Below are 53,792 nucleotides of genomic sequence, written 5' to 3'. Positions count from 1 at the left end.
CCATCGCGTACATGGGCGGCGGAATGGCTATCTTCGGCGCGCTGTTCGCGCTGTTCCAGAACGACATGCGGCGGCTCCTCTCCTATCACATCCAGTCACAAGTCGGGTACATGGTCGCCGGCGTTGGTATCGGAACTTCGCTCGCACAGGCCGGCGCGTTCGCGCACGTGTTCAACCATATCCTCTACAAGGGCCTGTTGTTCATGACCGCCGGTGTCGTCATCTACCGGACCGGGACAGAGAGCCTGAAGAAACTCGGCGGTCTCTGGCGGGAGATGCCGATCACAGCGGGGGCGTTCTCCGTCGCTGCGCTGTCTATCGCCGGCTTCCCCGGGTTCAACGGGTTCGTCAGCAAGGGGATCATTATCTCCGGGAGCCACTACACCTTCGGAAAGGGACCGCTCCCGCTCGGTGAGTTCTATACGCTCGAGTGGATGCTACTGCTGGGCGGCGTTGGCACGTTCATGTCGTTCATCAAGTTCGGCTACTACGCGTTCTTCCACGGCGAGTACGACAGCAGCGTCCCGGACGCGAACCGCCTGCAGAGCGTGGCAATGGTGTCCGTGGCTGCGCTCTGTGTCATCTACGGTGTGTACGATACGGCGCTTTTCACCATCCTTCCGTTCGACGTGACGAGTGAGGCCGTCGTTGACCATGTCTACAAAACGTACACTGTTCCCCACCTCATCGAGGGAGTCGTTCTAGCCGTTCTCGGACTGCTTGGCTTCGCGGTGACAAAGAAGCCCCTCTCGAAACTCGGCCGTGTCCCAGACATCGATTCGCTGTACAACCCCGCCGTCTTCTATGGCTCCCGCGGGCTCGTTGTCGGTGTGACCGAACTGTACGCCGCCGTGGACCGCGCAGTGGTGCAGGCCACGAGCGTCGTCACGCGGGCAGTGACATCCCCGAACGACGTGATTGCGGGGCGTCGTGACGATGACAGCCTCGTACACCCGATGCGAGCCGGCATCGGACTCAGCATCCTCATTCTCGCGGTGTTTGTTACAGTGGCACTGCTGGCCCTTTCGTGAAGGTCTAAAAACATATTCTGTGATAATTGCAGACCTGATCGGCTGCATCCGGTTTCAAACACCCCAGAATAGCTGTTAACAGACAGGGTAATTACACGTTCTGATAATACAGGTGCAGACTTATATATCTCCATAGCCACGATTCGATAAGCACGGCATAACAGGGCGACCTGTTGATGCGTGCGGACACAACAATGGAACTCAAACGATTCTTCAACGACGACGATGCTGTGTCGCCGGTCATCGGGGTCATCCTGATGGTCGCAATCACGGTCATCCTTGCAGCCGTTATCGCAACATTCGTCCTCGGTCTGGGCGATCAGGTCAGTAACACGGCTCCACAGGCTAGCTTCAGTACGGAGTACGATAGCGGTGGTGCTGCAGGTAGTGCGGGTGAGGTAACCGTTACTCACGACGGCGGTGACTCAATTAAGGCGAGCAACCTCTACTTCCGAGGGACTGGCTTCGACAATAGCGGCAGTGGTGATATCACTGATAGCAATGATAAGTGGCCGGGAGGCCAAGCTAGTGGTAGTAATAGCAAAGTCGTCGCAGGAGATCGAGTTGTTGTCGCCGTAAGCAGTAATAGCTATGAGTTCGATGTCGTCTACCAGTCAGCTACTGGCGACAACTCCGCGACACTCGCCACTGCATCCGGACCTGACGCATAAGCTCGCGGCATCTCGTTTTTTCCGGCACCGAAACCCGTGAGTTTATAACTGATGAACGTCCTGATTTTCGCTGTATTCCCTGTGATGGGTGGTGGGGATTGGAGAAATTGACATGAGCAAGCAGGTAAAACGGTCAGACTCCGCTGCGGACGACGACCTTTCAAAGGGCGAGATATTCGACGTGCTGCAGAACGAGCGGCGTCGGTACACGCTGCAGTATCTACGGGCACACGACGGGCCAGTACAGCTCGGTGACCTCGCGTCACACGTCGCGGCACAGGAGTACGACTGCCCAGATACCGAGGTGACGAGCGCGCAACGGAAGCGCGTTTACACCACGTTACAGCAGTCCCATCTCCCGCGGATGGACGAGACGGGTATCATCAACTACGACGATGAAAACGGGACGATCTCCAAGACTGCACACACAGAGGAACTCACCGTCTATCTCGAGATCGTGCCGGGCAGTGAGTTCCCCTGGCGCGAGTACTACCTCTCGCTCGGCGCGGTCAGTCTGGCAATCGTGACGATTCTCTGGGTCGGCGTCTACCCGTTCACAGTGATTCCGCCGCTGGTCTGGGCCACGCTGATCGCGATTGTACTCAGCGTCTCCGCGGGCTATCATACCTACGCCGGTCGTGAGATGACACTGACCGAGTATGTGGCCCAGGAAGCCGAGTCCGACAACTAAACTCCTGTTTATTTCACGGCCTGTACTGTTTCGTTTGTCTCATTTGCCGCTGAACTATCGAAATACCGCCGTATCGAATTCCGGCGGTACAGCCAGCCTTGAAGTCTTTCAAGGCAGCATTGAACGGCTAAAACGTACTGTGTGTATAAGTAGGTACCTCTCATGTGGTTGAGACAGCACACCCCGCGAGCCGGTAAGGAAGTCCTTCGATCTATAGGGGATTCCTACTCGGGTCACACTCGCGGTGTGCGTCGAACAAACCATGGATATCAAACAACTCATCCACGACGACGACGCAGTGTCGCCGGTCATCGGGGTCATCCTGATGGTCGCAATCACGGTCATTCTGGCCGCAGTAATCGCCTCCTTTGTGCTTGGTCTCGGTGACCAGGCGCAGCAGGCCACGCCGCAGGCTAGTTTCAGTTTCGACTATGATACTGGATCCGAATTAAAAATAACGCATGACGGTGGCGACACAATTCAGGCTACAGAGCTCTACGTACGCGGTACTGTCGACAGCAGCTCAACGAGTATCGACAAGGACTGGCAAACGCTCTCTAGCGGCACTCCATCGGAGGTCACTGCCGGCAATTCAATTATTGTGGATGGTTCGCAGGCTAGCAGCAGTACGACAATTACCGATCAGTATGAAGTGAGCGTGGTCTACGAGTCCGCTGAGGGCGACAACTCCGCAACGCTTGCACAGGACTCAGGTCCTGAAGCGTAACTAAGTTCTAATTTTCTGCGTTTTTGCGGATCCACATCACTGCCTCTGCGATACTTTTATTGCCAGATATCTAGTGACTGGTAACAATGGAAAGAACGCGGGCTGTTATTACCGGTGTGATAGCCATTATACTCGGCGTCACACTGCTTTCCGGCCCGCTGGTCCCCGGCGTCACGCTGGCAACGGAACCAGAGCCGGTGGCGCTCGAATCTGGCAATGTCACGGTTTCCACAGTTGAAATGCCGGACGAAGTAACGATTGAGAAGGGGTCCTACGGCGCGGCGAGCTACTACCTCGATGCGCCGCCGGTCCGCATACAGTTCGCGAATCTTACCGGACGGCCGACACTCGTTTACGAACTCACAATCGAGGAACTGGGCTACACGCGGACGACGAATCACTTTCTGGACGACTCGACCGGTGACACGTACGACCTGACGCTGGCGTCGGACACGTTCACCGGCGGCGAGATAGAACACGAGCAGTACACCGGCACAGTGACTGTGAGCAAGCGCGACGGAGCGGGCCACGGCGTGGTGGCGACGCGCAACATCACGATCTCGGTGGTCAAATGACGGCGGCGGGGTTCGTCGGGCGTCTCCGACAGCGGACACCCGCCCTCTCAAACACCCGCGAGACGGCGTATTCGGTGCTGTTTGGCGACCGACTCGGCCTGAGCGTGTTTCTCGCGACGGTCGTGCTGTTCGGGCTACTGTGGCGGACAGCGTTCCTGATAAACGATTCATACACGCTGGCGAATGGGCTGTACAGCCTCTCGAACGGACAGCTAGCGATGACTGAAGCGGCCTACGGCCCCGGACTAGAAACGCCGGGGGCGAGCAGATACGGCGGTCAGTGGTACGCGCGCAACTACGGCGTCATTGTCCTCTCGCTCCCGCTGGTATTTGTCCTTGACCTGCTTGCCGCCGTCGTCGAACTCCGCATTGCGCTGGTCGCACTCTGGTCGCTCGCGCTGTTAGCGCTGGTGGTCCAGTGCAGTTACTACACCGACGGTGACTGGCTCCTCTACGGTGGTACCGTCACTGTCCTGGGACTGTTCGGGCTGAACGTGACGCTGGCGCAGCCGCTCGACGCCGGCCGGACCCATCTATACGCGCTGCAACTGACGCATCTCCTCATCGCAGCGTTTACGCCGGTGGTTCTCTATCGGCTCCTCAGCCGGGTGCAAACACGTCGGCTGGGGCTCCTGAGCGTCGTGTTGCTCACAGCCGGGACGCCACTGGCCTTCTGGGCGTCGGTGCCGAAGCGCCACGCCGTCACCGGGACAGTGGTCGTCTGCGTCGCGTACTGCCTCTATCGAAGTCGCAAGCCAGCAGACGGGGCAGTTATCACGCAGCGGCAGACCTTCCGGGCACTCGCCTACGCGCTGGTGGGATTGTACGCATGGGTACACGCTCCGGAAGCGCTCCTGCTCTGTGTCGCTCTGGCGCTGGTCGATATTCCAACAGCCCCGGACAACAGCCCAGGGACGCTCGTTCGTATCGGCGTCGTCTTCGCCCTCTCTCTGCTGCCGTTTATTATCACTAATATCGCTATCTCCGGCTCTCCGGTGAGGCCCCCGAGGTTGATTTCCCGCGGTGGCTCCCTTGGCGGCAATACTGCGAGCAGTGCAAGCGGTGGCAGCAGTAGCGGCGGTGGTGGACCAGATGGATTGTTCACTCTGCTGTCACCTCTGTTCGGGATCATCAAGAGCGGGATGCGGCCGCTGTTGCTGTTGGGCGGCGAACTTGTTTCGGGATTCAAAGCGCTACAGCAACAACCAGATGACGTGTATCACGCGTTTGTCCGGTCAGGAAGCGCGAGCCGGACGCTCGATAAGGCCGGTGAGGAATCCGTCAATCTCTCACTGCTTGAATCCGCGCCGATTCTCGTCGCCATGGTCGGTGCACTCCCAGTCGTCCGACGGCTGCGTCTGCCATCGTCGATGGCTGACCGGACACTCAGCGCCGGCCGTGTCGTGGACGTGTTCGCCATAACGGCGTTCGTCGGCGTCATCCTCCTGTACAACACCCGCTTACCACTGCACGCACAGGTGACTGCCCGGTATTTGTTCCCGCTCTATCCGCTCGGCGTGTATCTGCTCGTGCGGCTCCCAGCGGTACGCAAGAGCCTCGCGAACCACTGGTACACATTCCTCTGGACAGTTGCGGGGACAGTGTTGATCGGCGGCCAGGTGACCGTGATGTTTGTCGCGCTGACGGTGAACGGCATCGGCGAGGCGTTCCAGTTGCACGCGCTGCTCGCGGTTGGCATCGCTGTCCCACTCGGTATCTGGGCACTTTGTGGTCGCTCCGAAGGCCGAGCAGGGCAGGTCGGTGCAGTGCTTCTCGGTGCCGCAACAGGTGTGGCGGCTGTGTTCCTACTGCTGACGAGCGTCGAGTACTACGCGCTGGGGGATGCACACCTCCTGCCGATGATGCGAGCGCTCGGTGAGTTGCTGTCGCTCTACTGAGTCGGTGACGGAGAATTTTAGTACGGGCTTGTAGTACCGCCAGCATGGACCGACTCAAGAAGTCCCTACTCGAAGCGCCAATTATCGAGAAGGAAGGCTATCACTACTTCGTTCACCCCATCAGCGACGGGGTCCCGATGCTTCGACCGGAACTTCTGCGCGAAATCGTCATCAAGATCATCCGGAAGGCAGAGCTCGACGACGTCGACAAGATCGTCACACCGGCGGCGATGGGTATCCACATCTCCACAGCCGTCTCGCTGATGACCGATATCCCACTCGTCGTCGTCCGCAAGCGTCAGTACGGGCTTGACGGGGAAGTGTCACTGTCTCAGGTAACCGGCTATTCCGAGAGCGAAATGTACGTCAACGACGTGTACGAGGGCGACCAGGTCCTCGTCCTTGACGACGTGCTCTCGACCGGCGGGACGCTGGCCGGACTTACAGGCGCGCTCGAAGACATCGGCGCGGACATCCGTGACATCGTCTGTGTCATCAAGAAAGCCGACGGGACGAACAAGCTCGACGAAGCCGGGTACGACGCCAAGACGCTGATCAACGTTCAGGTCATCGACGGCGAGGTCACCATCGTCGACGAGCACGGCGACGACTAGGGCGGCTGTTAATACGGTTCCTGTAGCGATTTGGAAGCGGGCCGCCAGTAGTTGCCAGTAGCCTTACAAAATGCTGGGCCGACACTAGCCGTTGTGTCTCCCTCCATTCGATCCCTTGCAGGGGATTTCGCCGCCCTGTTCAGTTCGCTTGTGTTGCTTGGGCCACTGGCGCTCGCATTGCTCGTCGGCGCGAGCAGAATTGTCGCTGGACTAACGGCGCTCACGATTTCGGACCCGCTCGGAACCGTCGGATTCAGTGCGGCTGTACTGCTGGCGCTCTGGCTGGCGCTGGAAGGGGCGATGGTACAGCGATACGGCTTCGAGGCGATGGACCGCGGCGGCCCATTTCAGCGCGGTGCCCGGTATCTGTCGGTCGCCGTCACGACCCTCGCCGGACTTATCGTTTCCGTCCAGTTGGTAGCGCTGGCGCTCCCATGGGCGTTCAAGACGCAGAACACGCCTACACAGGTCCTTAGCGTGTTGCTCGTTGTTGCGCTGGTCGCCACACTGTACCGGATACTCACGGCGGCCAGAGAGGGGTATCTCCACGACAGTGAGCAACAGCGGTGAACAGGCTAAACGCAGTCTACAACGCAAGAGAGATTTGAACCACATTCACGCCGCTCTCTTCGATCGCTTGTGACTTTCTTCAAATCTACTGAATACGCCAGTCACCCACGAATTTGTGAGCGACAGAATATAGCGGGAGATAGAGTTGAACAACGCGAACACCTCATATCACTCGGTGTTCTCTCGTTCAAATCTTCTCAGCTATAATTGCCGCACTCAGCGTTGTTTGGCGGTAAAACGCCGCACTGGAAGAGTGAGTTCGGCAAAATGATAGCGGGAGGTAGATTTGAACTACCGATCTGCGGGTTATGAGCCCGCCGGAATCTCCTGGCTATCCCATCCCGCTACTTCTTCGTAGTCCGGTCCCCTCATTAAGGGTTGTGATTCGAGTGCCGTCCGTGAGTTAGTAACGCGCTATGCTCACCCGTCCGCATGGACCTGCCAGGTGAAGATACTCTCGGCGACGTAGTTGACCAGCATCGCAACGCCAATGGCGAGTGGGCTCGCGGCAATGAACCACAGGTCAGTTCCGGCGACAACGAGTTCAATCGTCAGCCACTGCGTGAGCAGCCAGTAGATGGCAAGCTGGACCGCGACACCGCCGGACCGGACCAGATGGGATTTCCCGAGCCGCTTGGCGAACGAACGGCGGTCGGCATCACCCTGGCCGGCGAACGTCCAGTGTTCGTTGACCAGAAACATCACGAGAATCGCCGTTTCGACGCCGGCGGCTTTGGCCCACATATCGCTGACACCGAAAACCAGGCCGAGTACGGCGAGAACCGTGTTGTCGCTGATCGCACCGACAACGCCGACGGAGACGAACTGGCCGAACCGGACGCCCGATACGAGCGACTCGAACCGGTCGGGAACGATGCGTCGAACCTGCTGTTCGATGTCCATCATCGGTCCTTCTCGATAAGAGCGGTTGGCTCGTCGAAATGTTCGGCCAAGGCCGTGTGGAGGCTGTCATCGCGCAGTTGCTTCGACCGGTGGCGAGCCGTCAGCAGTGCTTCGAGTAGGTCTATCGACGTTCGTATCGGCGACACCGTCGAGCCGGGCTTGTCTTCCCATTCTATCGGCACCTCTTCGATACGCAGGTCCAGCGCCGCCGCGATGGCGATCAGTTCGACATCCCACGCGAAGCCGGGCTCGTACAGGTGGTCGCGAACGCGCTCCCACGCGGCCACGTCGATGGCTTTCGCACCGCACTGGTAGTCATACAACCGTGCGTCAAGCAACTGGCCGGCAAGCCATGCGAAGCCGTCGCCGAGGAACCGCCGGGCAAACGTCTGGTGGGTGGCGACCGTCGCGTCCGGGTGACGGCGGGAGCCCACAGCGAGGTCCGTTCGGCTGTCGATGACCGGGTCCAGTATCCGTTCGAGTGAGTTGACCGGTGTCGACCCATCGGCGTCGACAAAGGCCAGCACGTCGGTCTCCAGCCGCTCGAACCCAGCGGTGATAGCTGCGCCTTTCCCGCGGCGATAGGGCACGGTGTGGACTTCGATTGGGAGCGAACGGAGCTGTACAGGAACGCCGTCTCGTGGCGCATCAAGCTCGACAACAATGGTCTGCGGGGCAAGGGCACCGTCAATGGCGGCAATATAGGTCCCGAGCTGGTCCATGTCGGGACGGTAGGCTGGAAGGACAACCCCGACGGAACGCGACATTGCCGAGTAGTCGGACAGGCGGAACTAAAAACAGTTCGAAGCTACTGGTTCCTGATCAGTTGATAAGTCCGGAGGCAACGAAAAAGCGTATAGGCCAGCGAACCGGTCCCTTCACTGATGGAATACGGGCTCCTCGCCACCTGGCTCGCCCTCTACCTCCTGTTACTGTACGCTGGCGGGACCGTCGCCGGACTATTGTTCCCCCGCTTTGCCGACCGTGGACTCGCCTTCGGCGTCCCGGTTGCCGTCTCGATACTGTGGCTGGCCACCTATTTCGTCGGTCGCCTCTCGCTGACGCTTGGCATCTGGCTCGGCGTCGCCGTGCTCGCCGTGAGTACACTGGCTGTCTGGCGGAGCGACAATGGACCGAACGCCCGAACGTACGCGGAGACAGCCGGCGTGTTCACAGTCGCGTTCCTGTTCGTCGTCGGCATCAGGGCGCTCGACCCTGCAATCATCCCCATTGGCGGCGAGAAGTTCCTCGATTTCGGCCTGTTACAGTCGCTCGTACGAGCTGACAGCCTCCCGCTAGAGGACATGTGGTTCGCCGGCGAGTCGGTCGCATACTACTACGGTGGGCACCTCATCGCGGCGATTCTCACCAGAATCACGGGAACCGCCGGCCAGTTCGCGTACAATCTCGCGCTCGCTGGATTTTATGCCACGCTGATCACGGCGGCGTACGGACTGGCCGGCGCTGTCGCGAGCGAACGCGGCCTCCCGCGACGGCTGGCCGCCGGCCTCACGGCGTTCTGTGTCGGCATCGCGAGCAATCTGTCGACGCCCGCGAAGTTCCTCGTCTGGCTCCTGCCGGACGAGCGGCGCCAGACAGTCGCCGAACGGGCGGGTTACGAACTGGAAGGGCTCGCGGCGGGGCCGGATTCGTTCAGCTACTGGGACGCAAGCCGTGTCATCGAGGACAGCGCGGCTGATTTCGGCACGTACGAACCCGGTGCTGCGCTGGTCATCGACGAGTTCCCGCTGTTTGCCTGGCTCAACGGCGACATGCACGCCCATATGATGAGCACGGGCTTCCTGTTGCTCGCCGCCGCACTCTGTTTCAGCTACTACCAGACGCCGGCCGTCGAACGCCGGCGACGGCTCGCACTGCTTTTCGGTGCGCTCCCGGCCGTCGCGGGCATCATGGCCGTAACGAACACGTGGTCGTTCCCGTCGATGGGCGGACTGGCCCTGTTGACGGTCACCGTTGCGCCGGCCGACCCGACGACGCTCCTCCCGGATGATATCGGACAGCGGCTCCGACTGAACGGACCGGGTCAAGAGGGCGTTCGGATTGGGATGGGGCTGGCCGTCGCTGGCAGCGTCCTTGCGCTGGGACTGCTCTGGTCGCTCCCATTCTGGCTTGGCCCGGCGAGCGGCCGCGAGATTGCGGTTCTGCCCGACCGGACCTCACTGCTGGAGCTCCTAGCCGTCCACGGCCTGTTCGTCGCCCCGTTCTGGCTGTACCTGTACGCCCAGACCGGGCGTGCTGTCGGGCAGAGTACGGCCCGCATCGTCGGTCTCGTGACCGTCGGAACGGCGGCGCTCGCCGCGACGCTTGACATCGCAGCGGTCGGCTTGCTCGCCCCGCTACTGCTCGGCGCGTGGCTGTTCGCGCGCTCGCCGACACTTGACCGTACCGTCGACGCGGTTCCGGCGCTCGCTGACGGCGGCGACCGGCCCGTTGGCTTCGAAGCCGTGCTGATTCTCGCTGGCGCGGGTCTGGTCTTCCTCGTCGAATTCGTCTTCGTCAGGGAGAACATCGGCCGTATGAACACCGTGTTCAAGACGTACATGCAGGTGTGGGTGCTCTGGGGGGTCGCCGCCGGCCCCGTGCTGGCGTGGCTGCTCACCCGTTGGCGGCCGACCGGCGACCGCGCGCGAGCGTGGGTAACCATCGGCGTCCGCGCGTTCGTCGCCCTGCTGGTCTGTTCGGCGTCGCTGTACGGCGTCTTTGCGCTCTCGAATCACGCCGACGCCGCGGGAGAGCCCACACTAAACGGGCTGGCATACCTCGATGACGACCATCCAGAAGAAGCCGAAGCGATTCGATGGCTCGATGCGACAGCGGAGGGCCGGCCAACCATTGTCACGGCCGCCCCCGCTGACTATGAGTGGGACGCCAACGAGGGCAAGGGCGCAAGCGCGCCGTCGAGCCTGACCGGACTGCCGACCGTCGCGGGCTGGACCCACGAGGCCCAGTACCGCAACGACACGGTGTACGACCGCCGCGTCGACGATGTGGAGACGATTTACACCGGCGACGCGACCGAGCAACGCCGCCTCCTCGAAGCATATGACGTGCGCTACGTCTACGTCGGCCCGGCCGAACGAGCCCGCTACGGTGACGTGACTGTCGACCAGCTACAGGGCGTGACCGTAGCGAAACGAGTCGGCGGCGTCACGATCTACCAGGTCCGACCGGAATACTTCTGAAAAAGGAGCAGGGTATTCTTGGCGAACGGCGATTTTCAGGGAACGATGCGGGCCACTCAGGACTCGGCGTTCGGCGGCGCGCGCTCGCGGAGCACGGTGACGGCCTCAGCTTCGATGTCGTCCGTGTCCAGATGCATCGGAATGTATTCCTGGGTCTTGAACGTCTCTTCTTCGTCCTCCGAGCCGATAGTACACCAGAGCTGTGGCCGGTCCGGGCCGTGCCAGTCGCCCTGCCGCGAGACCGAGAACACCTCGTACTCCTCGTCCTCGTACTCGATGCGGCCGCCCTTTCGCAGCCCCGGGTCGCCGTGGATAATGAGCTTCTTCATGCCCGTTTGTTTGCCAACAGCGTACTTAGTGACTTCGAAGGCGATTGCGACACAGCACAGTAACCGACAGCGAGCGTCGAGGGATTACCTGTAACTAGAATGTCCTTATATTCTTACCGGTCGTGTCTAGATGCTTAACAGCCTGATAGCCGAGATTTATATATCCGGAATCGCGACAGTCGTGTATGTTGAAACAACAGCAGCGGTCGTGCGAGCGGGCCTCAGTCGTCGTCAGCCCGATGGACGACGACGGACGGATGGAACTTCGGGACGTCGAAGCCGACGAGACTTACGAGGTTGTGGACTACATCGACAGCGAACTGGCGACGAAGCTCCGGTCGCTCTCTGCTGGAGAAGCGGTGAATCTCGAACTGCTCTCGGGTTCGGAATCAGGTGTGTTCGGGGCAGTCCGAATCGAATCTAGTGGACCGTCAGCCCGGTTCCAGTAGCCGGAGCAGTGGCGGAACGCGGACGGGCTGAATATGGCGGTTAGTCGTGTGACAGGGACGATACTGTGGGGCACACAGCAGGTGCGAACCAAACGGGTTTTAAGCGGCCACGTCAAATCGCTCGGTAAGGCCGATATCTATGCAGATGCCACGACGCTTCAACACGTACTGTCCGCACTGTAACGAGCACCAGGAACACGAGGTCGAGAAAGTCCGTAGCGGCCGTCAGACCGGCATGAAGTGGATCGACCGCCAGCGCGAGCGCAACTCCGGTATCGGGAACGACGGGAAGTTCTCGAAGGTCCCGGGTGGCGACAAGCCCACCAAGAAGACGGACCTCAAGTACCGCTGTGGCGAGTGTGGGAAGGCCCACCTCCGCGAAGGATGGCGCGCCGGCCGACTGGAGTTCCAGGAGTAACGATGGCAGGAAGCTTCATTACCGTCGAATGCCCCGACTGCGAGAACGAACAGTCTCTCTTCGAGAAGGCCGCGAGCGAAGTTTCGTGTGCCGTCTGTGGCCACACCATCGCCCGCCCGACGGGCGGCAAGGCCGACATCGAAGGCGAAGTGACCGCCGTCGTCGAGGCCCGATAGGATGAAATACAGCGGCTGGCCCGAACCGGGCGAACTCGTCGTCGGCAAGATCGACGAGATCGAGGACTTCGGCGTCTTCGTCGACCTCGACGAGTACGAAGGCAAGCGCGGCCTCTGTCACATCTCCGAGGTCGCCAGCGGATGGATCAAGAACGTCCGCGACCACGTCAACGAAGGGCAGACAGTCGTTGCCAAGGTGCTTGACGTCGACGAGAGCGCCCAGCAGATCGACCTCTCGATCAAGGACGTCAACGACCACCAGCGAAAAGAGAAGATTCAGGAGTGGAAAAACGAGCAGAAGGCCGACAACTGGATGGAGCTGGCCTTCGGCGAAGATCTGGACGACGAGACCTACGCCGCCATCGCCAACGAGCTGTTGGCGGAGTTCGGCTCAATGTACGATGGGTTCGAGTCGGCAGCGATCCACGGGAAGGACGCCCTCGAAGACGTCGACCTCTCCGAGGAGGAGATCGACGCCATCGTCCAGACGGCCCGGAACAATGTCTCCGTGCCGTACGTGCAGGTCACCGGCTACGTCGACCTATCCTGTCCCGAAAGCGACGGCGTCGACATCATCAAGGAAGCGCTGCAGGCCGCGGAGGGCAACGGCGAGGTCCCCGACGAGATCGAACTCGAAGTGACCTACGTCGGCTCGCCTGAGTACCGCATTCAGGTGCAAGCGCCTGACTACAAGACCGCCGAGGACGCACTCGAAGAGAGTGCAGACCGCGCCGCGAAAGTCGTTGAGCAACACGGTGGGTCGGGGCAGTTCCACCGCGAACGCAGCGAAGACGACGAGTGAGTCGGTTGCTGCGCCAGTGATTCACCACCGATGAAATCGGATATCCACGTCTGTGCCGTCTGGGAGTCCGAACACGACCGGCCGGTGTACACGCTGGACGATACCTGTCCGGAGTGCGGGGCCGAAGCGGTCAACAGCGCACCCGCGCCGTTCTCTCCTGAAGACAGCTACGGCGAGTATCGACGTTCTCTTAAGCGCCGCAACCGGGAATAAGCCGTATGGACGAATTCGACATCGAGCGCGTAGCGGACCCCGACCTCGACGAACCGGTACTGGTTGAGGGCTTACCCGGCGTCGGCCACGTCGGGAAGCTCGCCGCAGAGCATCTGCTGGAGGAGCTCGAAAGCGAGCTCGTCCGCCGCGTCTACTCGACACATTTCCCACCGCAGGTCAGCATCGATGACGGCCAGGCACAACTTGCCTGCGCCGAGTTCCACGCTGTCACCCCCGAAGAGGGACAGGACCTGCTCGTGCTCTCTGGAGACCACCAGGCCCAGAACAATCAGGGCCACTACGGCCTGACCGATACGTTCCTCGACATCGCCGACGAGTTTGGCGTCCAGCGGGTGTTCGCTCTCGGCGGCGTCCCGACCGGCGAACTCATTGAGGAGTACGACGTGCTCGGTGCGACGACGACCGAGGAGTTCAAGGAGACGCTGGAGGAATCTGGCGTGGCCTTCCGCGAGGACGAGCCCGCGGGCGGCATTGTCGGCGTCTCCGGCCTACTGCTGGGCCTGAGCAAGCGACGGGACGTGCCGGCCAGTTGCCTCATGGGCGAAACGTCAGGCTATCTGGTCGACCCCAAGAGCGCGCAGGCCGTCCTCGAAATCCTGCAGGACGTCATCGGGTTCGAGGTTGACTACAGTTCGCTGGAGGACCGTGCTGACGAGATGGAGGAAGTCGTCCGGAAGATCCAAGAGATGGAGCAGCAAAACTCCCCGTCGCCCGCCGACGAAGACCTCAGATACATCGGTTAAGACGGATTGTTATTCCTCGGTCGCAGTACTCGCTGACTACGGAGTTGTGTCAGCCAGAAGTGACAGACAGCAGTCCGCCCAGAGCAGTCACGTGTTACCGGAGAGCGGGAATTTCTTTACCACTGGGGCCTAACGGAGGGGCGTGCAGACAGAACCGGGCGTCCTACCGGAGTGGCTGCTCCTCGGGCTCGTCCTCGGTGTCGCCGGAACCCTCGTCGTCGCCGGGCTGTTCGTCCTCGCCAACCGCGTGTTTCCGGCCGAGCGGCCGAACCGGCAGGCGACCGACGGCGGAGAGATGCGACGCCGGGCGGAACTCCGAGAGTATCTCACAGCCATCGACGAGCAGTTCGCCGAGAACCACTTCGTCGAGGGGCAACACGTCGCCTTCTATCTCCCCAAGCGGGACGTGGCAGTCACGTTTGACGCCCGGGCGTACTACCGTATCGAGCGGTCGCCGACTATCCCCGTACTGGTCGAACACGAGATGCCCGGCGTCTACCTCGGCGCGCGCCTGCCCTTCGAGACGCCCGAAGTCGACCTCGGCCCGGACCCTGAGGAGGAACCACACCCGACGGTGCAGGCGTTCAGCGAACTGGGCCTGACCCAGAGCGCGTCGCTGGACGACGTGAAATCGGCCTACCGCGAGCGCGTCAAGGAGGTCCACCCGGACCACGGTGGCAACGAGGACGAGTTCAAGCGTGTCCGGGAAGCGTACACCACTGCAAAACAGCACGCGTCTGGTGCGTCGAGACAGCGCGCATCGTAGGGAGAGACTGAACACCTGTCACTGCATCGGGACACAACAGACCGGGACAGCCGCATTACGAACAACTGTCTCGGTGACGCTTCCGGTCAGGTATCGCGTGAGGCCGGAGCGGCCGTGTGTTCCCATCGCGATGAGGTCGATATCGTGTTCCTCGCTGTAGGAGAGAATCGCGCGTGCAGCCGGGCCGCTTGCGATGTTGCCTGCGATGCTGACGTCTGCGTCTCTGGCACGCTCATGGACCGTTTCGAGTGCCTCCTGTCCGGTTTCCTCAAGCGCATCGTGAATCTCTGCTGATCCCTCGACGCCGCCAAATCGGCTCGTGTCGACAGAATAGAGCGTGTGTACGGTTGCGTCATACATCTCCGCTAGCGTGATCCCCCATTCAATTGCGAGGCCTGCCCCCTCGCTGCCGTCAGTCGGGAGGAGAATGTTTTCGTACCGTTGATCGCCGATTTCGACGATGTCCCCATCCGGAGTGACCGTGACGACCGGGACAGCTGCAGTCCGGAGCGTCTTTTCTGCAACACTCCCGAGGACAACCCGTTCGAACCCTGTCTGCCCTTGCGTCCCCATAACGATGAGATCGATATCGTGGGTATCGACGTAGTCGTTGATCGCCTGAAACGGGATCCCCGACTCGACAGCGGTAGTGATCTGTCCGGAGAGATGCGTCCGGGCGAGTCTCGCGATGGAGTCCACCGCTCGTTCGGCCTCCGTTTCGAGGAGCCGCTCCCGCTCTGTCTGTCCATCAGCGTTCAGATCCGGTTCGATGTCACGGGCGTCAACCGCTGACAGTACGTGGAGGTCGGCACCGATTGTGGCAGCGAGGTCAATGCCTCGCCGGGCCCCTATCCGTGCCCCGTCACTGCCATCGGTCGGCACGAGAATCGAGTTAATCGTTTGACTCATAATCACGGTTTGACAGGCTATTGATTTAACACTACGTTCGATTCCCACCACACTGTTGTAGAGTGAATTTGGGCCAGCCTGCGCTGCGTACGTGTACTGTATCTTGCATGCCTCGTTCAACGGATGTCGTACCCGCCAGCAACTGCCGGCGAGATAGAAGGTCGTTCACAGCCGGTGGTACTGGGTTGTTGAAGCAAGCGCACCACCATTTTATCCACAGTCTGCCCGTAGTCGCGGTATGATCGCACAGATTCTCGTCCCGATGGACGACTCGGAGATGGCCCAACAAGCGCTCAAGTACACCCTTGAAAACCATCCCGACGCGGAGATTACTGTCTTACACGTCGTGGGCGGACCCTCACCGTTGGGGGGAGCAGCCACCGCACTTGCTCTTGCAGATGACATCGAAGCGGCCGCCGAGGAGCGTGCGGAGAAGGTGTTCGACGACGCTCGCGAACTCGCTGCCGAGTACGATACCGAAATAACCACCGAGGTGCAACTGGGCCACCCGTCGCGAGCGGTTCTGAATAGAGCCGGCGACTTCGATGCGGTCGTGCTCGGAACTCACGGCGGCTCGTTGGCCGATCGGCTGGTCGTCGGGAACGTCGCCCAGAAAGTGTTCCGTAACTCGCCTGTTCCAGTCATCATCGCACGGTGAGTGGCGGTCGCTGAGGGCAAGAAACGCCCTTCGCGGGCTTAGGAGTGACTACGGCGTCACGACGAGCTTTCCAACGCTATCGCGGTCCTGCATCGCCGCAAACGCCGCACCGGTCTCCTCTAGGGAGTACGTCGCCTCTATCTCCGGGGTGAGTTCGCCGTCAGCGACGAGGTCGACAAGTCGTTCCAAATCGCCCTGCGTCCCCATCGTACTCCCGATAACACGCTTGTGACCGAGGAACAGGTCGGGAATATTGATCTCGGATGTGCCGCCGGCGGTCCGACCACAGACGGCCATCCGGCCACCGGGACGGAGAACATCCAGACCGACCTGCGTGTACTCACCACCGAGATGATTGAGGACGCCATCAACCGTCCCGATCTCGGTGACCGCTGCCCGAATCTCGTCCGGATCGGTGCTCTCGATGGCGTAGTCCAGACCGAGCGATTCGACGCGGGTTAGCTTCGCCGCTGAAGACGAGGTCCCGACGCTGTGAGCGCCGAGAACGGACGCGAGTTGCACGCCTGCGACGCCGACACCGCCGGTGACGCCCGGGATAAACACCAGATCGCCCGGTCCAGCGTCGACCCGACGGAGCATATGGAAGGCCGTCATGTAGGCCGTCGGAAGCGCGGCCGCGTCGACCGGTTCCACGCCGTCGGGAAGCCTGACGAGGCGGTCGGCCTGCACACGGGCCGCCTCGGCGAGGCCACCGTGGTACAGCGAGAAGTTCTCACAGAGGTTCTCCGGCCCCTCACGACAGTAGCGACACGTCCCGCAGGTCTCGTTCGGACAGAGGACCACGCGGTCCCCGGGTTCGACAGCGGTAACCCCGTCGCCGACGGCATCGACGGTCCCGGCGACATCGAGGCCGCTGACAAACGGTAAATCATCCGTGTCGACCATCGCGGAATCCCCCTCGAGAACCCAGAGGTCGTGGCGGTTGATCGCACACGCTTCGACGGAGACCACTGCCTCGCCGTGTTCGGGCTCTGGGGTTGCTTGGTCGATAACCGAGACGCCGTCCGGGCCGGTGAGTTCGCTGAACGCTGCAACGCGCATTAGCTTCGTGAATGGGTCAGAGCCGTATAAACAACATCGAAGTGTGGGATACCTGCCTGCTTGACGGCAATATCGGACCCGCTCTCCCGGGCAGCCGCCCGAATTCTCAGATGCCCTGGCTCATGAGGTGGCTGCGCAGCAGGTCCGCCTCCTTGCTCCCGGCGACAGGGTTCACCAGAACGACGACATCGTCGTCGTCGAAGGCCCCATCGTCAGCCAGTGCCCGCGCACCGGCGATCGCGGTCCCGCCGGTCGCACCGGTTTCCGGCCCCATCTCGCAGCCGTCGACCGCGCCAGCCAGAATGTCCTTATCTGAGACGGCGACGCCGTCGCCGCCCGAGCGGTCGAGCGAGTCGAGCGCCGCAGCGCCGGCGGCAGGGTCGGGGACCTCAAGCGGTCCGACGATGGTGTCGGGGTGCTCGATAGTCGCCGGTTCGCTCGCACCCTCGCTTGCGGCATCCGCGATGGCGGCCGTCGAGTCGGGCTGTGCGGCGTAGATTCGCGGCGTCGAGTCCGTGAGGCCGCTCTCGGCTGCCGCCTGGAAGCCGTGTTCGAGACCGACGAGCGTCTCGCCGTGGCCGGTGGGGTGGACCACCGCGTCGGGGGCCGTCCAGTCGAGGTCGTCGGCCGTCTCGAACGCGACGGATTTGGCACCCTCGATGCGGAACGGGTGGCCGGGCGCGACTGAGACCCAGCCGTCGGACGCGTCGGCAAGTTCCTCGTCAGACACCGAGACGGCGTCGTCATACCGGCCCTCGACGACGCGCATATCGCCGCCGTGGACGTTCACCATCGCCTTGTTGAGGAACGGACAGCGTGAGGGGACGAAGCCCTTCGACTCGATGCCGGCGCGGGCCGCGTAGGCGGCGTTGGCCTGTGCGCCGTTCCCCGTCGACGGTGTCGCGACGCGCTCAGCTCCGCGCTGAGCGGCAGCGGTGACAGCGAGCGAAAGTTTGCGGTCGCCCAGCGACGCCGTCGGATTACGCCCCTCGTCTTTGACGTACACCGAGTCGACGCCGAGTTCGTCGGCCAGCTCCGGCACCGGAACCAGCGGTGTCGCCCCTTCGTCGAGCGTCACCGTTGCGTCACCCGAGAACGGCCGAAGCGGCTCGTACCGGCCTGGCCCTGTCACATCGGGCAGCGCCTCGGGCGTCAGGTCCGGAACGTCGTAGTCACCGACGAGAACCCCGCCACAGTCGGGACAGCGGTCGGCCGTGCTGTCGGTTTCCGCGCCACACGCCGTGCAGATGAGGCCGCGAAACGCCGCAGTCGTCTCCATGTCTTTCTCTGTGGACGGGACAACCAAGTGTGGTCCGGTCCCGCTTCAGCACCCTCTTGTCCCGGGCGCTCGAATTGGAGAGTATGACAGATGTCGTCGTCGCCGGCGGGGGACTCGCCGGGCTGGTCGCCGCCCGCCACCTGGCGGAGTCGGGTCGGGACGTGACAGTGTTCGAGCAGCGCTCGGACGTGGGCGGTCGCGTCCGGACAGTTCACGAGGACGGCTACACGTTCGACCGTGGGTTTCAGGTCATGTTCACCGCCTATCCCGCGGCGAAGCGGGAACTCGACATCGAGGCGCTGGCTCCGCGGACGTTCACGCCGGGGGCCACTATCGCTAGCCCGAACCACCGCTCGGTGCTGTCGGACCCGCTCCGGAATCCCTCCGCCGCACCGCAGACGCTGCTCAATACCGACGTGCGCACGGCCGACAAGCTCCGGCTGTTCCGGCTCCAGCGCGAACTGGCCGGCGTCGAACCGGTCGAATTGCTCTCTCGGGGCGGAACGACCATCCGGGAATACCTCGCTGACTACGGATTTTCAAAGCGGTTCGTCGAGCGGTTCGCCGCACCCTTTTATGGCGGCATCACGCTCGACCGCTCACTGGGCACGGATAGCAGCATCTTCGAGTACACCTACAAGATGCTGAGCGAAGGCGAGATATTCGTCCCCGCCGACGGGATGCAGGCGATGCCGCGACAGCTCGCCGACCGCGCTCGCTCGGCGGGCGCGACCATCGAAACCGACGCGCCCGTGACAGAGCTGGAGACCCACGAGGGAGAGGTTACTGCCGAGGTAGGCAGCGAAACAGTGACGGCCGAAAGCGCCGTCGTCGCGACGGACCCGCAGACGGCGGCGGAGCTGACGGATATCGATGCGATTCCGACCGAGCCCGTCGGCTGTGTCACCCAGTACTTCGCACTCCCGACGAACCGCGCTCCGGCCACCGGACAGCGTATCATCCTCAACGCGGCGGACGACCGACCGAACACCGTCGCGCCGCTGTCGGCGGTCGCCAGCGAGTACGCGCCCGCTGGCATGGAGCTATACAGCGCCACGTTCCTCGGAACGCCGGAAGAAGACGACGCGGAACTGGCCGCTGAAGTCCGGGCGGCGCTGCAGTCGTGGTATCCGAACGCGAGCTTCGAGGCGCTGGAACTGCTCCGGACCGACCGCGTCCCGCTCTCACAGTTCGCTCAGCCGCCGGGGTATCGGGACGCGCTCCCGGACCCGACAGCGCCAGAGGGCAACGCCGTCCTGGCGGGCGACTACACCCGCTGGTCGGCGATACAGGGTGCGCTGGAAAGCGGCAAGGTCGCCGCCGATCTGCTTCGATAAGAGAAACGCCGATACGACTGCAAAAGAGGGCCGGCGGCCTATGCGGCCGGACCGCCGCTATTCGTGTTTCCCTCTTGTTCGTGCCCCTCTCCTTCGAGGACTTCAGAGACGTACTTTATCGTCGCGAAGTACAGCAGCAGTAGCGAGAGCAGCGTAATCGCGATGAGACCCAGCGCGATTTCTGTCTGAACCATATTCCAGCGTCCACCGTCGCGGGTCAAATACTTACCGTTATAGCATGCGCCGGAACTCACCCAGCGGCGGGAACGACAGCGTCTCGCGCCCGCTCTCGTCCCAGACTACCGGCTCTAATCGGTCGGCATCAGTAACGAGCGGGGACTGAAAGTCACTGGCGCGCATCTCGTTGACCTCCACGCCGGCGTTCAGCCTGTTGAACGACGGGAGCATCACCACGTCGCTGCCGCGGTACTGGCCGCTCCCGACGAGATAGCAGGGTTGGCGCTGACCCTCGATGGAAATGGTGGGATGGTCGTGCCCGACGACGTAGCGGTCGGCATCAACGTCGGGTGCCTCGTGGCCGTGACAGACGACGGTTTCGCCGACGCGATACGTCGTTTCGGTCGGGCCGTCCCACACGCTGTCGAGCATCGTGTCGTGGTTACCCGGCGTCACGAGCAAGCGTGCTCCGACCGCCTGACAGGCGCTTTTGAGCCCTGCCACGGTACTTTCGACCGACCGGGGAACCGTCTGGAACGAGTGGAGGAGGTCGCCGGCGATAATGACCTCCGCTGGGTCATGGCGCTCGACGAGCGACTGGAACCGCTGGACCATGTCCGAGCCGGACCCGACCGGGAGTTCGAGGTTCCCGCCGGTGCCCCGGCCGACGTGGAGGTCCGCGACGACGAGCGTCTCCCCGAGCAGGAGCGCCCGGTCGTCGTAGCTGGCTGTCATCGCCGTCCAGTCAGCACCGGCGAGGCTTATATTGTCGGGCATGGCGACGAGACACATCGCAGGTGGCCGGACTGCAGCCGAATATCTCGGCCTGACAGTGTCGGTGGTATTTTTACCTGCGACTCCCGTGATTCCTGTATGGTCGACGTCCTGGAGAACAAGCGGGCCGCAACGCGGTTTCGGGTCCTCGTGGAGATCGCCGAGCGCCAGCCCGCAGTGAGTCAGGGCGAAATCGCCGACGCTGTCGGTGTGACGAGCCAGGCCGTCAGCGAGTACATCCGTGAACTCGTCGACGACGGCCTCGTCGAGAAGGAAGGGCGGTCGCGCTATCGCGTCACGAAAGAGGGCGTCGACTGGGTGTTCCAGTCCGCGACCGACGTCCGCCGGTTCGCCGACCACGTCACCGACGACGTGCTCGGCAGCGTGCAGGAAGACGCCGCCATCGCCACGGCGGATCTGGCGGAAGGCGAGACGGTCACGCTCTCGCTATCAGACGGCCTGTTGCACGCTGACCCCGGCGGCGGCGACGCGACGGGCGTGACGACGACCAGCGCCGCAGAGGGCGAGGTCGTCGGCGTCACCGGCTTCGAGGGCGTCATCGACCTCGACCCCGGCCACGTCAGCGTCATTCAGGTCCCGCCGGTCCGGTCGGGGCCGGTCGAGAACATCGACGACATCGCCGCGGCCTGTGCAGATGTCCCTATTGTTACCGCCGCGGGCGTCGAATCCGTCGTTGCGCTCCGCGATGCCGACATCGAACCGACAACACATTTCGCGGCGGGTGAGGTGGCCGCCGCCGCCGCATCGCGGGGACTCGATGCTGTTGTCGTCGCGACACAGGACACCGTCGGGCGTGTGACCGACGCACTCCGCGATGCGAGCGTCGACTACGACGTGACACAGTGACCCGCGAGTAGCGGGACTTTTCCGGTCGGCTGCCGTCGGGACAGCCATGAGCGACCACGAGATGCACGACGCTGTTGAGGCATTCCTAAACGAAGCCGACGACGCCTACGGTGAGTACGAGCAAGGCTACACCGACGCTGATGCGACACTCAGACGACTTGAGACGGCTATCGAGGAACTGCGGACGTCGACTGAGGAGTAGGACGCCGTTCATTGTCGGGCGAACAATATTGTAGGATTAGGTTCATGTAGCTCGTATGACTGATGTGGTTCTGGTCGACGGCGCACGCACCGCACACGGTGAACTGCTGGGAAGGCTCACAGACCGAAGCGCGATAGCGCTCGGCAGTGCGGCCGTCGAGGGACTGCTCAATCGGACCAGCGTCGACGAGGACAGTGTTGACTGGGTCGGCCTCGGAAACGCGGTGCAGGCCGGCGTCGGTCAGGTCCCGGCCAGACAGGTCGTCGTCGAATCGCCGCTCCCTGACGACGTGGCTGCGACGACACTCAACGAGGCGTCGGGGTCGGGACTGCGAGCGATCACAACCGCCGCCGACCGCATCGAGGCCGGTCGGGCGTCGGTGTGTCTCGCCGGCGGCATGGAGTCGATGTCGAACGCTCCGTATCTCGTGCCGGATATGCGCGGCGGTCGCCGCCACGGGAACAGCGAACTCGTTGACGCGATGATATGGGACTCGCTGTGGGACAAACAGTACGACGCGCATATGGGCACGCTGACGGAGGAACTCGCCGCCGAGCACGACATCAGCCGCGAAGCCCAGGACGAGTACGCTCGGCGGAGCAATCACCGAGCCGGCGAGGCTATCCAGTCCGGGCAGTTCACCGAGGAACTCGTTCCTGTGGAAACGGTGGACGGGCTCGTGACAGAGGACGAAGGGCCACATCCGGACACGACGGTAGATAAGCTGGCGGCGCTCCCACCGGCTTTTGCGGACGGTGGGACAATCACCGCCGGCAACGCATCGAAGCTTTCTGACGGGGCAGGTGCAGTGGTGCTAGCCGACGCCGAGACGGTCGAGCGCGAGGGGCTGGGGCCGATGGCCCACGTCGAGGACTACGCGGTTGCCTACCGCGATCCGTCGGAGTTCTCAATCGCGGTACGGGACGTAGTGTCGAAGCTCCTAGAGCGCAACGACCTCGCCGTCGCCGACGTGGACCACTTCGAACTCAACGAGGCCTTTGCCGCGCAGATGGTGTACGTCGCCGACGAACTCGACATCCCCGCCGAAAAGCACAATCCCCTCGGCGGCGCGGTGGCGCTTGGCCATCCAATCGGAGCCAGCGGCGGCATCCTCACGACCACGATGCTGTATGCGATGGAGCGAGCGGATCATCATCGCGGCATCGTGGGGATGAGCGTCGGCGGTGGCGGCGCGATTGCGATGAGCGTTGTCCGATAGGACCGCCAGCGGCGAGGCGAGTGAGTGTCGGCGGTGGCGGCGCGATTGCGATGAGCGTCGTCCGATAGGACCGCCAGCGGCGAGGCGAATGAGCGTCGGCGGTGGCGGCGCAATTGCGATGTCTGTGGTGCGCTAGCGAAATCGGGAAGAATTATCGGGCCGGCCGCCCCCAGAGAGAGTATGACTGCATTCTCCCGGCGGGTAGAGCAGGTATCGATCTCGGGCATCCGCGAAGTGTTCGAGGCGGCGGGCGAGGACGCAATCAACCTCGGCCTCGGCCAGCCGGACTTCCCGACGCCGGAGCACGCGCGCGAAGCGGCTGTCGAGGCAATTCGAGCGGGAGACGTCGATGCCTACACGTCGAACAAGGGGACCGAGGAACTCCGGGAAGCCATCGCCGCCAAGCACGAGCGGGATAACGACCTTGAGGTCGACCCCGGAGACATCATTGCCACGTCGGGCGGGAGCGAGGCGCTGCATATCGCGCTGGAGGCCCACGTCGATGCAGGACAGGAGGTCATCTTCCCGGACCCGGGCTTCGTCTCCTACGACGCGCTGACCCACCTCGCCGGCGGGACGCCGCGACCTGTCCCACTGCGCGAGGACCTCACGATGGCCCCTGAGACGGTCGAGGAGGCCATCACCGACGACACGGCGGCGTTTGTCGTAAACTCGCCCGCAAACCCGACCGGAGCGGTCCAGTCCCCCGAGGATATGCGGGAGTTCGCCCGCATCGCCGATGAGCACGACGTGCTGTGTATCTCTGACGAGGTGTACGAACACCAGGTGTTCGAGGGCGAGCATCGCTCGCCGGCGGAGTTCAGCGAGACGGGCAACGTCGTCATCGTCAACGCCTGCTCGAAGGCGTACTCGATGACGGGCTGGCGGCTCGGCTGGGTCACCGGGGCGACGGACCGCATCGAGCGGATGCTGCGGGTCCACCAGTACGCACAGGCCTGTGCGTCAGCCCCGGCCCAGTACGCCGCCGAGGCGGCGCTGACCGGCCCACAGGAGCCCGTCGCGGAGATGCGCGAGGCTTTCAAAGAGCGGCGGGACGTGCTGCTGGATGGCCTCAATGAGATGGGACTGGATTGTCCGACGCCCAAGGGCGCGTTCTACGCGATGCCGAAGGTCCCCGACGGCTGGGTGGACGAAGTTATCGACCGTGGGGTCGTGGTCGTCCCTGGCGATGCTTTCGGCGAACACGGCGCGGGCTACGCCCGCATCTCCTACGCGACAGACATGGAGACGCTGGAAGAGGCCATCGACATCATGGCCCACGCGACGGCGGCGCTCCGCTGAGCGCTTGGAGGCGAATGGAACCACGGACAGTCGCCCCGAAATTGGAACAGTCTCGGAAGAGAGTGCGAAGAAACGCTTTATCCGACGCCCGTCTTGACTCCGGTATCCCATCGTGGCATATGAATCCAAGTCCAGCGCGCTGTTCGACGGGGAGAGACAGGACTATACGACGGGCAGACACAGTTCCCGGGAGGACAGTGGGATGGAGAAAGCGCTCTGGTATCTGCTGACGGCGACACGCGGCGGTGCCAACCGGGCGCGTATCATCGACGCTCTCGCGGACCGACCGATGAACGCAAACGAACTCGCCGACGAACTCGACGTAGGCTACAAGACGATCAGACATCACATGGAACAGCTAGAGGACCACGACGTGGTCGAATCCGGCGACGAGGAGTACGCCAAACTCTACTTCCTGACTGACCGGTTCGACAACTACCGCGACACTTTCGAGGAAATCGTGGAGAAGATGGACGAATGAGGGGACAAATTACCATCCGGACCGCGGCCAGCCAACAGGAGGGGTGGTGCTGATGGCGATGGGACCGCTCATCACCGCTGCGGCCATCCTTGGCGGGCTTAACGTCCTATTGTTGCTCCCGCTGCTGGGCGTCTGGGTCCGTAACTACGCGACGTTCCGGACGGGGCTCGTCGCCGGCCTCATCGCTTTCGCCGTCGCGATGCTCGCCGAGAACGCCATCGCCGTCTACTTCTTCTTCTCGATGCAGAGCTTCTACGCTGGCGACCCACACGTCCAGCAAGCCGTGCTGGTCCTTCGCTCGTTGCAGTTCGTCGCAATTGCCGGACTGAGCTACACGACGCTTCGGTAGCGCGGTCCCGGGAGTACCCCCGCGGTAGTGGCAAGTGGTGCAGCCTCGCACCACGAGTACTGTACCGCCATGGAGACGAACACGTTCGGGACAAGCGCCTGACTAACGGGGACAGTTATCGAACGTATGAGCACAGAGCACCAGGAGGCGGTACAGGAACTCGACGTTCGGGACGTTGACGGGGAACCGTTCGAACAGATCATGAGCGCCCTCGATTCTGTCAGCGAAAGCGAGGCGCTCAGGCTGGTGAACAGTTTCGAGCCAGTACCGCTGTACGACGTCCTCACGAGAAAGGGATACCAGTACGACGCGGAGCAGGTCGCCGACGAAGAGTGGCACGTCACAATCAGGCCGGAGTGAGGTGGGACCTGAGCACGACTCGTGGTGGTTCATCACCGCCAGCGCGCTGTGGGCCTACTCCGCGACAATGCTGTCGAGCAGCTTCGTCTGGGCGGCGGCAAGGTGTTCCGCGAACGTCGAGACGGAGATATCCAGTTCCGTCGCCACGTCGCCGGCGTTGGCCCCTTTCGGATATTCGAAGTACCCCATATCGACGGCGGTTTCGAGCACTTCCTGCTGCCGGTCGGTGAGTTTACTTCGGTCGACGAGAATCGAGTCCACCGGGTCCACGTCGCCGTTCCGCCGCATCGACCGGAGCGAAACGCCGTCGTACAGTTCTTTCAGCCGCGTCACGATAGCGCGCACCCGGTCGACATCAGGCGCGTGGAAGGTCAGGCGGAGCTGCCCGCCCTCAGCACGGATATCCGCGACCGGACAGTCATACGTTTCGACCGCCTCGCAGACGCACTCAGTTCGCGACCGGGAAAACTGGTAGCGGGTCCCGTTGCCCGTCACGAACACTTTCTCCATGTCCTCCCGTGCCTCGATTGCCCCGTCGTCAGTACCCGTCGCGGTGAACTCTTCGATGACCTGCCCGTCTGCATCTGGGCTGCTTCGGGCGACATCGGTCACGGCCGTGCCCGCCTCATCCGAGACGCTCGCCACCGGACAGGCCCCCGGGGCGTCGACCGACAGCTCCACTCTAATGCCGGAGTCGCTCATGTAAGATACTGTGACACCACATTACAAAACGGGCGAGGCGCGTTCCCACGGAGTGAAAAATCCCCTCAATCTGCCGGGTGCTGGTCAGGAACCGATCCCTCGAACCCGTCCGGCCGGTAGTCACACAGCGGGTCCGCCGCCAGCGGGTCCCCCGTCGTCGCGTACGCTCGCGACCGACTGCCGCCACAGACCGTCCGGTATCGACAGGCCCCGCATTTGCCCGTCAACGCGTCGTCGTCCCTGAGTCGCTGGAACAGCGGCGACTCCCGGTAGATGTCGACGACGCTTTCATCACGAACGTTGCCCGCCGACTCCGGCAGGAACCCGGAGGGATACACCTCGCCGGTGTGGCTCACGAAGGCAAATCCTTTGCCGGCACGGATACCCATCCGCCGTTTGAGCCCGCTGCCGCCCTCGTCCTGTTGCTCCATCGCGACGCGTCGGTAGTGGGGCGCTTCGGTCGTCTTGAGGCCGAACGGTGCCTCGTCGCTGACCTCGTGGAGCCACTTCAACACGCGCTCGGCTCGCTCGGGGGCAATCGGCGTCAGGACCCGCCCGCGACCGACCGGGACGAGGAAGAACACCGACCACAGCACCGCATCGAGGTCCGCGACGAGGTCCCGGATCGCCGGCAGTTGCTCGACCGTCTCAGCACAGACGGTGGTGTTGATCTGCAGCGGGATGTCGAGGTCACGGGCCGCCTTGGCGGCCGCCATCGTCGCCTCAAAGCTCCCGGACTCACCCCGGAACGTGTCGTGAGCGTCGCTGTCGCCGCCGTCGATGGACAGGGCCAGCCGCCGAAGTCCGGCGTCGTCGAGTTCGGCCAGTCGGTCCCGCGTGAGCGAGGTCGTCCCGCTGGGGGTCATCGTCATCCGGAGACCCTGCTCGGTTCCGTAGTCGACGAGTTCCGGGAGGTCCTCGCGAGCGAGCGGGTCGCCACCCGAGAGGACAACCAGCTGGCCCTCGCCGAACTCGCTGGCTTGATCCAGCAGCGCCTTCCCCTCCGCCGTCGAGAGCTCGTCGGGATGCCGGCGAGGCTGGGCGTCGGCCCGGCAGTGCTTGCACGCCAGTTCGCAGGCCTGTGTCACTTCCCATATCAGCACCAGCGGCTGCTGGTCGAGGTCGAGTTTTCCGCGCATCTATGCCTCCCGGTAGACGCGGGTAACGTGGCCTCCACAGCCACACTGCTGGACGTACTCCGTTGTGATCGTCTCATCGAACGCTTCGTCCAGCGCGTCAAACAGATAGGTTTCCGGGTGGCCGTGGTCGGCGTGGCTCACCAGATTAACGTGATTCCCAGCCGTCGTCATCTCGACGGCATCGATGGCCTGTTCGACGACCACGTCGGGGTCTTCGGCGTGTGCGGGCGTCTCCAGGTTCGCCGACCAAGAGGTGTCGTGAACCTCGGTTGTAACCGGCGGCACGTCCTCGTGGGAATGGCTCATATGTACCGGTTGACGGCGGGCGTCCCTCGGTCCTATCCCGAAGATGTTCGGGTTATTATACACAACGGATTGCAGAGAGGAATTCGTCTGAGCGACTTTATCACACGTATTGCTACGACACCTGTTCGACCAGCCAGTCGAACTGCTTGTTCAGTTCCTTCTTGCGCTGTCGTGAGATAACGGTCGAATCGATCATCTCGCCGAGTACCGGGAGGTCAAGTGCGCTGTACTCCGTCGTCGCCGTAACTTCAGTCCCGCCGTCGACGGCCTCGACCGTGTACTCTGTCATCATCGACTCGAAGATGCCCTGCCGTTGCTCGTACCGCAGCACTGCGTCAGTCTCGACGATTTCCAGATCCAGTTCGATTTCGAAGAGTCCGACGCGGTTCGTGATGCCGAGGTCGTCCCTGTCCAGTGTCACCTCGTCGAACCCTGCTGCAAGCATAAACGGCTCTACGTCCGTTATCAGCGCAGTGACGGTCTCCGGGTTAGCCGGGACCGTCCGGGTCAGCGAAACGCGCTCCATACCAGACGGCCAGTGGCCGGCGAGATAAGCGTTCGCCATACCCGAAGATGTTCGACGCTGTGGTTTTGTCCGACCTGATTTCGTGTTGACAGCGTGGGACACCGCCCCCCAAGTTTCTTGTCCCCATCGCAGGTAGACGAACATGTTCGGGAGTACGGACGCAGGGGTCGGGCGAATATATTCGGTTACGCCAATGCCACACGCTGAACTCACACTCACGATTCCGGAGGAAATCTGGATCGGCGATGTCTCGCGAGCGTACGACGACGCGACGTTTCGCATCCTGTCTGCGCTCCCCGGCGAGGACGCCGGTGTCGGGCTCGCGGAGATTACATCGGACGACCTCCCGGCGGTGCTCCGTGATATCGAGAACCGCGAGTCGGTCACAACTCTCGAAATCCTCTCTCACCGTGACGACAGCGCACTGGTTCAGTTCGAGACATCGATGCCGCTCCTGCTCTTCCCAGTGCAGGGCTCGGGTGTCCCGCTGGAAATGCCGTTTACCCTGTCCGACGGCGAGGCCGTCTGGGAGATATCAGCGCCACAGGAGCGACTCTCCGAACTTGGCGAGCAACTGGAGGAATTCGGCATCTCCTTCAGTGTCGACCGCATCCAACAACACCTCGAAACCGAGCAGGTGCTCACCGAGAGCCAGCTAGAACTGGTTCAGGAGGCCATCGACGCGGGCTACTACGACACGCCACGGGAGTGCTCACTGACGGAATTGGCGGACCGCGTCGGCATCGCGAAGTCGACCTGCAGTGAGACACTCCACCGCGCAGAGGAGCAGATACTCAAGCAGTTCGTTTCGGACCACCCGGCGCGGTGACTGGAAGTCGAAGGGCGTAATACGCGCCTCTGTGAGAGGTACGACATATGAGTTCCGACGCGGTCGACGAGACACACGAAAACGCCCGACAGGAGGTCATCGCGGTAGACGCCGATGACAACGAGGAGGGACTGGTCAATCGGCTCGACGCCCACACTGGCGACGGTGTTCGCCACCGCGCGTTCACCGCTCTGCTGTTCGACGAGAACGACCGAATCCTGCTCGCACAGCGCGCGGCGAACAAGCGCCTCTGGGATACACACTGGGACGGGACCGTCGCCTCCCACCCTGTCGAAGGTCAGACGCAGGTCGAAGCCACCGAGGAACGGCTCGAAGAGGAACTGGGCATTGACCCCTCGCAGTACCAGAACCTCCGCGTGACCGACCGGTTCGAGTACAAGCGCTACTACGAGAACGCTGGCCTCGAATGGGAAGTCTGTGCGGTCCTGCAGGCCACACTCCACGACACCTCGCTGGAACCGAACCCCGAGGAGGTCGACGGCCTCATGTGGGTCCCCTACGAGCGACTGCGTGAACATCCCGAGTACTACCGTCAGCTCCGGCTCTGTCCCTGGTTCGAGATCGCGATGCGCCGGGACGAAGAACGGTAACGCCGACGCCTCGATGCGACGGTGTACACCGACGCTCGGGGAGTCACTAGCAGTACGGTCGGCAGGCATTGCAGTGATGACATCCCGACCCGTTTCCTTTTCGGCCCCGCCGCCTAACCCCGGGTATGGACGTTCCGCTGTACGACTCCCTCGACAGCCAAGTCGTACTCGTCACCGGCGCCACGCGGGGCATCGGGAAGGCAATCGCCGACGGGCTGGTCGACCTCGACGCGACGGTGTACGCCGGCGCTCGTGATACTGACGACATCGAGGCGACAGACCGTCACGCTATCGAACTTGACGTGACTGACGACGACGGGATGGTCGCCGCAGTCGACCGCATCGAGCGCGAGCAGGGCCGGCTTGACGTGCTGGTCAACAACGCCGGCGTGATGGACTCACGGGAACCGCTCGATGGTATGCCGACCGACGTCATCGACCACACCTTCGACACGAACCTCCGAGGAGCGGTGCTCATGACGAAGTACGCCCTTCCGCTGTTGCTGGCCGAGGCGGGCGGTCGCATCGTCACCATGTCTTCCGGCCTCGGCGCCATCACCGAGAGTCAGTCAGGCGGCACGCCGGCCTACCGCATCTCGAAGACGGGCGTCAACGGGTTGACGAAGTACCTCGACGGCGAGTACGCGGCCGACGGCCTCATCGCCAACTCGGTGTGTCCGGGATACGTTCAGACGGACATGACTGAGGGGAGTGCCCCCCGAACGCCCGAAAAGGGTGCTGAGACGCCAGTATGGCTCGCTCGCTTCCAACCCGACGCGCCGAGCGGGCGGTTCTGGCGCGACAAGGCTGAAATCGAGTGGTAGCAGCCGGCATCAATCAGCGTTCTCGCCGTGGACTGCCGCGGGCTCGTCCGTCGCATGGGCTGGCTCAGCCGCCGGCAGTTGCAACTCCACAGTCGTTCCCGGCTCGTCTGTGGCGGGGAACGACATCCGGCCGCCGAGGTTCCGAACGATCCAGTTGACGAGCCAGAGCCCGACGCCGGAGCCGTGTTTGAGCGGCGTTTCGGTTCCCGAGCGGATAACCTCGCGCTCGTGGTCGGTGATACCGGGACCGTTGTCGTGAACGGCCACATGGACACCCGGCGTTCTATCGGCCCGTGTCGCCGTAATCTCGACCGCAACTGGGCCCGCATCGGTTGCCTGATGTTCGACAGCGTTCTCGACCAGTTCCTCCAGCGCGATGAGGACCGACGGACCGCCCCGTATCCAGATATCATTCTCGCAGGTGAGCGTAATCGCCACGTCAGGATGACGGTCCTGCGCATCGCTCACGACCGAGTCCAGCAGCGTCTGAAGCGCTGTCGGGCTGTGCTGTTCGGTCTCTAGAGCCTCGGTGACTCGGCCGATCTTGTTGCTGCGGTCGACGATGTCGTCGACTGTGCTCATAATACGGTTGAGTCGCTCGCGTTCGTCGGCATCGGCCGTATCCCTGAGCAAGTCCGCGTTCCCCTTGACGACGTTCATCTCGTTTCGGATATCGTGACGGAGCAAGCGGTTAAGCACATCTAGCCGCTGTTCGCGCTGTCGGCGGTCTGTGATATCACGAAGGCTGATGAGATGGCCAGAAACAACACCGTACGCGCGGTACAGCGGTATCACGCGCACGTCGTAGTACCGGACGCTGCCGTCGCGTTCGAGGGCCGTCTCGGTCTGCGTTCGCTCACCCGGGCCGGGGACTGTTTCGGCGAGTGTCGGTGACGCCTGCGGTAGCGAACGGCCCAGAAGCGTGTTCTGGTCACCGTCGAACAGCGCCGTGGCGGCCGCATTGACGTCAACGATACGGCGCTCGTCGTCGACAATGATGACGAGGTCGTCCATTTCCGTGAAGATAGCTTCCCGACCCAGTTCCCGGGTCACCGGTGCCACATCAAGTAGTTGCCCGCGGAGGATGGCGACCGAGAGGACGGCCCCCGACGCGACGTACCCAAGGCTTGTCGGATTAAACGTGGTTGGAACCACATCAAGCACAAACAGCGTCTGGATGACCGTCGGGACGGTGATGGCGAGTAGCAGCGCGAGCCCCTGACCCTGAAACACCTGGTTCGACCGGAACAGCATCCGCAACAGGAGGAAACTGCCGGCGAGGATTAACAGCAATATGTAGGACATATGGCCCCAGTACATGAGTTCGAACGCGGGAACGAGCGTCACCGACGATGCTGAGACGAATTGGGTCTGGCGGCCGGACCAGATGAGTTCGTGGGCATGGTTCGACCACACGAGCGTGACAAACACCGCCGGTTCGACGAGCAACAGCGCTGTTCGGCGTTGCGTGAGCCAGTGTGGGTGCCCCGTGTACTCGATAACCGTCACGAGCCACGCGACAGGGATGATTACTGAGAGCGTTAACTGTGCCTGAACGAGCCGCTCCATGGTGGACAGCCCCGGCACAGCGAGTTCGATACCGTACGCAACGGCCCAGAGGCTCGCCGCGACGACGAACACTGCCAGCGGTCCTGCCCCCGGCCGGTCCCGGTGGAGCCACACCAGAAAGGCGACAGCCATGCCGACGACACCCGACAATAAAACGACAGTAAGCGGCGACAGGACCATTCAGTAGCCTAGCAAAGGCGTCCCTGATATAATTATTCTCGGTCACTTCGACTGCGAACGGACCGCAGACCACACCGCAAGCGCACCGAGTGCGAACGCCGGAACGAGCGGGAGCGTGAGATAGGCATCCCGGAGCGTGAGGCCGAAGCTACTGATAACGCTCTGGGCGGCCGGCAAGAGCAAAATTGCGCCAGGGACGAGCAGGAACGCCACGCCGATCATCCCGACAAGAATCCAGCCGCTCGTCCCGAATTCGGGACCGTCGACAGCTTCCGTGCCCGTCTCACTCTCCGCACGCGACGTATCTGTGGCCTGTGGCTCCGTGTCAGGGCGATGGACGTAGCCGGACTCGTCGTCAGCCATCGGTACGCACCCCGTCCCTGCTCGGACGGTGCATCACGATGGGACGGCCTCCAGTAATACCGACGGAACAACGTGGCTGCATATCTCGGAGTCAGGCAAGCGTGTGCAAAACGCTAACGGTCCCACTACTGCGACAGCCCGGGCGCTTCCTGACACGAGATGTCACGCAGGCTCATCTGATGTCCACTGTCGGAAGTATGTGCGTCCCGCTGCCCCTCCGCGACCGATGCGTCTTCGTACAGTCCCTCGAACGCACACTCATGGCAAACGACGTGATATCTCCCACCCATACATTTTTATTCTTCTTTCTATATTTTAAGACTATCGGTTTCAGATATTATATGTATTGCAGTTCCGTAAACGGTCGTCAGGGTATTTATTCACGGCGGCCGATGAAGTCGTATGGTGGATTTCCAGTCCCGTGACACACGCCGAGGGCCGACTGACGGGGAAGACGATGAAACGGATGAGGACGAGACGCGGGGCGACGAGGAATCCGCAGCAGCCGATACTGACGACGAGGCCACCACTTCGGACCCCACCGAAGCAGCCGATCCAGCGGCGGGAAACGACAACAGAGCGCCAGAAGAAGCTGACAGCACAGCGACGCCTGTAGCAGATGATACCGCAGAGAACAGCGACGAGCCTACCTCGAAGCCCGAAACCGATAGCTCTGTCACGGACCGTATCGACGAGGCGGCGGATCACAGTGTGGGCAGCCAATCAGCGACCGAAACACAGGACGCTGAAACGGCTGCTGAGGCGACACAGAGACCTGACGAGGAAGCCAGCGCCGAGACACAATCAGCTACGCAGCCGAGAGACACACCGCAGGAAGCGGCAGTTCAGACAACGGATGCGGCACCAGCGCAAACAGTGACCCAGACCGACGCGGCGCAAGAGCAGTCAGTGGCCATCGCCGTCGTCACAGTCGGGACGGCGACAGAGGAAGGCGACCCGACGGGCGAGGCAGTGGAGACAGCACTCGAAGCGACCGGCCAGACAGTCACAGCCCGCGAACGCCTTCGAGGGGACTATGACGGCATTCAGGAGGCCGTCGACAGGTTGGTCGGGCGTGACGACGTGGAGGTCGTCGTCACCGCGGGGGGACTCGGCGTCGCCCCGGCGGAGCAGACGCTCGAAGCTGTCCACCCCCTGTTCGAGAAAGCCCTGCCGGGATTCGAGGAAGTGTACCGGGGCCTCCTCTTCGAACAACAGGGGACCGAGGTCATCGCCATCCGTGCGACGGCCGGGATCGCCGATGGGACGCCAGTGTTCTGCCTGCCCGCGGACCCGGCGGCGGCCCGTGTCGCCATTGACGAGATCATCGCGGCGGAAGCCCCGTCACTCGTCGCTGAACTGTCCTAACCCACAGCCGGCGGATTCATGGTATCAGTCTTGTGTCCGTTTACCCGACTTAACGTGATATTTGCCGGCTCGCTCCGGGCCACCAGTTTTGCCGATGCCAACGGCCCATACTCCCGAATATCGGCTGTTTAAACGGATAAATCGCCGTGAAAGGTCGTTAACTGCGCCGCCCATTGAAGTGGAGACAGTCCACAGAACCGGGTGTCATGTCCGATCGCAACGCGACACGACGCGGCGTGCTCAAGGGTATCGGCGCGACAGCTGCAGCTGCACTGGGTGGGGCGGCCCTCTCCGGGACAGTTGCGGCGGCCGGTCCCTGGGAGTCCGTCGAGTCCCCGACCGGGAACACCCTCCACGATGTCGAGTTCACCGCGGCCGGTGCGTACGCGGTGGCGGGTGGCGGTATCGTCCTCGAACGAACCAGCACAGGCTGGCAGAAGGTCATCGGCGGCGGCCCGACCGGCAACGGCAACAGCCTCTACGGGGCCGACGTGACCGACGACGCCAAGGCCCTCTGGTTCGTCGGTGCCTCGGGCGCTATCGGCGAGTACGACGTGGAGTCGGGCGTGCTTACCAACCACAGCGCTCCGATGGATGTCACCAACAACTTCAACGACGTGTCCGTGACCGGCAGCGCCGGCGAGGCAAACGTCTACGTCGCCGGCGACTCCGGCAAGATGTACTACAGCTTCGAGAACGGCGCGAGTGAGACGTGGGACTACACCACGCCCGGGTCCGGGTCAGCCATCAATGCTGTCGACTTCCACGGGGTCCGCTCGGGCCATATCGTCGACGGCAACAAGAGCGTCTTCGTCACCGATGACGGGTCGACGTGGGACAAGATCGGCCTCGCCGACGCCAACGTCAACTTCTACGGCGTCGACTCCGACGGCCCGGACGACGTGTGGGTCTCCGGCGGTGGCGGTATGGTGTTCCACTGGAACGGCTCTGAATGGACGCCGACCGACACAGGCGATGCCGGCCTGCGAGACATCGAGGTCACCGACGACGACAGCACCGGCTACACAGTCGGTGGCGGTGGCAAGGTGTACGCCCTCGGCGGTGGCGACTGGACCCCGGATGAGACGCCCGCCGGCGAGAACCTGACGGCCGTCGTCCGCGGCGGCACCGACATCGCGGTCGGTTCGGGCGGAACTATCCTGGAGAAGTAGGCACCACCGCAGGTCACTAGCTGGCCGCTCGCACCTGCGTCGAAAAACGGCCCGCTGGCGTTTTGACAGTGTGGCAAGCCTGAGTTGTTGTCCGTGTCTCCGAAGCGATTCACTCCCGCTGGCGTTCGCACTCGGCGGCCCCATCCGCAGGGATTCGCGCGTCCCGATACGTTCCCTGGTGGAACGACTCGGCCAGCCAGAGTTTGTGTCCGTACTCGTTCCCGAGGCGCGCCGTTCCGGTGGAGACGAACTGCCGGGTCGAAGATTGTGAATGGAGGTTGACGTGGCACTCCTCTAGCTCCCAAAAATCGTCCCCCGATGTCGTCCGGTCCCCCTGTTTGCGGAGATAAACGTGCGTTATGTTCGGCAGGCAAATCGTCATTCGGTCGAGCTGGTCGGCCGCGGTTCGCGGGTCTTTCCCCCCGTAGAAGTTCGCGTACTTTCCGAAGGAGTAGGTCACGACGCTTCCCTCCTCCCAGTCGTCGAAATTTTCGACGTTGAGCGCGAACTCGCGGCCGCCGACCGTGCCACAGACGCCGAGGTACACGTGGTCGTCGGTCCCCTCGTGTCTCCCGGACCCAGTCGTCAACGAGACGAAGACGCCAGCTAGCTCACTCATCCGTGACGCCCCCGGACAGTGGATTGTTCATACGCCAATGCCAGCAGTCGTTGTGGACGGTGGGTATCCATGAACGCTCACTCCTGTCCCTCGTGAGACGTGGCAGATAGAACGGACGCGATATTAATACCTCAAAATTGTTTATGATATATACTCATAACTCTCGACAGTAGCCACGACATACCCCTGAGCTATCAGCCACAGCGGGGCGTCGGGTTGACACCGACGTTTTACCGGTGTGATACAAACGAACAGTATGGACGATATTCAGATTCAGGGAACGTCGGTCCCCGCACTCGGCCTCGGGACGTGGCAGCTCACCGGCCAGTCCTGCCGTGAAACCGTCGAAACAGCTCTGGGGATGGGCTATCGCCACATCGACACCGCACAGGCGTATGGCAACGAGCGGCAGGTCGGGCTGGGGATGGATGCCGCCGCGGTCGACCGCGAAGACGTGTTTCTGACGACAAAGCTCGACGGGTCCAATCGCGACGAGCGCAGCGTCCGCCGGTCGACCCGAGAGAGCCTGAACAAACTGGGAACAGACTATCTGGACCTCCTGCTCATCCACTGGCCGAACACCCCGTGGATGGCGTCGCTGTCGGAGACGCTCGAGGCGATGAACGACCTCGTCGAGGAGGGGCTGGTCCGCCACATCGGCGTCAGTAACTTCTCGCCGTCGCTGCTGGACAGGGCGCGGGACATCTCCTCGGCCCCTATCTTCACCGATCAGGTACAGTACCACCCCTACTGGGACCAGCGGAAACTGCTGGATTACTGTCGCATCCACGACGTGCTCCTGACCGCGTATAGCCCGCTGGCCCGCGGCGGCGTCCTTGACGACCCCGCGCTCGTCCAGATCGGAAACAAATACGGGAAATCCCCGGCGCAGGTCGCGCTCCGGTGGCTGGTTCAGCAGGAGGGCGTGGCCGCGATCCCGAAAGCGTCCAGCCGCGAGCACCTCGAAGCGAACCTCGCGGTCTTTGATTTCGAACTTACCGACGCGGAGATGGAGCGGATTCGGGACCCGTCAAAGGTCAAGACGGGCGTGCAGTTCGTTCGGTCGCAGTTGCCGTTCTGAGCGGCGTTCCGTTTCGACTCGACAGATATCTCTACATAGGAGATGTTTCGGTGGAGTCGTGGCACGTATGACGTATTTTATACCGGTTATCCCCGCAACCGTGGCGCTTGATGTGGCAAATATTACTAATCACACAACTATCATTAACCATCTGGTCGCAGCTTTCGTGTGGTGTGTTACCACTGAATCCCGGCGCGGGAACACACCGCTGAACTCACAGCGAGGCCACTGTGTCAGTACACGAATCTGAACCGATACGACGAAGCATCGAAGTGGAGTACTGGGTCATCGACGACGCGGGCCGGCTGGTCGAACCGGGGGCGCTCGTCAACGCAACCCCAGGGGCGGAGCGAGAGTTCGTCGAACCCCTGCTGGAGGTCAAGACGACGCCGTGCGAGACAGCGACAGAACTGCACGAAGAACTGCTCGACCGGCTCGGAGCCGTGCTGCGGCGGGCCGACGACCTCGGGAAACGGCTCGTGCCGCTTTCGACCCCAGTCAACGCTGACGAGATTCAGGAGATTCCGTGCGACCGGACCCGGATTCAAAACTGTGTCGTCGGCGATGATTTCGAGTACGTCCGCCACTGTGCCGGCACGCACATCCACATCGAACAGCAGTCGGGGCGGGAAATCGACCAGTTGAATACGCTGATTGCCATTGACCCCGCGCTAGCGCTCGTCTCGTCCTCGCCGTATTTCCGCGGCCGGCGGCTGGCCGACAGTGCGCGCTCGAAACTGTACCGCTGGATGGCGTACAACTCGGTGCCACACCAGGGCTGGCTGTGGTCGTATCTCAACGACACTGCGGAGTGGGACCGCCGGCTCGAACGGCGCTACGATGAGTTTGTGACCGCGGCTGTCGACGCTGGTGTCGACCGCCGGACTGTCGCAGCGAACTTCGAGCCCGAAAGCGCTATCTGGACGCCAGTCCAGCTTCGGGCCGAGTTCGGCACCGTCGAGTGGCGGTCGCCCGACGCTGCACTCCCGAGTCAGGTCCTGCAACTCGCCGACGCCGTAGCGTCTCTCATGGACCACCTCAGGGGAACCGAGGTGCGTATCGAGGGTGAGACGGGCCGCGTTACCGACGACAAAATCGTGCTCCCGGAGTTCGACGCTGTCCTTGCATACGCGAACGACGCTATCCGGGACGGGGCCACCTGCGATAGCGTTGGGTCGTATCTCGACCGGATGGGATTCGACGTGGACGCGTACGAACCGGTCGCGCCGACGTTCGACAGACCAGAACCGGTCACACCCCGTGATGCCCGCGAGATTCGGCTCGACCACGCCGACCGGCTGCAGGACGATGTGCGACAGGCTGCGCCGGTCGCACTCGATTAGAACCGGAGCCGGCTCACCGAAACGGAGCAGTGACCAAGGGTTTAGGAATCGCCGCACCAACCCCGCGCTATGGTGACGGCGCTCGCCGATGATATCTGGTGGTACGGTCTCACGGGCGTCAACGCGACGCTCGTCGACGACGACGGCGCACTCACGCTCGTGGACACGGGGCTGCCCTGGCACGGCAACGAACTCATCGCCGGCCTGAGCAATGCCGGCTACGAGCTCCGGGATCTGGACCGCATTCTGCTTACACACTTCGATCTCGACCACGTCGGCGGACTGACCGCCTTCGACGGCATCGACGTGCCCATCTACGTCGGCAAGCGGGACGCGCCGCTGGTCACCGGTGAGCGGTCGCCGCCGCTGGGAAACCACAAGGGTGCGTTCCAGCGACTCGTCTCACCGTTCGTCGACGCGCCGGACAACGACGTTGTCCCCCTGGCCGACGGCGATACCGTCGGGAGTTTCACCACCTATCACACCCCCGGTCACACGCCGGGGCACGTCTGCTACGTCAGCGAGTCGCTGTCACTGGGACTGCTGGGTGACCTCGTCCGTGAGGACAGCGGCCGCTTCGAACCTTCGCCGTGGCTGTTGAGTTACGATACCGACGCCGTCACCCGGAGTATCAGTGAGTTCGCCGAGCGTGCGCCTGACTTTGACATCGCCGTCCCGGGCCACGGCGTTCCATTCGAGAAAAACGGCTCTGAGCGACTGGCCCGACTTGCGGCGACGTTGTAAGAGAAAGCCGGCGTGGGACTGTGCTACAGTTCCTCGGCGACCGCGTCGGAGCCGAGCAAGTCCGGGTCGACGACGAGGTCCGTCTGTCGGCTGGCGAAGTCGGGCAGGGAGCCCTCTGCGTAGACGACCACCCGGAGGTCGGGGTTGAGGTCCTTGGCAACGGCGATGGAGGTCGCCTGTGACATCTCGGTCAGCAGGTATACGTCCGCCTCGTGGATGCCGGCCTCTTCCAGCCCGGGCCGGTTACCGACATCGGCAACCGTCACGGTGTGTCCTTCAGCTTCGAGCGCGTCCGTGAGTCCGTTGGGGTCTGTACCGACGAGAACGACGTTCATTCGTACTCGATTGTCGCCGGCGGTTTGTGGGTCACGTCGTAGACGACGCGGGCGACGTTCTCGTGGGCCCCGGTGATGCGCGACTGCATACGCTGGAGCGTGTCCCAGTCGAGTTCCTGTGCGCGGGCAGTCATGCCGTCCCGGCTCTCAACGGAGCGGACGGCGACGACCCAGCCGTGGACGCGGTTATCGCCTTTGACACCCGTCGCTTTGCCGATGACGGCAGCGAGCGCCTGCCACGGCTCGTACTCCTCCAGTTCCTCTTCGACGACGTGGTTGGCCTCGCGGGCCACCGCCAGTTTCTCCTCGGTCACTTCCCCGATGATTCGGACGGCAAGCCCGGGACCGGGGAACGGCATCCGTTCAGAGATGATCTCTTCGAGGTCAAGCGCGCGGGCGACCTCGCGGACCTCGTCCTTGTAGAGGTCCCGCATCGGCTCGACAATGCCGTCGAAGTCGATGCGCTCGGGGAGACCACCGACGTTGTGGTGGGACTTGATGGTCCCCTCACTCTCGATGCGGTCCGGGTAGATGGTTCCCTGAACGAGGTAGTCGGCGTCGACCTCGCGGGCGACCGTCTCAAACTCCCGGATGAACTGCTCGCCGATGATATGGCGCTTCTCCTCGGGGTCGGTCTCGCCTTCGAGTTCGTCGAGGAAGCGGTCCTGCGCCTCGACGATGCGCAGCGAGTCCATGTAATCGAACGTCTCGCGGATCTCGTCGGTCTCGCCTTTCCGCATCAGCCCGGTGTCGACGTACACGGCGGTGAGCTGGTCGTCGATAGCCTCGTAGGCCAGCGCGGCGGCCGTCGAGGAGTCGACACCGCCAGAGAGTCCGATGACGGCGTGCTTGTCCCCGATCTCCTCGGCGATTTCGGCTTTCGCCTCCTCAATGAACTCGTCAACGTTCACCATCAGTGGCTCACCTCCTCAGTCGTCGCAGTGTGGGGGTCGTCGCCGAGGACCGCTTCGAGCAGTCCGACAAACGGCGGGCTGGCACGCGTCGGTCGGGAGCGGAACTCCGGATGGAACTGCGTCCCGATGAAGTACGGGTGGTCCTCGGGTCCGAGTTCGAGTATCTCCATACGATTCCCGGCGCGGCCGGAGAACTTCAGCCCAGCGGCTTCGAGGTCGTCGATGTACTCGGGGTTAACCTCGTATCGGTGGCGGTGCCGTTCGGTACAGGACTCGCCGCCGTACAGCGTCGCGGCGAGCGTGTTCGCGTTGATTTCAGTTTCATGGGCACCCAGCCGCATCGTCCCGCCCATGTCCTCGATCTCGTACTGCTCGGGGAGGATGTCGATGACGGGATGTGGCGTATCTTCCTCCAGTTCCGCCGAGTGGGCATCGTCAAGGTCCAGTACGTTGCGGGCGTACTCGACAACAGCCATCTGAAAGCCGAGACACAGGCCGAGGAACGGAATGTCATTCTCGCGGGCGTACCGGATCGCCTCGATTTTGCCCTCCGTGCCGCGGGCACCGAAGCCGCCCGGCACGACGATGGCGTCGGCCTCGCGCATCCGGTCTGCGTGGTGGTCATTCATCTTCTCGGAGTTGACCCACCGGACGTTCACGTCGACGTTTTTCTCAAGGCCGGCGTGTTTCAGCGCCTCGTGGACGGACATGTAGGCGTCTTCGAGGTCGTACTTGCCGACGAGCGCGACTTCGACCTCGCCCTCTGTGTTCTGGGTGACGAGGTCGCGCCAGCGGTTCTCCCGCTCGTCTTCGGGCAGTGCCTCCGAGGCGATGTCGAGTTCTTCCATCACGTACTGGTCGAGTCCTTCCTCCTCAACCATCAGCGGGACATGGTAGATGTCGTCGACATCGGGGTTCGAGAAGACGGCTTCCGTCGGCACGTCACAGAACAACCCGATCTTCTCCTTGGTGTCGATATCGAGTTTGTCCGAGCAGCGGCCGACCAGAATGTCGGGCTGAAGACCGATAGAGCGCAGTTCCTTCACGGAGTGTTGGGTCGGCTTGGTCTTTTGCTCGCCGTTTTTCGAGTATGGGACGAGCGTGACGTGGGTAAAGAGAATATCGTCCTCGTCCTCTTCGTGGGCGAACTGCCGGAGCGCTTCGAGATACGGCATCCCTTCGATGTCCCCGACCGTGCCGCCGACTTCGATGATACAGACGTCGTTGCCTTCGGCGGCCTCGCGGATACGGCGCTTGATGTCGTCGGTGATATGCGGGATAATCTGGACCGTGCGACCGAGGTAGTCGCCGGACCGCTCCTTCTCGATGACGTGCTGGTAAGTCTTCCCCGTGGTGACGTTGTGGTCGAAGGTCATGTCGATGTCGAGGAACCGCTCGTAGTTCCCCAGGTCGAGGTCGACCTCCCCGCCGTCTTTGAGCACGTACACCTCGCCGTGCTGGAAGGGATTCATCGTACCGGCGTCGACGTTCAGATACGGGTCAATCTTGACCGCTGTAACGTCGAACCCGGCGTTTTTGAGTAATCTACCTGTACTGGCGGCAGTGATGCCTTTCCCCAGGCCAGACATCACGCCACCGGTGACGAAGATGAACTTCCGACCCAGTTCCGGGTCGTAGTCCGTTTCGGGTTCGGTCGGCATACCGACGGTGAACCCCGCGTAGTCTAAACGGTTTCGGAGCGCGCACTGTTCGCCACCCCGTCGCAGTGTCAACGCGGCTACAGTGAGGGCTGCGTGAGGACGCGCCACGCAGCTACGAGCGCGGCAAGTGACAGCGCCGAAAACACCGCATCACTGGGACTAGAGCCGATGGCGATAAACAACAGGTACCCGGCGATGAACCCCCCCAGAAGCGAGACGACGCCGTGCCGCGTCGAGTGAGACACCGCCGCTCTGGTTCGCGTTGACATACAACATTATTTATTGTTATATAGTATAAATGTATCTTCGGTATTGGTGGGCAGGTTCGGCGACGGTCAGGACTTGAGGACGCCGGACCGGATGGCGAAGTACGTCCCGATGGCACCAACCGAGGCGAGCACGAGTGCCCGGAGCGGCCCGCCCGCGACGAGTGCCGTCTGCATCAGTACTAACAGCGTCACCAGCGTGGCGAGAAACGACACGGCAGCGAACGAGAGCGGACGGTCCATAGTATGAGGTCGAGCCGACAGCGCCTCTGTCTTTCGATACTGTCCAGCAGGTGTGGGGCTGAGCTATACTTTCACTTGGTACTGAACCGGCGACAGGAATCGACTACGGACTCTGAATACCGAGTTCCCAGCAGCTACAGGTGGTCGCGGAGAAACGGCCCAACCGTCTCGCCGATACGGCCGCTCTGCCCGACGAAATGGTGGTCGGCTGGCAGGCGCTCAACCGTCTGGCCCAGCTCGGTAGCCCGGTCAACGACCGGTTCCCAGTCGACTGTCGCATCGCGCTCCCCGACCACGACCTGTACCGGGCAGTCGATGGCGTCAAGCGCAGTGGCCGCATCGAGATGCGCGGTCACGCCGGTCGGTGGGGCGAGCACTGACAGGGCCGCCGGGTCGGCCGCAGTGTCGTGTGCAGCGGCCGTACAGAGCGCCACAGCCGCGCCAAAACTGTAGCCAAACAGGCCAACTGCGTCGTAGCGCTCGTCGGCCCACGCCAGCGCGTTCTCGGCGTCGGCCCGCTCGCCACGGCCCTCGTCCCACGCGCCGTAGTCGAACCGGAGACAGCTGATGTCGGGGGCCAGCGCGTCGCTGACCGCCTTGAGCCGGCTGTCAGACCGGGAGCCGCCGTACTGCGGGTGGGGCGGGCACGCAACGATGACGGTGTCCGATGCTGGCCGGTCAAGCGACGCGGTGACGTCTCGCCCACCCGGTATCCCGACGGTAGTCATACGTGTTCACTCGCCAGCCCTCTGTAAGAAATTTAAGGTTGGAGAGACCAATGCGCATACATGGGAATCCTCTCGCGCGCGTCGTACGTCATCCGCTCCAAGCTCAACGCCGTCCTGAACCGAGCGGAGGACCCGACAGAGACCCTCGACTACAGCTACGAGCAGTTGCGTGACGAACTGCAGGACGTCAAGCAGGGCATTGCGGACCTGACGACCCAGAAGAAGCGACTGGAGATACAGAAGCGCCGTCTCGAAGAAAACGTCGAGAAGCACAACGAACAGGCGCGCCAGGCCGTCGAGCAGGACCGCGAAGACCTCGCCCGCCAGGCGCTGGAAAAGAAAAAGCAGAAGATGAGTCAGATCGAGGACCTGGAAGGCCAGATACAGGACTTACAGAGCCAGCAGGACCAGCTGGTCGAGCAGAAAGACGAACTCCAGAAACAGATCGAGCAGTTCCGGACGAAGAAGGAGACGATGAAGGCTCGCCACGAGGCCGCCAAGGCGTCGGCGCGCGTCAACGAAGCGATGACCGGCGCGGGCGACGAGATGCAGGATATCAATCAGGCTATCGAGCGTGCGGAGGAACGGACCGAGGACATGGAAGCCCGTTCGCAGGCGATGGACGAACTCCGCGAGGACGGCGTCCTCGAAAGTCAGATATCGGACGAGAGTTCACTGGAGCGGGAGCTTGAAGAAGTCCGACAGAAAGGGTCAGTTGACGCCGAACTCGACACGCTAAAAGCCGAGATGGGGAAAGCAGAGGACGGCGACAGTGGGTCGAGCGACGCGGATGTCTCCGAAGCCGAACTGGAACAGGAACTCGCCGACGAGAGTACGCAGGTCGACGTCGACGAGAGCGAGGTTGAGTCGGAGCTGGACGAGCTGAAAGAAGACGAGCAGTAACGCCGGCAACGCGGGACTTTTACAGCGGCCAGACGACCGACACCGAGAACGATGTCACGGCACACAGAAGCAGCTGTAGCGGTCCGCCGACGCGCGCGAAGTCAGTGAAGCGGTAGCCGCCGGGACCGTACACCATCAGGTTTGTCTGGTAGCCGATGGGTGTCAGGAAGGCCGTCGCGACCGCGAACGTCACGACGACGAGGAACGGGAACCCAGAAGCGCCGATCTCCGTGGCAGTGGCGACGGCAATCGGGATCATCAGCACGACGGTCGCGGCCGGGGTGATGGCGCTGGCGAGGACAGCAGTCAGGAGATACACCAGCGCTAGCAGCGCGAGCGGCGGGAGGACGCCGGCGGCGTCGACAAGGAGCCCGCCGACGAACGCGGCTCCGCCGGTGGCCTGCATCGCCTGGCCCAGGGGGAGCAGGCCGGCGAGCAGGAACACGACGTTCCAGCTCACAGCGTCGTAGGCCTTCGAGGCGCTCAGTGTGCCGGTGGCGACCGTGGCGACGACGCCACCCAGCGCGGCAATATAGATGGGCAGCAGGTCCAGCGCTGCGAGCGCGATGACGGCGAGCAGGGTCGCAAGCGGGACCGCCGCAGCGGCGTCAAGCGAGGGTGGGCCGCCCTCAAGCGCATCGAACAGCTCCGGTGGGCCCTCGGTCAGGGTCAGGTAGCCCTCGTCCTGGAGGTGCCCCATCTTGTCAAGGGGCGTCTGGAGTAAGAGTAAGTCGCCAGCGGACAGTTCGACCGCCGTGAGATCCTCGTGAATGACCTCGTCGCCGCGGCGGACAGCGAGGACCGTCACGTCGAATCGACTGCGGAGTTGCACGTCGGCGAGCGTTCGCCCGCGGAGCCGCGACTCCCTGTCGATGACGGCCTCCGCGAGGACGCCCGGGTGCCCGCTTTCCGCCAGCAAGTCCGCCGTAACAGACTCACGGGCGAGGTCCCGAAGGTCAAGCGTCTGAGCGAGTTGGTTGACAGCTTGGCGGTTGCCACGGACCGTCAGCACGTCGCCAGGTTCGAGCGGGCGGTCGGTGGCTGTCGCAAAGAACGACTCGCCGTCGCGGTCGATCTGGAGCACGTCGACGTCAAGCGGGCCACTCACGGCGAGGACCTGTTCGACGGTGGCCTCGGTCGGCAGTGACTCCCCCGCGTCGACCACGTCAACGACCGCCTCGACTGCGTCGTCGGAGACGCTGCCTTCGAGCGCTTCTCGAACCGTCAGCCCGACCAGTGGGGACGCCTCGCGAACCCGTAACTGCGCCAGATGGCGGTCCATCTCGAACTCCTCAGTGAAGTCGGCCGCGGGATGGACCCGTTCGGGGACGAGCGCCCGACCCACCGTCAGCAGGTAGCCCACGCCGACAGCGAGGACGACGACACCGACAGGTGTCAGCGTGAACATCGAGAACGGCCGGCCGAGCAACTGCGCCGAGAGGTCGCTCGCGAGTAAGTTCGTCGCAGTGCCGACCAGCGTGAGCGTCCCGCCGAGCATCGCTGCGAAGGAAAGCGGCAACAGCAGGTTCGACGGCGAGATACCGTACCGTTCCGAGAGGCCGGTGACCAGCGGGATGAAAACGGCGACAACCGGCGTGTTGTTGACGAAGCCCGCGCTGACGCCCGTCGTGCCGACGATGGCGGTCAGCAGACGCCGTTCGTCGCCGCCCGTCAGCGCCGCGAGCCGTCCGGCCAGCCAGTCGACAACGCCGGCCGATTCGACACCGGCGCTGAGGATGTACATCGCGACGATGGTAACCACCGCCGGGCTGGCGAACCCTTCGATGGCTGTCCGCGCCGGGACGCCGGTGTACGGTTCCAGCACGACCAGCGCGACGAGGACAGCGATGGCCGTCATATCAGGCGAGAGCCACTCGGTGACGAACAGCGTCAGGGCGGCAACGACGAGCGCGAAGACCACGAGCGCGCCCATCGAGAGCGAGGGCATACCAGTTCCCTCGACGGACGGCGATAAAAACATCCGGGGCGCTGTCAGGGAATTTCGCAAGCGGACGCGGCTCACTCACCACTGCCCGTCGGTCGCGCCGTCTCGTCACACTGGGTCCGGCTCGTAGCCCGGCCCGACTCGCAGCGTCAGTGTGGTCTCACGCACCGACAGCGACAGCGTCTCGTGTGTGCTGAGTTCGCCGTCGCGACTGAACGTGAGTTCCTTGCCGTGTCCGGCGATAGTAATCTCGTCCGCTCGAACGTGGGTCACGCCGTCGGTATCAAGCGCCAGTAGTCGCTGGCCGATGGCCTCCGCGACGAGGTTCCCTGTTGGCATCTGTTCAACGATAGCCACGTCGAGCAGGCCGTCTTCCATGTTTGCTTGCCCACCTTCGGCGACGAACTTGCGGGCGTTGCCCACCAGCAGGCAGGTGGCCTCGCCGGACCAAGTGAACGGTCCATCCTCCCCGACAGCCGCGATGGTGATATCGAGCCCGTCGAAACGAAGCGCCTCCTGTGCGCCGGTGAGCAGAAACGCCAGCGTGCCGAACCGCTCTTTGAGGTCGCGTGGAGTCGAAACGCTGGCGTCGGCGGGGAGGCCGGCGATACAGGAGACGAGAAACGGCTCCTCGTCGGCGATGCCCACGTCGACCGGTCGCGTCGCTCCAATATCGGCGATTTCGACACCGTGTTGGATGTCTGTGACGCCGATGTTCCCGGCCAGAAGGTTTGCCGTCCCGGCCGGGATGACGCTCAGCGTCACCGAGTCGAGGTGGCCGGCGTCGTTGAGTCCGCGGACAACCTCGTTCACCGTCCCGTCGCCGCCACAGACGGCGACCTCAGAGGCCTCAGCCCGCCCGGCTTCGCGGCCGAGTTCGACCGCGTCGCCCGCCGCCTGAGTTTCGTACACCCCGAACCCGCGTGCCTCCATCAGCCGCGGAACGTAGTCGGCGTGCTCGCCGTCGCCGCTGACGGGGTTGAGGATACACCGACGCGAACCAATCTGCATAATCATAGCGAGTCCGGACCGGCACTTATACCGTGGTGATGTGCCGGCGTCACTCCCAGTCGACGTCGACACTCCGGTTCGTCTCGCGGAGAATGAACGGGCCGATTGCGAGCGTTCGTTTGGTTATCGTGACAATACGGAGGATGTACGATATCAGGACTGTGAACGGAAGCAGGGATGCTGTCGTCGTCACGGCGAGGAGCCACAACGCGTCGGGGACGCCGGCTGTGACGCCGACGAAATCCTGCACATCGAGGAACAACAACGAGGTGATTGCGACGGTAAGCGCCGGGATGGCGACGTAGAGCAGTGTCCGGGAGAGGTCGGACAGTTCCCACTGGAAATACAGCGTCTTGAAGTGTTCCCGGGCCGGGCCGAACAGTTCGAGCGTCTCGACGAGTTCCGCAAGCGAGTCGTCGATCTCGTCAGTGAGTTCGTCGGCGTACGCTTCACGGATACGTCGACCGGCATACAGCTTCCAGGAGTAGTTGTAGTTCAGCGCGGCCTTGACGACATCGAACTCGCCGAAGGTCCCGCCCTCAAGCTGGTCGGTAACGCTGTCGGCGTTTGTTCGCACATCCTCCAGATAGTTCGACAGCAACGCCGTCAGGTCGTCATCGAGTGCCGTCTCGTCGACAGCGTTCTGGGTGTTCTCGGCCCGTTCGGTGGTCCCGCGAACCAGCGACCGGAGGAACGCCGAGGGCTCTGCCGGACTGACTGGCGTGTCGACGGCGTCAGCAACGTCGGCGCGGAACTGCATCGACCCGTTCATCCGTTCGCGCTGATCACCCACCGCACCGAGTTCCTGTGAGAGGACGAGCTGGTTCAGTGTCAGGACCAGTGTTACTGCGGTTATGGTCCCCGTAATCAGCGCCTGAAACAGCGTTTCGACCGGGTCACCGCGAGTCAGCAACGTCATGGCCGGTTTCGGATGCAAGAGCCCGACGACGAGAATCCCACAGAGCAGGACACCGGAGAGGAGGGCGGTAACGAGCCAGCGGTCCGCATCAAGGAGGAACCAGAGGAGTCGCGTGTCCCCCGCGGCGCGCCCCCGCATGGTGTCACTCGACTCACCGCTGTCAGTTGTCATACAGGCCGGCTCGCCCGCCGGGGTTAAAAGAACGCGCCCGAGCTATTCCGGGAGTCAGTACATCGGCAGCAAGGATCAGCCGAGCGAACAGCGGCTATCGGCCGGCGAGGAACGTCACAGCGGTTCGTTGCTGCTCGACCTCAGTTTCGAGGTGGTCGCGGAACTCGGCGATGTCGATGTCTTTCTCTTCGCGTTCCTTGCGGTCACGAACCGAGATGGTCCCCGCTTCCTCCTCGTTGTCGCCGATGACACACATGTAGGGAACGCGGTCGTCGTGGGCCTGCTGAATCTTCTTGCCGACAGTCCAGGAACGGTCCTCGATAGTGACCCGGAAGTCATCGAGTTCATCCTGAATCTCCTCGCAGTAGGCGATGTTGTCGTCGCTGACTGGCAGCAGACGGATCTGTTCGGGGGCGAGCCACGGCGGGAACTTCCCGTTGTAGTGCTCGGTCAGCACCATGAAGAACCGCTCGTAGGAGCCATACAGCGCGCGGTGGATCATCACCGGGCGGTGCTCCTCGTTGTCCTCACCGGTGTAGGAGAGGTCGAACCGCTCGGGCATATTGAAGTCCAGTTGGACGGTCGGGCCGTCCCAGTGGCGACCGAGCGCGTCCTCGAAGGCAAAGTCGATCTTCGGGCCGTAGAAGGCACCGTCGCCCTCCTCAACGACGTAGTCGATGTCCTGCTCCTCAAGGACAGATTCAAGCTGGGATTCGGCTTTCTCCCAGATCTCGTCGCCGCCGACGGACTTCTCGGGCCGGGTGGCGAACTGGACGGTGTAGTCGAGATTGAAGGTGTCAAGCGTATCGAGGATGATGTCGACCGTCGCCAGCACTTCCTCCTCAATCTGGTCCGGGCGGACGAACAGGTGGCCGTCGTCGATGGTGAAGGCCCAGGTCCGGGAGAGCCCGGAGAGTTCGCCGCGCTGCTCTTTGCGGTACACCTTCCCGTCCTCGAAGTACCGCACCGGTAGGTCCCGGTAGCTCCAGGAATTCTGCTCGAAGATGGTGGCGTGGCCGGGACAGTTCATCGGCTTCAGGCCGTACTCCTCGTCGTTGACATCGAGCAGGAACATGTCGTCAACGTAGTTCTCGTAGTGGCCCGACTTCTTCCAGAGTTCGGTGCGGAAGACGTGGGGCGTCTCGACCTCGTCGTAGCCGGCGTCACGGTTGAGGCCGGCAACATAGTCCGAGAGTTCGTTGAGGATCTTCTTGCCGTTGGGTTCGTACAGCGGCAGGCCCGGCCCGGTCGTCTCGTCGATGGAGAACAGGTCCATCTCCTGGCCGATCTTGCGGTGGTCGCGCTCCTCGGCCTTGCGGCGCTGTTCGAGGAACTCATCGAGCGCGTCCTCCGTCGGGAAGGCGGTTCCGTACACACGAGTCAGCGTCTCGTTCTCTTCCTCGCCGCGCCAGAAGGCCGCCGAGATTTCAAGCAGCGCGAAGCCGCCGATTTCGCCGGTCGATTCGACGTGGGGGCCCTGACAGAGGTCCTCGAACTCGCCCTGGGTGTAGAAAGAGACCTCCTCGTCGTCCGCGGCCTCAGTTTCGAGGATGTCCTGTTTGAACTGATTGTCCTCGTAGCGCTCGAAGGCGTCGTCGCGGTCGACAAGTTCGCGTTCGATGTCGAGGTCCTCCTCGATGATCTCCTCGGCTTCGGCCTCGATGGCTTCGAGGTCGTCCTCGTCGATGTCGACGCCGGTGATGTCGTAGTAGAACCCGTTGTCGGTCCACGGCCCGATTGTGAGCTTCGCGTCGGAGTAAAGGCGCTGCAGGGCCTGTGCGAAGACGTGGGCAGCGGAGTGACGAAGCACATCGAGATACTCGTCACTGCTCTCGGTGACGATTTCGAGTTCGACGTCCGCTGTCAACGGCGCGTGTTTGTCGACAAGTTCGCCGTCGACAACGCCGGCGACCGTGTCGTCACCCAGCCCTGGCCCGATTTCGTAGGCGACATCCTCGACCGTGCTGCCGCGTTCGACCTCTAGTGGGGTCCCGTCGGGCAGCGTGACCGTGACCGTGCTCATATCCGAGGATACGACGGCGGCCGGGGATAAGTGTATTGAGACGCGGGCGACGCTGGTGTTACTCTGGCAACGGCGGGTCCGAATCCTCATCGACAGTGTCGGCCGCCGGCAGGTCAGACTGGGCCGGTGGCCGTGCTGCGCTTGCCCGCTCCAGCGATGAGAGCGCCAGTTCTTCCTCGCCTTCAAGCATGGTAAGCCGGTCCATGACAGTGACAGTCTCCCCGTCGGCCGTATGCGGCGTCACGCACCTGAGTTCCGACCCGGTGTACTCGGCTAATAGTTGGACCGGGAACACGATCGCCCGGTACTGCTCCCCCGACATCTCAGAGTCAACCGACCGGACCTGAAACGCAGGTTCGAGTGAACATTTGTTGCGTTTTGCCCATTCCTGAAAGACGCTCACCCGGTTGAGTGCGAAGAGTCCCAGTTCGGTCCGTGCCTCCGCTGGTGTGGACGGTATCTGCCGACCAATGACCTGAACGCTAAAGTCCGACAAAACATCAGTGTCCGACAACCGCTTAATTCGGTCGATAACCGCAGCCTGTTGCTGCGTGTGCCCGTCGGGCAGCAGTGAACGAACGTACAGTTCTGCCCGTGTATCATCTGGCTGCGTGCTCCCCTGCATCGTATAGAAATTAATGCGCAGGGACTGGCAAAAGTATTCCTGTTGACAAATAATGGTTAGAACAGTTATACACTGAACGACGGAAACTGAATCGACGGTTACACCGTCGGTTGGACAGCCACGGGCCGTGTCAGCGTGATAGGGAGTACTATGTGGGCACGGTTCGCATGAGAAGCCGGATATGTACGATTCGGTGCTCGTGGCCACAGACGGCAGTTCGGGAACGACAGAGACGCTCGCACACGCCACCTCGATCGCGCGTGACAACGACGCGACTCTCCATGGACTGTACGTCGTGGACAGGCGGCTCTACGTCGCGGCCGACAAGGCCAATCAAGACGAGGTGCGTCAGTCGCTGGAGGAAGAGGGAGATGTCGCGCTTGACGACATCGTGGTCGGCGGCGAGGAAGCCGGCGTCGAAGTCGTCACGACCATGGCAGAAGGGATTCCCCACAAGACAATCACCGACTACGCCGAGGAGGAAGACATTGATGTCATCGTGATGGGGACCCACGGCCGAACCGGACGAGACCGGGTCGCAAATCTCGGGAGCGTCACCGAGCGGGTCGTCCAGAGCGCGCCCGTCCCCGTTCTCGTCGTCCACATCGAATAGCTCAGGTGTCGCTGGCGGTTGCGGGACGGACGTGCTCGATAGCAGCTATACTACCGGTAGCACCCCGTTCTGACCGGTATCTTTTCGAGCCGCCGACACGATGGTGGCAGTATGGACAACCGAGAGTACGCCTTCGAAGGAGCCACGCCAGATATCCACGGATACGCCCACGTCAGCCGCGAGGCGACACTGGTGGGTGATGTCACCATCGGCCCGAACGCGAACGTCTGGCCCGGTGTCGTGTTGCGTGGCGACGTGGCCCCCGTCGAGGTGGGCCGCGAATCGGCGATCGGTGACGGGGCCATCGTCCACGCCTCGACCGTCGGCGAGAAGGTGATGGTCGGCCACGGAGCCGTCCTCAACGACGCCCATGTACGCGACGGGGCGCTCGTTGGGTTCAATTCGACGGTCAGCGACGCCACCATCGGCGAGGGCTCTATCGTCGCGATGGGGACGGTTGTTCCACCAGGCTACGAGGTGCCCGCGGAGTCCTTTGTCCGCGGGAGCCCGGCCACAGTGACGCCGCTGTCCGAGACCACGATCGACCCCAACGAAGTGTTCGAAGCGTTCAGCTCCGGCGATTACGCCAACCTCGCGGCTCGCCACGAGGATCTCTTCGAGTAACGTCACGCCGGACACGACGGGTCACTTATAATGGAAGAACACACACAGTACCGTGCATGGACGATATCGTCGACCTGGTGACCCGGTCGCTCGCTGACGAGACTGCCGCGGCGTTCACTGAGCGGGTCGACGAACAGGCGATGCAGCTCCGAAGAGCCATCGAATCCGGGGAGTTCGACAACGAAGCGTTCTCCGTCGGTCTGGAGATCGAGCTGTACGCCATCAACGCCGAGCCGGACCCGCCCGAACCGGACGATGCGGAAGACAGCGAGGAAGCCACCGAAGAGGACCTCGACGACGACCTGAGCGGATCGAGCGAGGCTGCCTGGAGCGGGTCGCTCGACGCGCCGGCGGAGCCCGAAAGCGGCGGTGGCGCATCACTGGAGCCAAACGGCGGCGGGGCGTCGCTGGAGCCAGACGAGGGCGATCCGCTGGAACCCGCTGGAGATGAGTCACTGGATCAAGACACCGGCGACGCCGCTGACGAGTCCGACGACGCGTTTGGTCCCGGGGAGGGGCCGTCGCTCGACATCGACCCGGACAGCCCGCTGGCCGACGACGAACCTGAGACACCCGAAAACGAGGCCGAGTCGGCCGTTGAGTCGTCGGTCGAGGAAGAAGACGACGAGCCGTACATGGACCCCGAAGACTGGGAAGGGCGACTGACCCGCCTGCCCGACGTGGTGTTCGAGGGCGAGGCCAACAAGGAACTGGGTCTGCACAACGCCGAAGTCAACACCAAACCGAACAGCTTCGACCAGACCGGAATGGAGGTCCAGACGACGGCAGTAGAGATGCAGACGAAACAGGCCCGCCAGCAGGCGAGCAAACACAACTGCGAACTCGTCCTTGACGCGATGTGGACCATTCCGCCCGAGGAAGGCAGCAAAGAGTATCTCTCGGCGCACGAGATGAACGACGGGGTCGTCCTCGCGGACAACATGCGGCAGGCTCCCAGATACGTGGCACTAGACAACGAAGCGCTGGACCACGCTGGCGGCAGCATCGACTTCGACGTGCCGGGATACAGCGGGTCGTTCCCGACGATTCTGTTCGAGTCGCTGGCCACCTCGATCCAGCCACACCTCCAGATTCCGGACGCCGCGGCGTTCCCCGAGTACTACAACGCCGCGATACGGACGCTCGGGCCACTGCTCGCGCTATCGGTGAACTCGCCGTTCCTCCCCGCCGAGATGTACGGTGACACCGACGGCGAGTGGCTCTGTGAGACCACCCATCACGAACTCCGTATCGCGGCCTTCGAACAGTCGGTCAACACCAGTGAGAACCCAAAGGTCCGAGTCCCGCAAGACCTCGACGACACGACGGATGTCGTCGGTCGCGTCGTCGACGACGACCTGTTCGCGCCGTTCCTGCGGGAATTCCTGCACGATGACGACCGGACAGAATTCGAAGACGATTTCTGGGAGTTCGACCACAAGCGTGGGACCTACTGGCGCTGGCTCCGCTGTGTCGTCGGCGGAGCCCCCGTCGACGGGGCAAGCACTGAAAAGTCGCTCCGCATCGAGTATCGCCCGCTCCCGACCCAGCCCCACGCCAAGGACATGATCGGACTACAGGCGCTGACTGTCGGCCTCATCCGCGGCCTTGTCGTCGCCGACCACCCTGTTGCGGAACTGCCCTGGCAGGAGGCCCGGC

The 53,792-nt window shown here is 62.9% G+C and carries 64 protein-coding genes and 1 tRNA gene (1 of these 65 running past the window's edge); 37 read left to right on the top strand and 28 right to left on the bottom strand.

Going from position 1 to position 53,792, the window contains the following annotated elements:
• The 8 genes from G9463_RS08140 to G9463_RS08105 all read left to right on the top strand — a co-directional run.
• Positions 1–1,031, top strand: the 3' portion of a protein-coding gene (locus G9463_RS08140; protein ID WP_165896429.1) for a Na(+)/H(+) antiporter subunit D. 751 nt of this gene lie to the left of the window's left edge; the window shows 1,031 of its 1,782 coding nt (coding positions 752–1,782); the start codon falls outside the window, past its left edge; it ends in the stop codon at positions 1,029–1,031.
• 194 nt (positions 1,032–1,225) lie between these two features.
• On the top strand, positions 1,226–1,702 hold the full coding sequence (locus tag G9463_RS08135; RefSeq protein ID WP_165896428.1) for a type IV pilin: 477 nt from the start codon (positions 1,226–1,228) through the stop codon (positions 1,700–1,702).
• A 112-nt stretch (positions 1,703–1,814) separates the two neighbouring features.
• Positions 1,815–2,393 (top strand): hypothetical protein, encoded by a 579-nt coding sequence (locus G9463_RS08130; protein WP_165896427.1) that lies wholly within the window; start codon positions 1,815–1,817, stop codon positions 2,391–2,393.
• A 262-nt stretch (positions 2,394–2,655) separates the two neighbouring features.
• Positions 2,656–3,120 (top strand): type IV pilin, encoded by a 465-nt coding sequence (locus G9463_RS08125; protein WP_165896426.1) that lies wholly within the window; start codon positions 2,656–2,658, stop codon positions 3,118–3,120.
• A gap of 86 nt (positions 3,121–3,206) precedes the next feature.
• Positions 3,207–3,695: a hypothetical protein gene (locus tag G9463_RS08120; protein ID WP_165896425.1), complete on the top strand. Its 489-nt coding sequence runs from the start codon at positions 3,207–3,209 to the stop codon at positions 3,693–3,695.
• Positions 3,692–5,593 carry a hypothetical protein gene (locus G9463_RS08115; protein WP_165896424.1) on the top strand — a complete coding sequence of 634 codons (1,902 nt, stop codon included), beginning with the start codon at positions 3,692–3,694 and terminating at the stop codon, positions 5,591–5,593. Before G9463_RS08120 ends, G9463_RS08115 begins: the two co-directional genes overlap by 4 nt.
• A gap of 44 nt (positions 5,594–5,637) precedes the next feature.
• A complete protein-coding gene (gene hpt, locus G9463_RS08110; RefSeq protein ID WP_004518711.1) occupies positions 5,638–6,207 on the top strand; it encodes a hypoxanthine/guanine phosphoribosyltransferase in 570 nt (189 codons plus the stop codon).
• Positions 6,208–6,300: 93 nt separating this feature from the next.
• Positions 6,301–6,777, top strand: coding sequence for a hypothetical protein (locus tag G9463_RS08105; protein WP_370457899.1), 477 nt, complete (start codon positions 6,301–6,303; stop codon positions 6,775–6,777).
• A gap of 271 nt (positions 6,778–7,048) precedes the next feature.
• Here the strand turns inward: G9463_RS08105 and G9463_RS08100 are convergent.
• The 3 genes from G9463_RS08100 to G9463_RS08090 form a co-directional block, all read right to left on the bottom strand.
• Positions 7,049–7,123: transfer RNA gene (locus G9463_RS08100), tRNA-Met, on the bottom strand.
• 74 nt (positions 7,124–7,197) lie between these two features.
• The gene (locus G9463_RS08095; protein WP_049939119.1) at positions 7,198–7,680 is read right to left on the bottom strand and encodes a GtrA family protein; all 483 of its coding nucleotides are present in this window, start codon (positions 7,678–7,680) and stop codon (positions 7,198–7,200) included.
• Positions 7,680–8,447: a glycosyltransferase family 2 protein gene (locus G9463_RS08090; protein WP_165896423.1), complete on the bottom strand. Its 768-nt coding sequence runs from the start codon at positions 8,445–8,447 to the stop codon at positions 7,680–7,682. Before G9463_RS08090 ends, G9463_RS08095 begins: the two co-directional genes overlap by 1 nt.
• Positions 8,448–8,564: 117 nt before the next feature.
• On the opposite strand from G9463_RS08090, the gene G9463_RS08085 reads away from it, so the two are divergent.
• Entirely contained in the window at positions 8,565–10,883 is a 2,319-nt protein-coding gene (locus G9463_RS08085; protein ID WP_165896422.1) for a DUF2298 domain-containing protein, read from the top strand.
• A gap of 56 nt (positions 10,884–10,939) precedes the next feature.
• Here G9463_RS08085 and G9463_RS08080 read toward each other — a convergent pair whose 3' ends face one another.
• A complete protein-coding gene (locus G9463_RS08080) occupies positions 10,940–11,212 on the bottom strand; it encodes an HAH_0734 family protein (protein ID WP_004963583.1) in 273 nt (90 codons plus the stop codon).
• Between the two features lie 185 nt (positions 11,213–11,397).
• On the opposite strand from G9463_RS08080, the gene G9463_RS08075 reads away from it, so the two are divergent.
• The 7 genes from G9463_RS08075 to G9463_RS08045 all read left to right on the top strand — a co-directional run bounded on the left by G9463_RS08075 (position 11,398) and on the right by G9463_RS08045 (position 14,800).
• Positions 11,398–11,661 (top strand): hypothetical protein, encoded by a 264-nt coding sequence (locus G9463_RS08075; RefSeq protein WP_004963586.1) that lies wholly within the window; start codon positions 11,398–11,400, stop codon positions 11,659–11,661.
• Positions 11,662–11,800: 139 nt separating this feature from the next.
• On the top strand, positions 11,801–12,079 hold the full coding sequence (locus G9463_RS08070; RefSeq protein ID WP_004593654.1) for a 50S ribosomal protein L44e: 279 nt from the start codon (positions 11,801–11,803) through the stop codon (positions 12,077–12,079).
• 2 nt (positions 12,080–12,081) lie between these two features.
• Positions 12,082–12,255, top strand: coding sequence for a 30S ribosomal protein S27e (locus G9463_RS08065; protein WP_004963588.1), 174 nt, complete (start codon positions 12,082–12,084; stop codon positions 12,253–12,255).
• 1 nt (position 12,256) lies between these two features.
• Positions 12,257–13,057, top strand: coding sequence for a translation initiation factor IF-2 subunit alpha (locus tag G9463_RS08060; RefSeq protein ID WP_004963592.1), 801 nt, complete (start codon positions 12,257–12,259; stop codon positions 13,055–13,057).
• Positions 13,058–13,087: 30 nt separating this feature from the next.
• A complete protein-coding gene (locus G9463_RS08055; RefSeq protein WP_007188180.1) occupies positions 13,088–13,270 on the top strand; it encodes an RNA-protein complex protein Nop10 in 183 nt (60 codons plus the stop codon).
• A gap of 5 nt (positions 13,271–13,275) precedes the next feature.
• Entirely contained in the window at positions 13,276–14,034 is a 759-nt protein-coding gene (locus G9463_RS08050; RefSeq protein WP_004963596.1) for a proteasome assembly chaperone family protein, read from the top strand.
• Positions 14,035–14,176: 142 nt separating this feature from the next.
• Positions 14,177–14,800 (top strand): J domain-containing protein, encoded by a 624-nt coding sequence (locus tag G9463_RS08045; protein ID WP_165896421.1) that lies wholly within the window; start codon positions 14,177–14,179, stop codon positions 14,798–14,800.
• A gap of 18 nt (positions 14,801–14,818) precedes the next feature.
• Here the strand turns inward: G9463_RS08045 and G9463_RS08040 are convergent, their stop codons facing one another.
• On the bottom strand, positions 14,819–15,709 hold the full coding sequence (locus G9463_RS08040; protein ID WP_165896420.1) for a universal stress protein: 891 nt from the start codon (positions 15,707–15,709) through the stop codon (positions 14,819–14,821).
• 238 nt (positions 15,710–15,947) lie between these two features.
• On the opposite strand from G9463_RS08040, the gene G9463_RS08035 reads away from it, so the two are divergent.
• Positions 15,948–16,367: a universal stress protein gene (locus tag G9463_RS08035; RefSeq protein ID WP_007189001.1), complete on the top strand. Its 420-nt coding sequence runs from the start codon at positions 15,948–15,950 to the stop codon at positions 16,365–16,367.
• A gap of 48 nt (positions 16,368–16,415) precedes the next feature.
• Here G9463_RS08035 and G9463_RS08030 read toward each other — a convergent pair whose 3' ends face one another.
• Together G9463_RS08030 and G9463_RS08025 are read right to left on the bottom strand one after the other, a co-directional pair.
• Entirely contained in the window at positions 16,416–17,429 is a 1,014-nt protein-coding gene (locus G9463_RS08030; RefSeq protein WP_165896419.1) for an alcohol dehydrogenase catalytic domain-containing protein, read from the bottom strand.
• Positions 17,430–17,535: 106 nt separating this feature from the next.
• The gene (locus G9463_RS08025) at positions 17,536–18,708 is read right to left on the bottom strand and encodes a pyridoxal-phosphate dependent enzyme (RefSeq protein ID WP_165896418.1); all 1,173 of its coding nucleotides are present in this window, start codon (positions 18,706–18,708) and stop codon (positions 17,536–17,538) included.
• Positions 18,709–18,791: 83 nt separating this feature from the next.
• Here G9463_RS08025 and G9463_RS08020 point away from each other — a divergent pair, with 83 nt between their 5' ends.
• Positions 18,792–20,045, top strand: a complete 1,254-nt coding sequence (locus G9463_RS08020; RefSeq protein WP_165896417.1) for an NAD(P)/FAD-dependent oxidoreductase — start codon at positions 18,792–18,794, stop codon at positions 20,043–20,045.
• A gap of 38 nt (positions 20,046–20,083) precedes the next feature.
• Here G9463_RS08020 and G9463_RS08015 read toward each other — a convergent pair whose 3' ends face one another.
• On the bottom strand, positions 20,084–20,239 hold the full coding sequence (locus G9463_RS08015) for a hypothetical protein (RefSeq protein WP_004593663.1): 156 nt from the start codon (positions 20,237–20,239) through the stop codon (positions 20,084–20,086).
• A 37-nt stretch (positions 20,240–20,276) separates the two neighbouring features.
• Positions 20,277–21,014, bottom strand: coding sequence for a metallophosphoesterase (locus G9463_RS08010; protein ID WP_193569566.1), 738 nt, complete (start codon positions 21,012–21,014; stop codon positions 20,277–20,279).
• An 81-nt stretch (positions 21,015–21,095) separates the two neighbouring features.
• On the opposite strand from G9463_RS08010, the gene G9463_RS08005 reads away from it, so the two are divergent.
• The 7 genes from G9463_RS08005 to G9463_RS07975 all read left to right on the top strand — a co-directional run bounded on the left by G9463_RS08005 (position 21,096) and on the right by G9463_RS07975 (position 25,776).
• Positions 21,096–21,863, top strand: coding sequence for a MarR family transcriptional regulator (locus G9463_RS08005; RefSeq protein ID WP_011224835.1), 768 nt, complete (start codon positions 21,096–21,098; stop codon positions 21,861–21,863).
• A 46-nt stretch (positions 21,864–21,909) separates the two neighbouring features.
• Entirely contained in the window at positions 21,910–22,065 is a 156-nt protein-coding gene (locus G9463_RS08000; protein WP_004963619.1) for a hypothetical protein, read from the top strand.
• 55 nt (positions 22,066–22,120) lie between these two features.
• Positions 22,121–23,284: a thiolase family protein gene (locus G9463_RS07995; RefSeq protein ID WP_165896416.1), complete on the top strand. Its 1,164-nt coding sequence runs from the start codon at positions 22,121–22,123 to the stop codon at positions 23,282–23,284.
• Positions 23,285–23,464: 180 nt separating this feature from the next.
• A complete protein-coding gene (locus tag G9463_RS07990) occupies positions 23,465–24,586 on the top strand; it encodes a pyridoxal phosphate-dependent aminotransferase (RefSeq protein ID WP_165896415.1) in 1,122 nt (373 codons plus the stop codon).
• 202 nt (positions 24,587–24,788) lie between these two features.
• Positions 24,789–25,067, top strand: a complete 279-nt coding sequence (locus G9463_RS07985) for a winged helix-turn-helix domain-containing protein (RefSeq protein WP_004963627.1) — start codon at positions 24,789–24,791, stop codon at positions 25,065–25,067.
• Positions 25,068–25,119: 52 nt separating this feature from the next.
• Entirely contained in the window at positions 25,120–25,416 is a 297-nt protein-coding gene (locus G9463_RS07980) for a hypothetical protein (protein WP_004963632.1), read from the top strand.
• Between the two features lie 126 nt (positions 25,417–25,542).
• Positions 25,543–25,776 (top strand): DUF2249 domain-containing protein, encoded by a 234-nt coding sequence (locus G9463_RS07975; protein ID WP_007189010.1) that lies wholly within the window; start codon positions 25,543–25,545, stop codon positions 25,774–25,776.
• Between the two features lie 54 nt (positions 25,777–25,830).
• On the opposite strand, the gene G9463_RS07970 is transcribed toward G9463_RS07975, so the two are convergent.
• From G9463_RS07970 to G9463_RS07955, 4 genes are all read right to left on the bottom strand, one after another.
• Positions 25,831–26,478 carry a helix-turn-helix domain-containing protein gene (locus tag G9463_RS07970; protein ID WP_004963636.1) on the bottom strand — a complete coding sequence of 216 codons (648 nt, stop codon included), beginning with the start codon at positions 26,476–26,478 and terminating at the stop codon, positions 25,831–25,833.
• A 65-nt stretch (positions 26,479–26,543) separates the two neighbouring features.
• On the bottom strand, positions 26,544–27,617 hold the full coding sequence (locus tag G9463_RS07965; protein ID WP_165896414.1) for a radical SAM/SPASM domain-containing protein: 1,074 nt from the start codon (positions 27,615–27,617) through the stop codon (positions 26,544–26,546).
• The gene (locus tag G9463_RS07960) at positions 27,618–27,923 is read right to left on the bottom strand and encodes a CGCGG family rSAM-modified RiPP protein (RefSeq protein ID WP_165896413.1); all 306 of its coding nucleotides are present in this window, start codon (positions 27,921–27,923) and stop codon (positions 27,618–27,620) included. It abuts the gene before it with no gap.
• Between the two features lie 112 nt (positions 27,924–28,035).
• Positions 28,036–28,449, bottom strand: coding sequence for an SRPBCC family protein (locus G9463_RS07955; protein ID WP_240149971.1), 414 nt, complete (start codon positions 28,447–28,449; stop codon positions 28,036–28,038).
• 193 nt (positions 28,450–28,642) lie between these two features.
• Here G9463_RS07955 and G9463_RS07950 point away from each other — a divergent pair, with 193 nt between their 5' ends.
• The 3 genes from G9463_RS07950 (at position 28,643) to G9463_RS07940 (ending at position 30,713) form a co-directional block, all read left to right on the top strand.
• A complete protein-coding gene (locus tag G9463_RS07950; RefSeq protein ID WP_121303685.1) occupies positions 28,643–29,278 on the top strand; it encodes a helix-turn-helix domain-containing protein in 636 nt (211 codons plus the stop codon).
• Between the two features lie 47 nt (positions 29,279–29,325).
• On the top strand, positions 29,326–29,889 hold the full coding sequence (locus tag G9463_RS07945) for an NUDIX domain-containing protein (protein ID WP_004963652.1): 564 nt from the start codon (positions 29,326–29,328) through the stop codon (positions 29,887–29,889).
• 125 nt (positions 29,890–30,014) lie between these two features.
• Positions 30,015–30,713 carry an SDR family NAD(P)-dependent oxidoreductase gene (locus tag G9463_RS07940; protein ID WP_007189014.1) on the top strand — a complete coding sequence of 233 codons (699 nt, stop codon included), beginning with the start codon at positions 30,015–30,017 and terminating at the stop codon, positions 30,711–30,713.
• Between the two features lie 9 nt (positions 30,714–30,722).
• On the opposite strand, the gene G9463_RS07935 is transcribed toward G9463_RS07940, so the two are convergent.
• From G9463_RS07935 to G9463_RS07925, 3 genes are all read right to left on the bottom strand, one after another.
• Positions 30,723–32,462 (bottom strand): histidine kinase N-terminal 7TM domain-containing protein, encoded by a 1,740-nt coding sequence (locus tag G9463_RS07935; RefSeq protein WP_127013579.1) that lies wholly within the window; start codon positions 32,460–32,462, stop codon positions 30,723–30,725.
• Between the two features lie 42 nt (positions 32,463–32,504).
• The gene (locus G9463_RS07930; RefSeq protein ID WP_007189016.1) at positions 32,505–32,825 is read right to left on the bottom strand and encodes a hypothetical protein; all 321 of its coding nucleotides are present in this window, start codon (positions 32,823–32,825) and stop codon (positions 32,505–32,507) included.
• Between the two features lie 125 nt (positions 32,826–32,950).
• Positions 32,951–33,115: a hypothetical protein gene (locus G9463_RS07925; protein WP_164734741.1), complete on the bottom strand. Its 165-nt coding sequence runs from the start codon at positions 33,113–33,115 to the stop codon at positions 32,951–32,953.
• A gap of 112 nt (positions 33,116–33,227) precedes the next feature.
• Here G9463_RS07925 and G9463_RS07920 point away from each other — a divergent pair, with 112 nt between their 5' ends.
• Both G9463_RS07920 and G9463_RS07915 read left to right on the top strand, forming a co-directional pair.
• Positions 33,228–34,193: a molybdopterin-binding protein gene (locus G9463_RS07920; protein ID WP_165896411.1), complete on the top strand. Its 966-nt coding sequence runs from the start codon at positions 33,228–33,230 to the stop codon at positions 34,191–34,193.
• A 206-nt stretch (positions 34,194–34,399) separates the two neighbouring features.
• A complete protein-coding gene (locus G9463_RS07915) occupies positions 34,400–35,365 on the top strand; it encodes a hypothetical protein (RefSeq protein ID WP_165896410.1) in 966 nt (321 codons plus the stop codon).
• Positions 35,366–35,474: 109 nt separating this feature from the next.
• Here G9463_RS07915 and G9463_RS07910 read toward each other — a convergent pair whose 3' ends face one another.
• Positions 35,475–35,984, bottom strand: coding sequence for a hypothetical protein (locus tag G9463_RS07910; protein WP_004963669.1), 510 nt, complete (start codon positions 35,982–35,984; stop codon positions 35,475–35,477).
• 256 nt (positions 35,985–36,240) lie between these two features.
• Here G9463_RS07910 and G9463_RS07905 point away from each other — a divergent pair, with 256 nt between their 5' ends.
• From G9463_RS07905 to G9463_RS07895, 3 genes are all read left to right on the top strand, one after another.
• The gene (locus G9463_RS07905; RefSeq protein ID WP_165896409.1) at positions 36,241–37,065 is read left to right on the top strand and encodes an aldo/keto reductase; all 825 of its coding nucleotides are present in this window, start codon (positions 36,241–36,243) and stop codon (positions 37,063–37,065) included.
• A gap of 230 nt (positions 37,066–37,295) precedes the next feature.
• Complete coding sequence (locus G9463_RS07900; protein ID WP_370457897.1) at positions 37,296–38,408, top strand: glutamate-cysteine ligase family protein; 1,113 nt, start codon at positions 37,296–37,298, stop codon at positions 38,406–38,408.
• A 69-nt stretch (positions 38,409–38,477) separates the two neighbouring features.
• Positions 38,478–39,152, top strand: coding sequence for an MBL fold metallo-hydrolase (locus G9463_RS07895; protein WP_165896408.1), 675 nt, complete (start codon positions 38,478–38,480; stop codon positions 39,150–39,152).
• A gap of 23 nt (positions 39,153–39,175) precedes the next feature.
• On the opposite strand, the gene G9463_RS07890 is transcribed toward G9463_RS07895, so the two are convergent.
• The 6 genes from G9463_RS07890 to G9463_RS07865 form a co-directional block, all read right to left on the bottom strand.
• A complete protein-coding gene (locus tag G9463_RS07890; protein ID WP_004963681.1) occupies positions 39,176–39,487 on the bottom strand; it encodes an NAD-binding protein in 312 nt (103 codons plus the stop codon).
• The gene (gene guaA, locus G9463_RS07885; protein ID WP_165896407.1) at positions 39,484–40,401 is read right to left on the bottom strand and encodes a glutamine-hydrolyzing GMP synthase; all 918 of its coding nucleotides are present in this window, start codon (positions 40,399–40,401) and stop codon (positions 39,484–39,486) included. The genes G9463_RS07890 and guaA overlap by 4 nt, the downstream gene beginning before the upstream one ends.
• Positions 40,401–42,062: a CTP synthase gene (locus tag G9463_RS07880; protein WP_004963688.1), complete on the bottom strand. Its 1,662-nt coding sequence runs from the start codon at positions 42,060–42,062 to the stop codon at positions 40,401–40,403. The genes guaA and G9463_RS07880 overlap by 1 nt, the downstream gene beginning before the upstream one ends.
• 77 nt (positions 42,063–42,139) lie before the next feature.
• The gene (locus G9463_RS07875; protein WP_011224820.1) at positions 42,140–42,331 is read right to left on the bottom strand and encodes a hypothetical protein; all 192 of its coding nucleotides are present in this window, start codon (positions 42,329–42,331) and stop codon (positions 42,140–42,142) included.
• A gap of 66 nt (positions 42,332–42,397) precedes the next feature.
• Positions 42,398–42,571 carry a hypothetical protein gene (locus G9463_RS07870; RefSeq protein ID WP_004963694.1) on the bottom strand — a complete coding sequence of 58 codons (174 nt, stop codon included), beginning with the start codon at positions 42,569–42,571 and terminating at the stop codon, positions 42,398–42,400.
• A gap of 134 nt (positions 42,572–42,705) precedes the next feature.
• Positions 42,706–43,299, bottom strand: coding sequence for an alpha/beta hydrolase (locus tag G9463_RS07865; protein ID WP_165896406.1), 594 nt, complete (start codon positions 43,297–43,299; stop codon positions 42,706–42,708).
• A gap of 60 nt (positions 43,300–43,359) precedes the next feature.
• Here G9463_RS07865 and G9463_RS07860 point away from each other — a divergent pair, with 60 nt between their 5' ends.
• Complete coding sequence (locus G9463_RS07860) at positions 43,360–44,202, top strand: PspA/IM30 family protein (RefSeq protein ID WP_007189024.1); 843 nt, start codon at positions 43,360–43,362, stop codon at positions 44,200–44,202.
• 19 nt (positions 44,203–44,221) lie between these two features.
• Here the strand turns inward: G9463_RS07860 and G9463_RS07855 are convergent, their stop codons facing one another.
• The 5 genes from G9463_RS07855 to G9463_RS07835 form a co-directional block, all read right to left on the bottom strand.
• On the bottom strand, positions 44,222–46,150 hold the full coding sequence (locus G9463_RS07855) for an SLC13 family permease (protein ID WP_165896405.1): 1,929 nt from the start codon (positions 46,148–46,150) through the stop codon (positions 44,222–44,224).
• 105 nt (positions 46,151–46,255) lie between these two features.
• A complete protein-coding gene (locus tag G9463_RS07850) occupies positions 46,256–47,158 on the bottom strand; it encodes a diacylglycerol kinase family protein (RefSeq protein WP_193569565.1) in 903 nt (300 codons plus the stop codon).
• 49 nt (positions 47,159–47,207) lie between these two features.
• Complete coding sequence (locus tag G9463_RS07845) at positions 47,208–48,248, bottom strand: hypothetical protein (protein WP_004963711.1); 1,041 nt, start codon at positions 48,246–48,248, stop codon at positions 47,208–47,210.
• 94 nt (positions 48,249–48,342) lie between these two features.
• Positions 48,343–50,271 (bottom strand): threonine--tRNA ligase, encoded by a 1,929-nt coding sequence (gene thrS / locus G9463_RS07840; protein ID WP_007189028.1) that lies wholly within the window; start codon positions 50,269–50,271, stop codon positions 48,343–48,345.
• Between the two features lie 58 nt (positions 50,272–50,329).
• Positions 50,330–50,896, bottom strand: a complete 567-nt coding sequence (locus tag G9463_RS07835; protein WP_004963715.1) for an HTH domain-containing protein — start codon at positions 50,894–50,896, stop codon at positions 50,330–50,332.
• 181 nt (positions 50,897–51,077) lie between these two features.
• On the opposite strand from G9463_RS07835, the gene G9463_RS07830 reads away from it, so the two are divergent.
• The 3 genes from G9463_RS07830 to G9463_RS07820 form a co-directional block, all read left to right on the top strand.
• Positions 51,078–51,509: a universal stress protein gene (locus G9463_RS07830; protein WP_004963716.1), complete on the top strand. Its 432-nt coding sequence runs from the start codon at positions 51,078–51,080 to the stop codon at positions 51,507–51,509.
• A gap of 111 nt (positions 51,510–51,620) precedes the next feature.
• Positions 51,621–52,133: a gamma carbonic anhydrase family protein gene (locus G9463_RS07825; protein WP_165896403.1), complete on the top strand. Its 513-nt coding sequence runs from the start codon at positions 51,621–51,623 to the stop codon at positions 52,131–52,133.
• A gap of 56 nt (positions 52,134–52,189) precedes the next feature.
• On the top strand, positions 52,190–53,792 hold a 1,603-nt coding region (locus G9463_RS07820), incomplete at its 3' end, for a hypothetical protein (protein WP_165896402.1).

The sequence above is a fragment of the Haloarcula sp. JP-Z28 genome (assembly GCF_011440255.1).
Taxonomy (GTDB): domain Archaea; phylum Halobacteriota; class Halobacteria; order Halobacteriales; family Haloarculaceae; genus Haloarcula; species Haloarcula marismortui.
This window is presented reverse-complemented; position numbering and strand designations above follow the sequence as displayed.

What these genes read in the sequence shown, in the direction of transcription:
- G9463_RS07935 (WP_127013579.1), bottom strand. Translation starts at nt 32,462, where the DNA reads ATGGTCCTGTCGCCGCTTACTGTCGTTTTATTGTCGGGTGTCGTCGGC.
- G9463_RS08055 (WP_007188180.1), top strand. Translation starts at nt 13,088, where the DNA reads ATGAAATCGGATATCCACGTCTGTGCCGTCTGGGAGTCCGAACACGAC.
- G9463_RS08090 (WP_165896423.1), bottom strand. Translation starts at nt 8,447, where the DNA reads ATGTCGCGTTCCGTCGGGGTTGTCCTTCCAGCCTACCGTCCCGACATG.
- G9463_RS07875 (WP_011224820.1), bottom strand. Translation starts at nt 42,331, where the DNA reads ATGTCAACGCGAACCAGAGCGGCGGTGTCTCACTCGACGCGGCACGGC.
- G9463_RS08005 (WP_011224835.1), top strand. Translation starts at nt 21,096, where the DNA reads ATGGTCGACGTCCTGGAGAACAAGCGGGCCGCAACGCGGTTTCGGGTC.
- G9463_RS08065 (WP_004963588.1), top strand. Translation starts at nt 12,082, where the DNA reads ATGGCAGGAAGCTTCATTACCGTCGAATGCCCCGACTGCGAGAACGAA.
- G9463_RS07945 (WP_004963652.1), top strand. Translation starts at nt 29,326, where the DNA reads ATGAGTTCCGACGCGGTCGACGAGACACACGAAAACGCCCGACAGGAG.
- G9463_RS07870 (WP_004963694.1), bottom strand. Translation starts at nt 42,571, where the DNA reads ATGGACCGTCCGCTCTCGTTCGCTGCCGTGTCGTTTCTCGCCACGCTG.
- G9463_RS08040 (WP_165896420.1), bottom strand. Translation starts at nt 15,709, where the DNA reads ATGAGTCAAACGATTAACTCGATTCTCGTGCCGACCGATGGCAGTGAC.
- G9463_RS07850 (WP_193569565.1), bottom strand. Translation starts at nt 47,158, where the DNA reads ATGCAGATTGGTTCGCGTCGGTGTATCCTCAACCCCGTCAGCGGCGAC.
- G9463_RS08075 (WP_004963586.1), top strand. Translation starts at nt 11,398, where the DNA reads ATGTTGAAACAACAGCAGCGGTCGTGCGAGCGGGCCTCAGTCGTCGTC.
- G9463_RS08020 (WP_165896417.1), top strand. Translation starts at nt 18,792, where the DNA reads ATGACAGATGTCGTCGTCGCCGGCGGGGGACTCGCCGGGCTGGTCGCC.
- G9463_RS07845 (WP_004963711.1), bottom strand. Translation starts at nt 48,248, where the DNA reads ATGACAACTGACAGCGGTGAGTCGAGTGACACCATGCGGGGGCGCGCC.
- G9463_RS08135 (WP_165896428.1), top strand. Translation starts at nt 1,226, where the DNA reads ATGGAACTCAAACGATTCTTCAACGACGACGATGCTGTGTCGCCGGTC.
- G9463_RS07830 (WP_004963716.1), top strand. Translation starts at nt 51,078, where the DNA reads ATGTACGATTCGGTGCTCGTGGCCACAGACGGCAGTTCGGGAACGACA.
- G9463_RS07890 (WP_004963681.1), bottom strand. Translation starts at nt 39,487, where the DNA reads ATGAACGTCGTTCTCGTCGGTACAGACCCCAACGGACTCACGGACGCG.
- G9463_RS07955 (WP_240149971.1), bottom strand. Translation starts at nt 28,449, where the DNA reads ATGGAGCGCGTTTCGCTGACCCGGACGGTCCCGGCTAACCCGGAGACC.
- G9463_RS07965 (WP_165896414.1), bottom strand. Translation starts at nt 27,617, where the DNA reads ATGCGCGGAAAACTCGACCTCGACCAGCAGCCGCTGGTGCTGATATGG.
- G9463_RS08025 (WP_165896418.1), bottom strand. Translation starts at nt 18,708, where the DNA reads ATGGAGACGACTGCGGCGTTTCGCGGCCTCATCTGCACGGCGTGTGGC.
- G9463_RS08030 (WP_165896419.1), bottom strand. Translation starts at nt 17,429, where the DNA reads ATGCGCGTTGCAGCGTTCAGCGAACTCACCGGCCCGGACGGCGTCTCG.
- G9463_RS07920 (WP_165896411.1), top strand. Translation starts at nt 33,228, where the DNA reads ATGGTGGATTTCCAGTCCCGTGACACACGCCGAGGGCCGACTGACGGG.
- G9463_RS07905 (WP_165896409.1), top strand. Translation starts at nt 36,241, where the DNA reads ATGGACGATATTCAGATTCAGGGAACGTCGGTCCCCGCACTCGGCCTC.
- G9463_RS07970 (WP_004963636.1), bottom strand. Translation starts at nt 26,478, where the DNA reads ATGAGCGACTCCGGCATTAGAGTGGAGCTGTCGGTCGACGCCCCGGGG.
- G9463_RS08050 (WP_004963596.1), top strand. Translation starts at nt 13,276, where the DNA reads ATGGACGAATTCGACATCGAGCGCGTAGCGGACCCCGACCTCGACGAA.
- G9463_RS08080 (WP_004963583.1), bottom strand. Translation starts at nt 11,212, where the DNA reads ATGAAGAAGCTCATTATCCACGGCGACCCGGGGCTGCGAAAGGGCGGC.
- G9463_RS07825 (WP_165896403.1), top strand. Translation starts at nt 51,621, where the DNA reads ATGGACAACCGAGAGTACGCCTTCGAAGGAGCCACGCCAGATATCCAC.
- G9463_RS07985 (WP_004963627.1), top strand. Translation starts at nt 24,789, where the DNA reads ATGGAGAAAGCGCTCTGGTATCTGCTGACGGCGACACGCGGCGGTGCC.
- G9463_RS08115 (WP_165896424.1), top strand. Translation starts at nt 3,692, where the DNA reads ATGACGGCGGCGGGGTTCGTCGGGCGTCTCCGACAGCGGACACCCGCC.
- G9463_RS08130 (WP_165896427.1), top strand. Translation starts at nt 1,815, where the DNA reads ATGAGCAAGCAGGTAAAACGGTCAGACTCCGCTGCGGACGACGACCTT.
- G9463_RS08060 (WP_004963592.1), top strand. Translation starts at nt 12,257, where the DNA reads ATGAAATACAGCGGCTGGCCCGAACCGGGCGAACTCGTCGTCGGCAAG.
- G9463_RS08010 (WP_193569566.1), bottom strand. Translation starts at nt 21,014, where the DNA reads ATGTGTCTCGTCGCCATGCCCGACAATATAAGCCTCGCCGGTGCTGAC.
- G9463_RS07910 (WP_004963669.1), bottom strand. Translation starts at nt 35,984, where the DNA reads ATGAGTGAGCTAGCTGGCGTCTTCGTCTCGTTGACGACTGGGTCCGGG.
- G9463_RS07925 (WP_164734741.1), bottom strand. Translation starts at nt 33,115, where the DNA reads ATGGGTGGGAGATATCACGTCGTTTGCCATGAGTGTGCGTTCGAGGGA.
- G9463_RS07975 (WP_007189010.1), top strand. Translation starts at nt 25,543, where the DNA reads ATGAGCACAGAGCACCAGGAGGCGGTACAGGAACTCGACGTTCGGGAC.
- G9463_RS08000 (WP_004963619.1), top strand. Translation starts at nt 21,910, where the DNA reads ATGAGCGACCACGAGATGCACGACGCTGTTGAGGCATTCCTAAACGAA.
- G9463_RS07865 (WP_165896406.1), bottom strand. Translation starts at nt 43,299, where the DNA reads ATGACTACCGTCGGGATACCGGGTGGGCGAGACGTCACCGCGTCGCTT.
- G9463_RS08125 (WP_165896426.1), top strand. Translation starts at nt 2,656, where the DNA reads ATGGATATCAAACAACTCATCCACGACGACGACGCAGTGTCGCCGGTC.
- guaA (WP_165896407.1), bottom strand. Translation starts at nt 40,401, where the DNA reads ATGGTGAACGTTGACGAGTTCATTGAGGAGGCGAAAGCCGAAATCGCC.
- G9463_RS07950 (WP_121303685.1), top strand. Translation starts at nt 28,643, where the DNA reads ATGCCACACGCTGAACTCACACTCACGATTCCGGAGGAAATCTGGATC.
- thrS (WP_007189028.1), bottom strand. Translation starts at nt 50,271, where the DNA reads ATGAGCACGGTCACGGTCACGCTGCCCGACGGGACCCCACTAGAGGTC.
- G9463_RS07880 (WP_004963688.1), bottom strand. Translation starts at nt 42,062, where the DNA reads ATGCCGACCGAACCCGAAACGGACTACGACCCGGAACTGGGTCGGAAG.
- G9463_RS07855 (WP_165896405.1), bottom strand. Translation starts at nt 46,150, where the DNA reads ATGCCCTCGCTCTCGATGGGCGCGCTCGTGGTCTTCGCGCTCGTCGTT.
- G9463_RS08035 (WP_007189001.1), top strand. Translation starts at nt 15,948, where the DNA reads ATGATCGCACAGATTCTCGTCCCGATGGACGACTCGGAGATGGCCCAA.
- G9463_RS07980 (WP_004963632.1), top strand. Translation starts at nt 25,120, where the DNA reads ATGGCGATGGGACCGCTCATCACCGCTGCGGCCATCCTTGGCGGGCTT.
- G9463_RS07915 (WP_165896410.1), top strand. Translation starts at nt 34,400, where the DNA reads ATGTCCGATCGCAACGCGACACGACGCGGCGTGCTCAAGGGTATCGGC.
- G9463_RS07930 (WP_007189016.1), bottom strand. Translation starts at nt 32,825, where the DNA reads ATGGCTGACGACGAGTCCGGCTACGTCCATCGCCCTGACACGGAGCCA.
- G9463_RS07835 (WP_004963715.1), bottom strand. Translation starts at nt 50,896, where the DNA reads ATGCAGGGGAGCACGCAGCCAGATGATACACGGGCAGAACTGTACGTT.
- G9463_RS07995 (WP_165896416.1), top strand. Translation starts at nt 22,121, where the DNA reads ATGACTGATGTGGTTCTGGTCGACGGCGCACGCACCGCACACGGTGAA.
- G9463_RS08095 (WP_049939119.1), bottom strand. Translation starts at nt 7,680, where the DNA reads ATGGACATCGAACAGCAGGTTCGACGCATCGTTCCCGACCGGTTCGAG.
- G9463_RS08085 (WP_165896422.1), top strand. Translation starts at nt 8,565, where the DNA reads ATGGAATACGGGCTCCTCGCCACCTGGCTCGCCCTCTACCTCCTGTTA.
- G9463_RS07960 (WP_165896413.1), bottom strand. Translation starts at nt 27,923, where the DNA reads ATGAGCCATTCCCACGAGGACGTGCCGCCGGTTACAACCGAGGTTCAC.
- G9463_RS07990 (WP_165896415.1), top strand. Translation starts at nt 23,465, where the DNA reads ATGACTGCATTCTCCCGGCGGGTAGAGCAGGTATCGATCTCGGGCATC.
- G9463_RS07895 (WP_165896408.1), top strand. Translation starts at nt 38,478, where the DNA reads ATGGTGACGGCGCTCGCCGATGATATCTGGTGGTACGGTCTCACGGGC.
- G9463_RS07860 (WP_007189024.1), top strand. Translation starts at nt 43,360, where the DNA reads ATGGGAATCCTCTCGCGCGCGTCGTACGTCATCCGCTCCAAGCTCAAC.
- hpt (WP_004518711.1), top strand. Translation starts at nt 5,638, where the DNA reads ATGGACCGACTCAAGAAGTCCCTACTCGAAGCGCCAATTATCGAGAAG.
- G9463_RS07940 (WP_007189014.1), top strand. Translation starts at nt 30,015, where the DNA reads ATGGACGTTCCGCTGTACGACTCCCTCGACAGCCAAGTCGTACTCGTC.
- G9463_RS08070 (WP_004593654.1), top strand. Translation starts at nt 11,801, where the DNA reads ATGCAGATGCCACGACGCTTCAACACGTACTGTCCGCACTGTAACGAG.
- G9463_RS08015 (WP_004593663.1), bottom strand. Translation starts at nt 20,239, where the DNA reads ATGGTTCAGACAGAAATCGCGCTGGGTCTCATCGCGATTACGCTGCTC.
- G9463_RS08120 (WP_165896425.1), top strand. Translation starts at nt 3,207, where the DNA reads ATGGAAAGAACGCGGGCTGTTATTACCGGTGTGATAGCCATTATACTC.